This window comes from Marinobacterium ramblicola (assembly GCF_019084545.1).
GTDB classification, from domain to species: domain Bacteria; phylum Pseudomonadota; class Gammaproteobacteria; order Pseudomonadales; family Balneatricaceae; genus Marinobacterium_D; species Marinobacterium_D ramblicola.
The window spans coordinates 1-56,554 of sequence record NZ_JAHREP010000025.1 but is presented as its reverse complement, the minus strand read 5'-3'; the positions used below and the strand labels follow the sequence as shown (position 1 = coordinate 56,554).

Genomic DNA, 56,554 nt, shown 5'->3' with positions numbered 1-56,554 from the left:
TCGGTTGATCATCGGGGCCGGCCCGATCAACCCATGTACATTCCACCGTTGACCTGAATGGTCTCACCGGTGATATACGCACCACCCTCACTGCACAGGAAGCCGACCACGGAAGCGATCTCTTCCGGCCTGCCCAGGCGATTCATCGGAATCTGCGCCTGCAGGTTTGCCTTATGCTCTTCCGGCAGCCCGGAGGTCATATCGGTATCGATAAACCCGGGAGCGACACAGTTGACGGTCACATTTCGCGACCCCAACTCACGCGCCAGCGCACGGGCAAACCCTTCCATGCCGGACTTGGCTGCAGCATAGTTTGCCTGACCCGCGTTGCCCATAGAAGCCACAACGGAGCTTACGCTCACGATACGCCCCCAGCGCGCCTTAGTCATGCCGCGCAAGCAACCTTTCGCCAAACGATAGATCGAGGTCAGGTTTGTATCGATTACGGAATCCCACTCGTCATCCTTCATGCGCATCATCAGGTTGTCTCGGGTGATGCCGGCGTTATTGACCAGAATCTCGATCGCGCCGAACTCGGCCTGAATCGCTTTAACAACGCTTTCGATCGACTCCGGGTCCGCCACATTCAACACCAGCCCTTTGCCACTGTTTCCCGCAGCGGCCAGATAGTCGCTGATAGCAGCTGCCCCACCTTCACTGGTTGCCGTCCCGATCACAACCGCACCCTGAGCCGCCAGGTTTTCCGCGATCGCCTTACCTATACCTCGGGTAGCGCCAGTAACCAGCGCTATCTTACCTTCAATACTCATTCACCCATTCCTTATTTATGCCCAACCCCAAAAAACGGCCGGACACATCGATCAAAGTGCCAATGCTTTTGCCAGGCCCGCCGCATCGTTGATGGCAACGACTTCGAGCGCACGATCGATCTTCTTGTTCAAACCTGCGAGAACCTTGCCCGGCCCACACTCGATAGTGGTTTTAACACCGCAGGTTACCATGTTCTGTACGCTAGCCGTCCATAGAACCGGGCTATACAGCTGCGACAGCAGGTTAGCCTTGAGCTCCTCGATATCGCTCGGCGCCTCAGCCGTCACATTCTGAATCACCTTGATGATCGGCATACGCAGATCGATGCCGGCAAGCACTTCGCCCATGCGCTCCGCCGCAGGCTTCATCAGCGCGCAGTGAGACGGCACACTGACAGGGAGAGGGATTGCGCGCTTGGCACCCGCTGTCTTGCACGCCTCTATAGCACGCTCGACCGCCGCTTTCTCACCGGCGATCACCACCTGTCCGGGACAGTTGAAGTTCACCGCCGACACAACAGCGCCTTGGGCCGCACTGGCGCAGGCATCGGCCACAGCCGCGTCATCAAGCCCCAGGATCGCGGCCATACCGCCCGTTCCTGCAGGTACCGCCTTCTGCATATACTCGCCGCGAGCGCGCACAAGGCGAACACCATCGGCGAAATCGATCGCACCGGCACAAACCAGGGCGGTATATTCACCCAGACTGTGTCCCGCCATTACCGATGGTGCCACACCATCCAACTGATCCCAAAGGCGCCACAGAGCAACCCCTGAAGTGAGCAATACCGGCTGGGTATTTTCAGTGCTATTGAGCGCCTCCTCAGGCCCGGACTGCGCAAGGGCCCAAAGATCCTGCCCCAGAGCCTCGGAGGCTTCCCGGAAGGTCTGTTCAATAATCGGATGCTGCTCGGCTAGTTCTGAGAGCATCCCAAGATGCTGCGAACCCTGGCCGGGAAATACAAAAGCAAGCGACTGCGACATGACATCCTCATTTAACCGTGTTTCTGCCAGCCTGCGGCGCGCAAACCGCGGCCGACAGGTATAGGGTGGCGTAGTTTACAGTATTCATTAATTTTTAGAACGATCCGCGGCGCCCATCTGCCTCCCGCTTTGACAGCGCGCCATCTCGCGCGCGACCTGATCGCCGATTTTGGCCGGCACGTTGAGCCTCGCCTCCTCGAATGCCTGATCGATAGCATGACCGAAGTAGGTTCTGTTCGCGCCACCATGGCTTTTTACCACAACGCCCTTGAGACCGAGCAGCGTGGCTCCGTTGCGCCGACCGGGATCCAACTGCTGCTTGAGCTCCCTCAGTATCGGGGTCGCAAGCAAGGCAACGAACCGGCGATAGAGATTGCGCCGAAAACTGCCCTGCACCTTGCGCACCAGCAGTTTTGACAAACCTTCGCAGCTTTTCAACGCCACATTACCGACAAAGCCATCGCAGACAACCAGATCGGCCCGCCCGGAGAACAGGTCATCCCCCTCAAGATAGCCGATAAAATTCAAGCCGCCATGGGCCTGAATCAAGCGACTGGCTTCACGTACGCACTCAGTACCCTTGTTATCCTCGGAACCCACGTTGAGCAAGCCCAGCAGAGGCCGTTCCCGACGATCGATCGCCTCCACCATAACCGAACCCATGATGGCGAACTGCAGTAACTGCTCGGCACTTGAGTCGATATTGGCCCCAAGGTCAAGCATGTAGCTATAACCCTTCAGGGTTGGGATGGCGGCAACGATGGCGGGACGCTCGATTCCGGGCAGCATACCTAACACCAGCCGACTCATGGCCATGAGCGCTCCAGTGTTGCCGGCACTGATACAGGCTTGTGCACGCCCCTGCGAGACCAGCTCAAGCGCCCTCCACAGAGACGATTCGCGACGACTGCGCAGCGCAAACGAAGGCTTTTCATCCATCGCGACGACATCGTCGGCGTGGACTATTTCGAGCCGCTGAAGGTGTTTGCCAGGGTGGCGGTGAAGCTGAGAAGTGATTGCGTCGGATTGACCGACCAGGAGGATCTGCAACTGCGGATGACGCTTGAGCGCATCACTGGCCGCAGCAACAGTAACACGGGGACCGAAGTCCCCGCCCATTGCATCAACACTGATGCAATACGATCCGGTCAAGCTTATTCGTCGCCCTTGCCTGCAACGACCTGACGACCGCGATAGAAACCGTCAGCGCTGACGTGATGACGACGGTGGGTTTCACCGGTAGTCGCGTCGACAGACAGAGTCGGGCCGCTCAGCGCATCATGTGAACGACGCATATCGCGACGGGAACGAGATTTTTTGTTCTGCTGTACTGCCATGGTTATGTAGCTCCTGGTTCAACTCTTATCGGCCTTTTTAAGTTCGGCCAATACACTGAATGGGTTGGGTTTATCTTTCTGCGTCCGGGCCGCCTCATCAGCGTCACCAAAAGAGGTCTGAACGGAACAGTCATCATGGTACGCAACCAGCGGAAGACTGAGTATCAATTCATCCTCTATCAGCGACAGCAGCTCGACATCTTCAGCCTCGACGATCAGCGGATCGTAATACCGGGGCAGATTTTTAGCCTGTTCTTCGTTGAGCACCATAGCCAGATTGACTTCAGCCTCAACATCTACCGACACCGGTTCAAGGCAGCGCTGGCAGGTCAGCATGACACTACCGCTCGCCGATCCGGAGACGGTTCTTAAACGCTGCTCATCCACCGCAAACGACAGCTCGACCTGGACTTCACCAGAGTCGTTCGCAAGAAGCGAGACCAATCGCGGCATTGCGGATACATCTGCAACACCCTCAATTTTCGCTTCCCGCTCAGCCAGTTTGCGCGGGTCAACTCTTTTCGGTAAAGGACCGTACGACATAAGCGCGCAATTCTAGGTGCCAAATAGATGCCTGTCAAAGGAAAGCAGGCGTTTTAATCTATAAAAATAGCGCTAATATGCCGGTTTCCTGAAAAGCGGTGTGCAAGAAGGAGATTCGATATGTCACGCCCTCTCGTTTTGGCTTCAGGCTCAGCCTATCGCCGCAGCCTTTTGGACAAGCTAGGGATCGATTATAGCTGCGATTCACCCGACATAGATGAAACTCGACTGCCGGACGAGAGTGCCGAAACGCTTGTCGCCAGACTCGCGCTCGAAAAAGCGCAGGCAGTAGCCTCCCGCCATCCCGATGCGCTGATTATCGGATCGGACCAGGTTGCCACCCTCGATGCCCATATCCTGGGTAAGCCGCTGACCCATGAGCGCGCCGCTGAGCAACTTGGTCTGGCCTCAGGCAGAACGGTGCGTTTCCTGACCGGGCTATGCCTTTTCGACGCCGCAAGCGAGCAGTTTCAACTGGAAGTAGTCCCCTTTGACGTAGAGTTTCGCCAGCTGCGGCGGTCCCAGATCGAAAACTATCTGCGTCGCGAGCAGCCATATGACTGTGCGGGCAGTTTCAAATCCGAGGGGCTGGGTATCGCGCTGTTTCAACGGCTGATCGGTGAGGACCCGAATGCACTGGTCGGGCTGCCGCTGATCTGCCTGATCAAGATGCTGGAGCGTATGGGGGTAGATGTATTAAGGGGCGAATAATCGCCCCTTGTCAGTTCGGTGTGGTTTAGCGCAGCTGCACGCCGCCGCCCAGCCCCACCATATTGGCCAGATGACTGGCCATGCTGACGCCGAGACGGTCGATCAACTGCTCCAGCGGACTGCCCTTGGCGCTGTAGTCGACCAGCGATTCGACACCAACTACCTCCCGCGCGACATAACTGGCACTTCCCAGGCCATCGATCAGGCCGAGTTCCACCGCCTGCTCGCCGGTCCAGACCAGCCCCGAAAACAGTTCATCGCTATCCTTCAGACGTTCGCCACGTCCAGCTTTGACCTGATCGATAAACTGCTGGTGTGTGGTGTCGAGGATCTTTTGCCAGAACTCCTTCTCCACATTCGGCAACGGCTGGAACGGATCGAGCAGCCCCTTGTGCTCACCGGCGGTCAGCATACGGCGCTCTACGCCAACCTTCTCCATCAGATCGACAAATCCGAAACTGGCCGATACCACGCCGATGGAGCCGACCAGACTGGCTTTGTCGGCATAGATCTCATCGGCCGCCGCGGCAATATAGTAGGCACCGGATGCCCCGATATCGCTGATCACGGCATAGACTTTCTTTTCGGGATAGTTGCCACGCAGGCGCTTGATCTCATCGTATACATAGCCCGCCTGCACCGGACTGCCACCCGGGCTGTTGATGCGCAGAAGAACGGCTGTGCTGTGCTTGTTCTCGAACGCCCGGCGTAGCGATCCGACCAGCGAGTCGGCATTGGCTTTTTCCCCGTCGGCAATCGGCCCCTCCACACGTACGACGGCCACATGGGCATCCGATGCCGGCGATGGAATGCTTGGCGTATCTTTGAACAGGTAGAGACCGAGCAGCGTAAACAGGTAGGCGAAGGTCAACAGCTTGAAGAAGATCCCCCATCGCCGCGTACGTCTGTGCTCTACATGAAGCCCGTTTACCAACTTTTCTATCAGACGCCACTCCCGGCTGTCACTCCGGGTTTCCACGCTGACCTTCTGGTCGTTGGTTTGAGTGCCGTTTGCCTCTTCTCCCCAAGGGTTCTGTGTCACGATACGGTCCTCTGCTGCTGTTCATCCCTGAGTGTTTCGAGCCAGATCTCCAGTTCCGGAAACTGATGAATCTCCGTACGCGGCTGATGTTGCCGCAGGCGATCCAGATGATGAGCACCGTAGCTGACCGCCACTGTCGGCATACCGATTCTATAACCCATCTCCAGATCATATTCAGTATCGCCGATCATCAGCGCATCGCCAGCGACCAGTCCGGTTTCATCTAATATTTCGATCAGCATGCAGGGGTCAGGCTTGGATTTTGTCTCATCGGCACAACGGCTCAGCTCAAACAGATCACCAAGCCCGGTGTCCCGAAGCGCGCGATCGAGCCCTCGCCGACTCTTCCCGGTTGCCACCGCCAGGCGATACCCCTTGTCACGCAACCGGTTCAGCGTCTCTCTTACACCGGGGTAGAGCTCGGTGGGTGTCTGGTTCTGCACAAGAAAATGATGGGCGTAGCGCTCACGCATCTGCTCGAGCGCATCGGGCTCTATCTCGGGGATCAGGGCCTGAATCGCCTCCGGCAACCCCAATCCGATGATATTACGTACCGCTTCTGGACAGAGCAGCGGATGACCGAGCTCGTCGGCGGCTGCCTGCATGCTGGCGATAATACGCGCCTGGGAGTCGATCAGGGTTCCGTCCCAATCAAAGATCAGCAGTTTAAACAAAAGGAACTCCTTGCTGTTGAGTACTTCTGGAGTCCCTGTATATAGGAATCGCTTGTTAAAACACAACCCCACGACGCTAATCAGGCCAGATGACGAGCCAGCAACTCAGCCAGATGAATGCCGTCGGGCCCGCCGAGACGCGCCACCTGCTCGCGACAGGAGAAACCGTTAGCGAGCAGTTCCGACTCCGGACTCTCAGCCAGCCTCGGCATCAGTGCCAGTTCTGCCATGGCACGGGAGTCCGCAGCATTCTCCGCCTCAAAGCTGAAGCTACCGCCACCACCACAACAGGAAGCCTCGATAAATTCGAACTCCAGCTCAGGTATCAGCTTTAGCACTTTGCGCACCGACTTCATCGCGCCGACCGCTTTCTGATGACAGTGGCCATGTACCAGAATCGGTTTGGCATCCTGCCTCGCCTGCAGCGCCAGCTTCAGCCGCCCAGCCGAAATTTCGCGAGCAATAAACTCTTCGAACAGCAGTGCCGACGCAGCAACGTCAAGCGCGCGTTCACCGAGCCCAAGCGTCAGCACCTCATCCCTCAGCATGAGCAGGGTTGAAGGCTCCAGACCGATCACCGTCCTGCCGGCCTTGAGATGGGGTTCCAGCTCATTGATAAGTGCTTGAGCCTGCTTTTTCGCGTCACGAAGCAAGCCCTGGGAATAGGCACTGCGACCACCGCAATGCTCTTTTAACAGATGAACCCTGAACCCGGCCGCCTCCAACACTTTAAGCGCCGCATCTGCCGCGGCCGGCGAGAAATGGTAGGTAAAGCTATCCAGCCACAGCAACACCTCGGGCGCCTCCGGGCGATTATCCAGCGGTCGTAAACGCGGCAACCGCTGGGGCATGGGCAAGGGATGTTCCGTATTCAGACCCAGCTGTCGGGCGAGTTGGGGGAAGGCGTTGAACAGCGCAACCCCCGCCTTCATCACCAGGGGATAGTGCAGCAACTGAGGCAGACGGGCGAAAAGCCGCTGCCTCAAACGCGGCGCTTGAGTCTTTAGCCGCTGGGCAAAATATTCGGTGCGGATAGTTGCAAGATCGAGATTGGTATCGCATTCACGCTTGCACCCTTTGCAGGATACGCAGGCCTCCATGGCGCGATCCAACTCTGCCTGCTCCTCTGCGGTGATCTCGCCGTTCAGCATCCGTTTGAGAAGACGGCTACGTCCACCAGGAGAATAGGCAGCGTCCCGATGAACACGGAAGCTCGGGCACATAACGCCCTTTTCGATGGGGCGCAAACACACCATGCTGTTGATACAGACCGCCACCGCCTTGGCAAAGTCACCGCCGCTTTTCGGTATATCGGCATACGCATCCCCAAGACCTGCGTTTTCATAGCCCGACCAATCCAGCTCCGGCTCTATGGCCTTGTCGGAAACGCAACATTGTCCTGCTCTCATTCGCACAAGGTTAGTCATGGTGGTCCTGTCTGACTTACTACAATCGGATTCGAGCCGCCGATGCTCAACCGCATCAGCGGCTGCAGGCCAGACCACGGCTGCCGGAACAGGAAAGGGAGCTATCCTGAACAGCCCTGGTGCGCCTGTCAGACAGGTAGTTGCAAGATCCAAACCATGATCGCCAACCGGAAGGCTGGCGTGCTATCAGTGCAGCTTGAGGCGGGGACGGATAACCTTGTTTATTCTCGACACCAGCGTCACCAGCGCGGTTTTGAAATAGCCATAGAGCGCCACCTGATGCATTCGATAGAGTGACACATAGACCACCCGTGCAAGGTGGCCTTCGACCATGACACTGCCCCGGGTCAGGTTGCCCATCAGATTGCCGACGGTGGAATACTTGCTCAACGACACCAGGGAACCGTAGTCACGATACTCGTAGGCGGGTATATCTTCGCCGCTCAGGATGCGCGTAAAGTGGGTATAGAGATGGCTGGCCATCTGGTGAGCGGCCTGGGCCCGGGGCGGAACCAAGCCACCCTCTTCGTCCCGGCGCTCACATGCGGCACAATCGCCTATAGCGAATATGCGCTCATCGCGGGTGGTGCGCAGATCGGAACCGACGATCAGCTGGTTACGGTTATTGCATTCCAGTCCATCCAGGGTCTGCAGCAACTCCGGTGCCTTTACCCCCGCCGCCCACACCATAAGATCGGCCGGTATCGTCTCACCCTTGTCGGTCATCAGCTCACCGGCGCGCACCTCGGTGACCTGGGTTTTTTCCCGCACATCCACGCCGAGCTTGCGCAGCTCCGTTCTTACCGCCGCGGAGATACGGCTGGGCAGCGCCCCCAGTATCTGCGGGCTGGCTTCGATCAGGGTGATTTTCAAGCTGCTCGGATCGATATTGGAGACGCCGTAGGACACCAGTTCCTGAGCAGAGTTGTAGAGCTCCGCAGAGAGTTCGACCCCGGTAGCACCGCCGCCGACGATCGCGATGCGCAATTTGTTGTGATCGCCATGGGCACTGAGTCTCAGGCAGGTATCAAGCAGCTCGTTATGGAAATTATCGGCCTGGTTACGATCATCCAGAAAACAGCAGTGCTGTTTGACGCCGGGAACACCGAAATCGTTGGTTTTACTGCCGATGGCCAATACCAGATAGTCATAATAGAGCGTTCTGGCGGGCACCAGCTCCTCCCCCGTACTGCTCAACAGCGGCGCCAGGCGAACGCACCGCTGTCCACGGTCGAGCCCTTCCAGACTTCCGATCTGGAACTGGAAATGTGCCTGCCGTGCCTGAGCCCGGTAACTGAGTTCATCGATGCTGGAGTCAAGACGCCCGGTCGCCACTTCGTGCAGCAGCGGCTTCCAGACATGCGTCGTTTCGCGGTCGACCAGCGTTACTTTCAGCCCCTTGCGTCCATATTTTCGGCCCAACCGAGTCGCGAGTTCCAAACCTCCCGCACCGCCACCGACGATGACGACATGCTGGTAGAGGTTATTGGTACCTGTCATATTTTGTCCTTACAGCGACCCTGGGGTTCGCTGGATCTGTTGGAATCGTCTATAACCTCTGCCTGTCCCTAATATCGACAGCTGCCCATCTTCGCGAGCTCTTTTCCCAGAGTATCAATCTACTGTATTAAATTACGCGCTACTGCTGAATAGACTCAACACATTCATTGCTCGAGCAGATGATGCATAAGCGCTCTCAGCTTCCCCGGTTTGAGCGGTTTGTTCAATACGGTCAAACCCGCTTCACGGAACAGGCGCCGAGTTTCGCCGCTACGGTCGGCCGTGAGAATTGCTGCCGGGAGCGACCGACCATAATGTTCGCGCACGAACCGAACCGCATCGAGCCCGGTTTCATCATTATCCAGGTGGTAATCGGCCAAGATAATGTTCGGCGGCCCTGCTTGCTCAACGGCCTCGTCCAGATTTTGCGCCGTGTCGACCTTGCAACCCCAGCCCTCCAGCAACGCGCGCATACTCACCAGTATTTCAGGTTCATTATCGACCACCAGCACATGCGCGCCGCGCAGCGAATCCTGTTGACCGGGAGTGGCTGCATACTTGAGCGTACTGTCGCTGCTCTCGGCCAGTGGCACCATCAACCCGAAGCGCGACCCTTTACCCTCGATAGAGTCGAGCTGAATGCGGCACTCCAGCACACGAGCTATACGGTCGACGATCGCCAAGCCCAGTCCGACACCGCCACGCTTGGCGCCGCTGTTTTTAAGCTGGCGAAACTCAAGAAATATCTCTTCACGCTGCTCGGCCGGGATTCCGGGTCCGGTGTCCCAGACCTGGATCAACACCTGGTCGCCGCGTCGCCGCATCGATAACAGTACTTTGCCGCTGTCGGTGTAACGAATCGCGTTGCCGATGAGATTACGCAGGATGCGCGAAAGCAGCCTTAGATCCGAGCGCACAGAAAGATTGGGCGCATGGATACGGAACTCCAGGCCCGCCTCTTCAGCCAAGGACTGAAACTCCGCCTCCATGTTGCGCAGCAGGTGAGAAAGCGGAAATGTTTGAACATCGGGCTGAACGGCGTTCTGGTCCAGTTTGGAGATATCAAGCAGGTCGGACAGCAGGTGTTCAGCACCGGACAGCGCGCGATGAACCCGCTCCACCAGATCGCCCTCGTAAGCTGCCAGTTCCCGCTCACGCAGGGTGGACACCAGCAGCCTCGCGGCATTCAGCGGCTGCAGCAGATCATGACTGGCGGCCGCCAGATACTTGTCCTTGCTGCGATTGGCATTCTCTGCCGCTTCCTTGGCCAACGCCATCTCGTGCTCTGCAAGCTGACGTTCAGCCACCTCCTCCCGCAAGCGCTCGTTCAACCCCAGCAGCTCTTGAGTACGCTCACTGACCCGCTGCTCCAGCGCTTCGTTGATCGCCTGCATCTGGTTCTGCATCCGCACACGTTCAGTGATATCGGAGACAAAGCCTTCGATGATGGTGCGGTCCTCCTCCTGCCTGAGCAGGAGATTCATCGAAACGTGAATCAGCCCACCACCCGTTTGCTTCAACCGGGTCTGGTAGAGCAGCAACTGACCGAGCGCCATCAGTTGCTGGCGTATCTCGGCAAACTCCGCGGCACCACCCTCGAGCAGGTTAGCCAGCTCGCCGTCCTGCTCCAGTGATACGCCGGTCTCGACGCCGCAGATGCGTGCCAGCGCGGGATTGGCCTTTTCTATACTCCCGTGCAAATTGGCTTGGAAAATGCCGTGCAACGCATTTTCGAACAACCATTTATATCGGTTTCGCTCAGTTTCAAGCTCTTCTATCTTGAGCTGCAACGCCGGGTAGTAACTTTTGCGGGCGGACTGCCCACCCAAACCTATCAGGTCATCGACTGAAACAGATGGCTCAGAGGGCTTCTTCATACACGATCTCGACGTCGCGCAGGTTCGAGCGACGCGGGTTGGTCAAAATGCAGGGGTCCTTGATCGCATTGGCGCTGAGATAGGGAATATCGGACACGTTAACACCGTATTTGCCCAGCGTGTTTTTCAATCCCACATCCCGTTTCAGAGCCTCTACATGGTTGTGCAGACGTTTCTGAATCTGTTTGCTGGTCAACCCCCGAGTATCGATCCCCATGGTTTGGGCGATGACCGCGAAGCGATCCTGGGCCGCAGAGAAGTTGTAGTCGATCACATGCTCCACCAACATGGCGTTGCACAGACCGTGTGGCAGGTCCAGATAGCCTCCAAGGCTGTGGGACATGGCATGCACCGCACCCAAAATCGCGTTGGAGAACGCCAGTCCCGCTTTCATGGAACCGAGCATGATCTGTTCGCGCAGATACTTGTCTTCCGGTTGCTCCACCAACAGGGCCAGGTGGTTATTGATCAGGCGAATCGCGTCCAGCGCATGCATGTCGGTCAGCGGACCGCTGCCGGTGGAAACGAAGGCTTCAATTGCATGAACCAGCGCATCCACACCGGTACAGGCGGTGAGAAAGGGTGACATGGTGCTGGTGGTATCCGGGTCGATCAGCGATACGTCGGGAACCACCGATTTACTGACGATAGAGAACTTCACCCGCTGTTCCAGATCGGTGATGATCGCGAACTGCGACACATCCGCCGAGGTGCCGGCTGTCGTCGGAATAAAGATCAACGGCGGGATCGGGTAACGGGTCTGGTCTATCCCTTCGAAGGCACGAATTGCCTCACCGTGAGTGCTGACGATCCCTATGCCCTTGGCGCAGTCCATCGGGCTGCCGCCGCCGATGGCGACGATGACGTCACACCCTTTTTCCCGGTAGATCTCCGCACCGCGCATCACCTCTTCACTGCGCGGATTGGGTGACACTTCGGTAAAACGCACCACATCCAGGCCCTGCTCATGCAGCAGCTGCTCGATCTCCAGCACCCAGCCTGCGTTGACGACGCCCGGGTCTGAAACCAGCATGACACGATGTGCACCGAAGGTTTTTGCGTAGTTGCCGACCATCTTGCGTGCGCCGCTGCCGAAGATGATTTCGGGCGCAACGAACTTCCGAAGACTGGAGACTTCGTGGGACATGGTTCCTGCCTCTAGCTAAGCGGCACTTTGCGCGCCGCATTTTTCATTATTGTTGTCGCTAAGACTCTAGAGTATGCGATAAAAATCCGCCAACGGCACTGGCTCTTTCGTACCATACTGCGAAAAACGGTCAACGCCCCGGCGGCCAGGCCTTATGCTACGGTATGAGCCTTGCGGCTGGTTTGGCTGTGGATGCAAAAGGTTAAGGCTGAGATGTCACGCCGAGCCGCACCCCTTCTGTTCTGTACTGATGCAACTTAGATAGAACGCCAGCTCCTGCTCCAGCACCCTGGCCTGGTTTTCCGCTTTTCTAAAGCCATGAGACTCATCTTCAAAAATGTGGCTCTCAACCAGGACACCATTGGCTTCTAGTCGTTCAACCATTCGCTGTGTCTGTTCCGGTAGCACGACCCTGTCGTTCGCGCCCTGAAAAAAGATAACCGGCGCGCGGATCCGGTCTGCATTAAGCAGCGGAGAGCGTTGCCGGTAACGCTCCGGGTATTGTTCCGGATCGCCGATCAGCCAGTGCAGATAGCGGGATTCAAACTTATGTGTGAGTTCGTTCAGACGAGCAGGGTCTGACACACCGTAAAGGCTCGCCCCGGCGGTAAACAATCGGCTTTGTGCCAGAGCACATAGCGTAGTAAAGCCCCCCGCGCTGTTGCCGCGAATGAAGATAGCGCCGGGATCGGCCAACTGCCGCTCGATGAGATCCTGCGCCACCGTTACGACATCCTGAACATCAGCGATACCCCACTGTCCCTGCAGTTGCATACGGTAGTCGCGACCATAGCCGGTGCTGCCGCGATAGTTGATGTCGGCGATCATAAACCCGCGCTGGGTCCAGAACTGGATGCCGGGCTTGAGCGTGGGTGCAGTGACCGCCGTGGGCCCGCCGTGGGTATAGATTACCAAGGGTAACCGGGCAACACCGGAATCCGCTGGCCGGTAAAGAAAGTAAGGTACGGTCCCCCCCTGCTCTATGGGTATGGCACAGGGTTCCGGATTGGTAACCGGATAGTCCGGCACCGCGCCGCCATATACAGTGTCACAGAACAGGGTTTTCGAAACCCCATCTCCGTGCAAGCACAGAATTGCCGCATGGCGGTTGCTGTATTCGGCAATGCAGTAGATCTGGCCGTCCGCCAGTGTTAACGAGTGCAGGCGAGTCGCCGGGGAGTCCAGGCGCAAACGCTGCCACCGCTCGCCATCGTGACGGAAAAGCCCTGAGTACCCCTGATGTTGTCCAATGGCATAGAGTTGTCCGTCATCGCTCCAGCCGTAGGTCGAGAGACCGAACTGCCAAGGCGCTGTCGTAAACTCCGTAGCCGGCGGCGGTTCACCCGACAGCGGCTCGAAGCATCGCCCATTGAAGCGCTCGATCCGCCACCAGCTGTCGCGATCTATTACTGCATGAAGGTCACCGTCGGCGGAAAACCTGGGCTGCGCCCAGGCCCCTTCACAATCCGAAACCTCGCGGCTCACGACTATCTGGCCGCCTTCGCCAAGCCCGGCTAGACAGAGACGGGTGCGGATCCAGGGTTGATCGGGGTGATTCCACTCGATCCAGGCCAGCTGCGAACCGTCGGGGCTTAAAACGGGGGAGGAGTAGAAATCAGCCCCTTCGGCAAGGGTATGCACCTGGCCATCACCGGTGATGCTGACCAGGCAGTTCACCGGCTCTTCGGCATCGGGCTGGTGCGTTTCGGATATCGCGATCAGCCGCTCTCGGTCGGGGTCGAACAGCAGGTCGGCAAAGCGACAGTTCGGCAGATCGGTAAGCCTGCGCACAACGCGACTCTCCAGAGACAAGCTCCAGATCTGCTGATCGCTATCGTTTATGAAAAAGGCAGAGGAGTGCGAAAAACACCAGCCGCCACCGCCGTACTCATGTACACGACTGCGCACGCTAAACTCCGGCGCCAGCAGCGAGATCGCTTCGCCATGCACGAATTCGCAGAGCCGGTTCTGCCCGCTGCAATTATCGAAGCTGACCCCGTAGATCCTGGCGTCCCGAGTACGCAGCGCGGCATACTCCTGGATCGCTTTGACCGCTTCCATTGCCGTGATCGGTTGCTCAACCAGAGCGGGCGAACACACGTGAGCTTTCCGCGAAAACTTTGGAGTTTCGCTCGTTGCGATAGGTGATCGGCTGTCCGTTGGTGTCTAGCTCTGCAGCCTCACGTGCCGCCAGTATCTTGCCGTGATCCGGTGATTTGCCGCACACCGGATCCGCTGCATGCATATCGCCGGTCATCATGTAGGCCTGGCAGCGGCAACCGCCGTGATCCTGCTCCTTCTCGTCACAGGACCTGCACGGCTCCTGCATCCACTCATCGCCGCGAAAGTAGTTGAAGCCGTTGGATTCATTCCAGATGGCGTCGATCGACTGATCCTTCACGTTCGGAAACTCGATCGGCAGCATCCGAGCACTGTGGCAGGGCAGCGCCGTTCCGTCCGGCGTCACTGTGAGGAAGATCTCGCCCCAGCCGTTCATGCACTTCTTCGGACGCTCCTCGTAGTAGTCAGGGGTGACAAAGATCAGCCGGATCGGGTTACCTTCCGCCTTCAGCTTCTCGCGATACTCATTGGTAATCCGCTCGGCACGCTCCAGCTGCGCCTTGGTCGGCAGCAGCTGTTCCCGGTTCTCGTAGGCCCAGCCGTAGTACTGACAGGTGGCCAGCTCCACGTAGTCCGCCTCCAGCTCGACGCACAGCTCGATGATGCGGTCGATCTGATCGATATTGTGCTTGTGGGTGACGAAGTTGAGCACCATCGGATAGCCCTGCGCCTTCACTTCGCGGGCGATCTTCAGCTTCTGCTGGAACGCCTTTTTCGAGCCGGCCAGCATGTTGTTGACCTCTTCGTCGGAGGCCTGGAAGCTGACCTGGATATGGTCCAGTCCCGCCTCGCGAAACGCGGCGATACGCTCGCCGCTAAGGCCGATGCCAGAGGTGATCAGGTTGGTGTAGTAGCCAAGCTTGCGCGCCTCGGCGATCAGCCGCTCCAGGTCTTGGCGCACCAGCGGCTCGCCGCCGGAAAAGCCTAGCTGCGCCGCGCCCATCTCCCGCGCCTGGCGAAATACGCTGATCCACTCCTCAGTACTCAGTTCTTCACCGGCACCGGCAAAATCGAGCGGATTGCTGCAATAGGGACACTGCAGCGGGCACTTGTAGGTCAGTTCGGCGAGCAGCCAAAGCGGCTGCCCGTGGGTCTTGGTGCGCGCAAGCGCGTTAGCGGTAGTCGATCCAGCGTTGCTCACGGGCCACCTCCAGAAACTCCAGGATATCGCCGCTCAGGTCCCCCGCTTCGGGAAACTTCTCCATCAGCGCCGCGCTGATCGCGGTGACGTTGCGCTGGCCATCCACCAGCGCCAGGATCTCCCCGGCGCTCTGATTGAGCTTGACCATTCCCTCCGGGTACAGCAGCACGTAGGCCTGCTGGGCCGGCTCCCACTGAAAGCGAAACAGGGTACCCAGTACGGGCACGCGGAAATCGGTTTTGACGGCAGCGTTCATCGGAACAGTCCTCTATGGTAGACCTTGTCCCTGGTAACGGTGTGATACGGCGGACGCTCCAGCTCGTAGGCCATGCTCATGGCATCGAGCATGCTCCAGAGCACGTCCAGCTTGAACTGCAGGATCTCCAACATCCGCTCCTGCTTCTCGCGGGTGTCGTAGAAATCCAGCGTGATCTCCAGCCCGTGTTTGACGTCGCGGCGAGCTTCGGTCAGTCGGTTGCGAAAATACTGGTAACCCTCGGCCTTGATCCAGGGGTAGTGGCTGGGCCAGGTATCCAGACGCGACTGGTGGATGGTGGGCGCAAACAGCTCGGTGAGCGATGAGCTGGCGGCCTCCTCCCAACCGGCACGGCGGGCAAAATTGACATAAGCATCGACAGCGAAACGGACGCCCGGCAGCACATGCTCCTGGGACAGGATCTCCTCGCGGGTCAGCCCTACCGCCTCGCCCAGGCGCAGCCAGGCTTCGATACCACCCTCGGCATCGCCGTAGCCGTCGTGGTCAAGAATGCGCTGCACCCACTTGCGGCGTACATCTCGGTCCGGGCAGTTGGCCAGGATCGCGGCGTCCTTGAGCGGGATATTGATCTGGTAGTAGAAACGGTTCGCCACCCAACCACGGATCTGCTCCGGCGTGGAGCGCCCCTCGTACATATCGACGTGGTACGGGTGGAAGATGTGGTACAGCTCGCCCTTGGCGCGCAGCGCCTGTTCGAACTCGTCGCGGCTCATCGGTGCTTGTGTGCTCATGCAAAACTCCTACAGTTCTATGCTCATACCGTCATACGAGACCTCGATGCCGTGGGCGGTCAGTTCCGCGCGCTCGGGCGAGTCCTCGATCAGGATCGGGTTGGTGTTGTTGATGTGAATCAGCACCTTGCGAGGCTTATCTATGGTATCAAGGAAGGCGATCATGCCGCCCTCGCCCGACTGAGCCAGATGCCCCATATGAACGCCGAGCTTGTCGCCGACGCCGTTGTGAGCCATCTCGTCATCACGCCACAGGGTACCGTCCACCAGCAAGCAATCGGCCTCAGCCATCATCGCCGGCAGGTGGGGTTCGATCCGGCCAAGGCCGGGAGCATAGAACAGGGATTTGCCGCTCTGGGTATCGCGGATCAGTACGCCGATATTGTCGCCGGGATGCGGGTCGTTGCGGTGCGGCGAGTATGGCGGTGCGCTGGAGATCAGCGGCACAGCGATAAACTCCAGCCCCGGCGCACAATCGATGGTGAAACGGTTCACCACCTCATCGACCGGGATCCGCTTGCGATTCAGGCCACCATTCCAGTGCTCCAGCATGTTGAACACCGGGAAGCCGCTGGTCAGGTCCTGATGGACCATATCGGTACACCAGACATCGAGCGGGCAACCTTCACGCAGCAGCAGTAAGCCGGTGGTGTGATCGATCTGGCTGTCCATCAGCACGATGGCGCCAATCCCGGTATCGCGCTTGGCACGGGCCGGTTGCATCGGCGCAAAATCGGCCAGCTGGGCACGTATATCCGGGGATGCGTTAAACAGCACCCAGTCGATACCGTTACTGGAGACCGCGATGGAGGATTGCGTACGGGGTTTGGCGTTGAGGGTACCGCTCCTGACGCCTGTGCAGTTGTCACAGTTGCAGTTCCACTGCGGAAAACCGCCGCCGGCGGCTGAACCCAGAATCTGTATTTTCATTGTTATTCTTCTTTGCCCAGAGTGGATTGAGGGGAGGCAGCCAGTCGGCTGCTTATCCGGGCCGGGAGGAAGGCTACCGACGAAACGCCGGCAGCTTCACTCGGAGCGCGTAACTTCTATAAGTTAATACAAGTTAACGGTTCGCGAAGTACATGGTGACTTCGAAGCCGATACGCAGATCAGTGAATGCGGGCTTGGTCCACATAGCTATTTCCTCGATTGTTATTGTTGAACACACCCTGATCTTAGGAGTCGCCCGGCTTGCGCCATATGGTACTTTGGAACTAAATCGGTCGCGAAATAGTACCCCCTCCGAGAGCAGCCTTGCTCTTGAGCACTTGACCCCGGTCATGTGCCCAAAACAGTTGTTGGCGCATGATGCGGGTAAATCCGATCGAAGAGGTGCAGATCATGAGTCTGATGCAATTTCTCGAAAACCGCATGGAGATGATGAGCGGCATGTTGGCGGCGTCGGGCGCCGACCTGTCGAGGCTCCCCCACAGCTCGTTTGAACGACAGTTTCGCAGTGCCACCTATCGCTGCTTAAACTGCAAAAGCTGCGAGGAGTGCCAACGCTGGCTCAACGAGGGACACCAGCAGGAAAAGGTACCTGGGTTCTGCCCCAACGCGGAACTGATGAACAGCGTACGGGATTGAGCCAGCTCCCCACATTCGACCACAGCACGACGCTTGTGCCGCTCCTGCGCATCCCTGCACCCGCGGCATACCGTACATCCTGTACATAAAAAATCGGCCCCCGAAGGAGCCGAATAGTGCGCTTAGTGACGGCGGCCTCGTGGGGGACGAGGCCTTAGAAACCGGGAGCCTCTGCTCAGCTCCCGGCCACTTCCCTGTGCAAGCACAACGGACAGAGAAGGGTTTAGAAGAAGCCCAGCGGATCGGTGCTGTAGCTGACCAGCAGGTTCTTGGTCTGCTGATAGTGATCCAGCATCATCTTGTGGGTTTCGCGGCCCACACCAGACTTCTTGTAGCCACCGAAGGCTGCGTGAGCCGGATAAGCGTGGTAGCAGTTGGTCCAGACACGACCGGCTTCGATACCGCGACCCATGCGGTAAGCACGGTTCATATCGCGAGACCATACGCCGGCACCCAGACCGAACTCGGTATCGTTGGCGATCGCCAGCGCTTCAGCTTCATCTTTGAAGGTGGTCACGGCGACGACCGGCCCGAAGATCTCCTCCTGGAACACACGCATGGTGTTGTTGCCCTTGAGCAGAGTCGGCTGGATGTAGAAGCCGTTGTCGAAGCCGGAGAGACGCTCGGCCGCACCACCGATCAGGCACTCGGCACCTTCGTTGCGACCGATCTCCAGGTAACCCAGGATCTTGTCATACTGCTCCTGAGACGCCTGGGCACCCACCATGGTCTCGGTATCCAGCGGGTTACCACGCTTGATCTGGCGGGTACGCTCGATCACCATGCTGATGAACTTGTCGTAGATGGTTTCCTGAACCAGCAGACGGGACGGACAGGTGCACACTTCACCCTGGTTGAAGAACGCCAGCACGGTACCCTCAACACACTTGCTCAAGTAGCTGTCTTCATGATCCATCACGTCTTCGAAATAGATGTTCGGAGACTTGCCGCCCAGTTCGACAGTCGACGGAATGATGTTTTCGGCAGCGCACTTGAGGATGTGCGAACCAACCGGAGTAGAACCGGTGAATGCGATCTTGGCGATACGCTTGCTGGTGGCCAAAGCCTGACCTGCCTCAGCACCGAAACCGTTAACCACGTTCAGCACGCCCGGCGGCAGCAGGTCGCCGATCACTTCCATCAGCACCAGGATAGAAGCCGGGGTCTGCTCGGCAGGCTTGAGCACGATGCAGTTACCTGCAGCCAGTGCCGGCGCCAGTTTCCATGCGGCCATCAACAGCGGGAAGTTCCACGGAATGATCTGACCAACAACGCCCAGCGGCTCGTGGAAGTGGTAGGCAACGGTATTTTCGTCGATCTCGCCGATAGAACCTTCCTGCGCACGCACGCAGCCGGCGAAGTAACGGAAATGGTCGGAAGAGAGCGGCACGTCTGCAGCCAGGGTTTCACGAACGGCCTTACCGTTATCCCAGGTTTCTGCAACGGCCAGCTTTTCCAGGTTGGCGTCGATGCGATCGGCGATTTTCAGCAGGATATTGGAGCGCTCGGTAACCGAGGTTTTACCCCATGCAGCTTTTGCTTTGTGCGCGGCATCCAGCGCCAGCTCGATATCTTCCGCAGTAGAGCGTGGAATTTCACAGATAGCTTCGCCAGTACACGGAGAGATGTTGGTGAAGTACTGCCCCTTGACCGGCGCTACCCATTGACCACCGATGTAGTTACCGTAGCGCTGCTGGAAAGTTACTACTGAACCTTCTGTACCTGGCTGTGCGTAGATCATTGTCGTAAGCCTCTTTGTTTTTATGTCCAGAGACTACGCCCCGCGGGCGAAGCCATTTGTTATTCGACAATTGCATCTTAGTAAGCCAACCACCCTGCCCGGTATCGTCCCTTGGCAGCGATAAACCGATACTTTGGTATTGCGCAACTCGCACGCCGAGGACGTTATGACCAAGCAAAACGCTCGGATAGGCGATATACTCAGGTTTTGAATTATTCATCCAAATCTGAAAGGAAGATCTATGCCACTCCTGGACAGTTTTAGAGTCGACCACACCCGTATGCATGCCCCCGCCGTGCGCATCGCCAAAACGATGAACACGCCTAAGGGCGACCCGATTACCGTGTTCGATCTGCGCTTCTGTCTCCCCAACCAGGAGATTCTGTCCGAGAAAGGGATCCACACCCTCGAGCACCTGTTTGCCGGATTCATGCGCGACCACCTCAACGGCGAGAGCGTCGAAATCATCGACATTTCACCCATGGGATGCCGCACCGGCTTCTACATGAGCCTGATCGGAACGCCGAGCGAGCAGGATGTGGTCAACGCCTGGCAGGCGTCGATGGAGGACGTGTTGAATGTAGCGAGCGAAGGCGATATCCCGGAGCTGAACCAGTACCAGTGCGGCACCTACAGCATGCACTCACTGAATGAAGCCAAGCAGATCGCCCAGAACATTCTCGATCGCGGCATCGACGTCAACAGTAATACCGAGCTGTACTTGAGCGAAGAGTATCTGCGCGAGCACAGCTAAGCCGCGCGCACCCAACTGCAGAAACGCCCGCAACCGCGGGCGTTTCCGTGTTTGTTAACCATCAAGTAGCATGGTGGCCCTAAATCCGATCGATCTTGGCCGCCAGAATAAAGTCGTTTTCATGCAGGCCATCAATTTTGTGGGTCCAGATCTCGATCCGGGCATATCCCCAACCGAATGTGATCTCGGGATGATGCCCCTGCTCTTCGGCCAGCTCCCCTACCCGGTTAACGAAGCTCAGCGCATCGCGAAAGTTATCGAAACTGAAAGCGCGGCTGATCCGTTTGCCATCCTCTGAGAGCGTCCATTTAGGCACCTGGGACATGTACTCTTGCGCCTGCTCTCCGGTCAGTGGCGGCGTACCGCCCCGGCAGGGCTCACAGCTCATTTGGTCTAACGCCATATCACACCTCCGGCCTAAGCGTTGCCTGCTTTACCCTTGACTCACTATTCCCATGACTCAAGTGTAGCCCGCAAACGAAACCGCAACCGAAACGGTTAAGGTGCAAAACTAGCGCTAAGCATCCTCCAGCTCTTGAGTTTCTGAACGGAACCGCTTGCGCTCCTCGGCGGACAAGCCAAGGATCTTGGCAAACCAGGGCGGAGGTGCTGCAAACACACGCTGAAACTCCTTCAGTTTTTCGCTCGCCTCGATCACCTCGGGCACCTTGATCGGGTAGATATCGGCGCGAATCACCTTGGCGGCAGCGGGTCCACCCATGGTCTGCACGAACAGCACCTGACAATCACGAATCAGGTCGACACGGAACTGGTTTTTGTCCGGTGCGCTGTCGGCATCCATGGCGGAGCGGATATCGACGAGACGCATCTCCGTAGCCGAGAGCTGGTAGACCAGGAACCGCAGGCAGGAGCCGAAGTGACCGTTGAGTAGACCGGCCACATTTGAAGCCACCGCCACACGCACCGAGCCCGGCATCTCGCCATCCCGGTAAGACTCGATCGCCGGCAGCCCCTCATCCGACTCCTCGCCCCAGAGGTAGCGAACGGCGAGCTTGATGTTTTCAAGACCTATGCCTATGTCCTCTCCGTCCTCCTCTCCATCCAGGCTGCCGATACCAGTTTTCAGGTTGGTGACCGTTACCGTTTTCAGCTTTTCGTCATCCAGGGGGGCGCCTACACGATCATGCAGAATTTCTAGGAGTTCGCCGATTTCGACGCCCGGCAATACCCGGGCAGCCAAGGCAATACGCAACGCCAATTCACGATCCAGTGTTTCCATCGAGATGCTCCAAATCAGGCGCAACAGCGCGCAGAAGTTGATAACGGGTCAGGCGTACAGCCAGCTTCAGTCGTGACATATCGTCATGGGTTAGGTTATTGGGGTCTGCAACTGCTAGCGCAGCAAAACGTCTGCCAAGGCCACGAAAAGAAAGAAACGCAGATTACATCCAGCTATTTTTCAACAAGTTATAAACTCTATTTAATGTCATCGGGGCCTCCATCAGCTATGAGCATTACCGCCAGGATTGTGGCACCTGCAACAAATTTGAGCCGAATAGCCGACAGCACTAAAAACACCCGATCATATCCGTTATGATCCGGCCGAACCTCTGATAAGGACCCTCAATGTTCGAGCTGAAAGATCTGTTCTGGCTGGCACTGACAGGCGCGATCTGCCTGCTCTGGTGGCGCGGACAGAAAGTACGGGAGATCGCGCTGAAGCATGCGCGCAAGAGCTGTAACGAAATGGATCTGCAGCTGCTCGATGAAAGTGTCGCGCTGCGCGCAATCTGGATAAAGCGGGATGAGGATGGTCAACTGCATATCTGGCGGCGCTACACCTTCGAGTTCACCTCGACAGGTGACGAGCGCTATTCTGGACAGGTGGTGACTCTCGGCTATCGCGCGACCGGTATCGATCTGCCACCTCACCGCATTGGGTAGCACGTTACGCAAATAATTGACCGAAGCGGTTCTCCATCCTGCAACAGCCGTAGTATCCTCGCCGCTATGCAACCGAAAACCGGATACCTAACACTGACAGCGATAGTGTTGACCCTGCTGGCTGGGGGGCCCGCGCTTGTCAGCGCCGGTGAGATACGTCGCATTGTCCACCCGGACGGGCGCGTGGAGTTTACCAATGTTGCCCCGGCCCATTCAGACAGGCGACTCTCCGGCAGCGGTTCGGTGGAAACCGTATACAAATTCCGCCGCCCCGATGGCACCCTCAGCTTTACCGACCAGCGACCGCTGCATATCCGCGATGTCGAGGTGCTCAGGTTCGATTGCTACGCCTGCAGGGTCGGCTCCACCGTCGACTGGTATAAAACTCCGCTGAATAACGACGCCTACAAAAGCGATATCGCCTCTGCTGCCAAGCAGTATGGCGTCAACCCAGCCCTGGTCCGAGCCGTTATCCATGCCGAGTCCGCGTTCAACCCTCAGGCACGTTCAAGCAAGGGGGCAATGGGGCTTATGCAGTTGATGCCGGCAACCGCAGAGGATCTGGAGGTCCAAAACGCCTTGGATCCGAGGCAGAATATCTACGGCGGCGTACGCTACCTGTCCGCACTGCTGGAACGCTACAAGGGCGATGTGAAGCTCGCCACCGCCGCCTACAATGCCGGTCCAGGTGCCGTGGCAAAATATGCTGGAATTCCACCCTATTCGGAAACCCAGGCCTATGTGGAGCGGGTCGGCATATTGCTTAACCGATACGCAGCGCTCCAACCCTGATTCGTCCCGTATCCAAGGTCTGGAAGAGCAACGCATGCAGTTACTGAACACACAGCGACTCTGGAACAGAGCCGCGCATAACGCCTTTACCGATATGGTCCGCTTTAACGGACGGCTCTATGTCGTCTTTCGTGAAGGCGAGCAGCATATTTCGGATGCCGGTATCATCAGGGTGTTGTGCCTGATAGATGGGCAGCAGGCGTGGCGAGACATGGCACGAATAGCCCTTGAGGGCGCCGACCTGCGCGACGCAAAACTCAGTATCACACCCGATAACCGCTTGATGCTGCTGAGTGCAGCGGCTAAAGCCACCGGCCCTGTGTCCCATCAGACCAAGGCCTGGTTCAGCCAAGACGGCGAACGGTGGAGTGATCCGATCGATATATCCGAGCCCAACCACTGGCTCTGGCGGCTCAACTGGTATCAGAATGTCGCCTACGGCTTTGCATACGGGACAGGAGGCGTCGGCGGCCTGTACTGGTATCGCGTCACCCCTGACGGCAAATGGCAGCAGCACCGCTTGACCGAGTTTGACGAGCAATATGTCAATGAACACGACCTCTGCTTCGATCGGGATGGCAGCGCCTGGTGCCTGCTCAGGCGGGACAACGCCGATGCCGGGAACAGCAATGCCCTGCTGGGGCATGCCGCGCCGCCCTATGAGCAGTGGCAATGGCAGGATATAGGTTTCCGTATCGGTGGGCCCTGCCTGATCCAGGATGAAAAGCAGACAGGCTTTATCGCCGCCTACCGTCGCTACAAACATCCAGCGCAGTGGCTACCGCAGTGGACGGAGGTCAGTCGACTGAGCAAACAGTCGGAGATCGATGAAACGGTTGTATTGCCCTCTGGGGGCGACTGCAGCTATCCGGGGCTGGTGTTGGACGGTGATCGGTTACGTGTCGTCTACTACTCCAGCCATGAACAGCAGCTGGGTACCGCGATCTATCTGGCAGAGCTGAACCTGAGCGCTGAACCCTCAGCCCTCGCTGCTCGACGACAACTTACCCACAGGCAATAGCCAATAGGCCAACAAAAAAGGGCCCGAAGGCCCTTTTTTGCATTACACAGCTTTACTTGCTGGCCATCTCTGCGCTGGCCGGAAGCTTGAACGTCCACACGGAGCCACCCTGGTTCAGGTGCTTGACGCGCTTGGCGACCTCACCACCCCAAAGCGGTACCGCACCACCCCAGCCGGAGACGACGGAGACGTACTGTTCGCCATCCATCTCCCAAGTGATCGGCGAGCCGACGATACCGGAACCGGTGTTGAACTTGTACACCATCTCGCCGGACTTGGCGTCGAACGCCATCAGGTAGCCTTCCGGGTTACCGGTGAAGACCAGGTTACCGGCGGTTGCCAGAACGCCACCCCAAAGCGGAGCGTAGTTCTCGTAGCGCCATACCTCTTTACCGGACTTCGGATCGATCGCGCGCAGTACGCCGATGTACTCGTCGTTGGTCGGGTGAATGGTGAAGCCCGCACCCAGGTAGGCCGCGCCCTTCTTGTAGTTGACCGGCTCGTTCCAGATATCCATCGCCCACTCGTTGGAGGGCACGTAGAAGTATCCGGTATCCTGGCTGTACGCCATCGGCATCCAGTTCTTGCCGCCGAGGAACGACGGCTGAGCGACCACGGTGCTGCCCTTCTCGGCCGCTGCCGGGTTACCCGGACGGTTCTCTTCGATGTAGATCGGGCGACCGTTCTTATCCAGCCCCTTGGCCCAGCTCACCTTGTCGACGAACGGGAAACCGCGGATGAAGTCGCCGTTTTCACGGTTCAGGACGTAGAAGAAACCGTTACGGTCGGCGGTCGCCGCGGCCTTGACGGTCTTGCCGCCCTCCTTGTAGTCGAAGGAGATCAGCTCGTTGACACCGTCGAAGTCCCAGCCGTCGTGCGGGGTGGTCTGGAAGTGCCACTTGATCTTGCCGTCATCCGGGTCGATCGCCAGGCGTGAAGAGGAGAACAGGTTGTCGCCCGGACGCATGTGAGAGTTCCACGGTGCCGGGTTACCGGTACCGATGAAGATGCTGTCGGTATCCGGATCGTAGTAGCCGCCCAGCCAGGTGGCGGCGCCGCCGGTCTTCCACAGGTCACCCGGCCAGGTCTGGCCCGGCTTGCCACCGGAGATGCCGTTCTCGACCTTCTTGCCATCCTTGTAGACGTAGCCCATGTGACCCTCTACGGTCGGACGGGTCCAGACCAGATCGCCGGTTTTGGCATCGTAGGCTTCCACCTTGCCGACCACACCGAACTCGCCGCCGGATACGCCGGTGATCACCTTGCCCTTGACGATTAAGGGCGCGGCGGTCAGAGAGTAACCTTCCTGATAGTCGGAGACGGTCTTTTTCCAGACGGTCTTGCCGGTGTCCTTGTTCAGGGCAACCAGCTTGGCATCGAGGGTACCGAAGATCACCAGGTCGTCGTACAGCGCGACACCACGGTTGATCACGTCGCAGCAGGGCATGATGCCATCAGGCAGACGGGCGTTGTATTCCCAGATCTCCTCGCCGGTCTTCACGTCGATCGCGAACACACGGGAGTAGGAGCCGGTGACGTACATGACGCCATCCTTCACCAGCGGCTGAGACTCCTGGCCACGCTGCTTCTCACCACCGAAGGAGAAGGACCAGACCGGACGCAGCTCCTGTACGTTCTTGGTGTTGAGCTTGGCCAGTGGGCTGAAACGCTGCCCCTGTACACCAAGGCCGTTGGAGACGACATCGTCGGTCGTCATGTGGTCGTTCAAGATATCTTCATCGGTTACACCGGCCTGTGCAACGTTGGCCGTGGACATCGCTGCAACGAGGGCAGTAACTGCAAAGCCTGTACTGAGCCCGAGTCGTTTCATTGTCGTCTCCTTTGCGGAATCATTCTTATTGGTTTCGGGAATACCCCTGGTAATCGGGAGATAATCCCGATACTGAGGCTAATTCTTGTAGCCACCCCGTTTTTCAACAATTAACCGGCGGAAGCAGTTTTCTCCTCACTTGGTAGTAATACCCGCTCGTTTTTCGGTTCCAACGACAACCAGGAGTCGGCCAGTTCCTGCGCATCGACCGGGTCATGAGACACCAACACCATGCTCAGCCAGGGGCGCTCTGCCAGTAACGCTTTCAGCAGCTGTCGCAACTGGCCTGCCGTTGGCGGATCCAGCGAGACCAGCGGCTCGTCCAGCAACAGGAGATCGGGCTTGATCGCCAGCGCCCTGGCGAGCGCTACGCGGCGCGCCATACCGAGGGACAGCTGTCGAGGATAGAGATGGGCGACATCGTGCAGACCGACCTCCGCCAATGCGGCATCGACCGACGCTTCACCGGTACCGGCCAGCACCAGATTCTGCGCCACGGTGCGCCAGGGCAGCAGACGCGGCTCCTGAAACATGTACGCGATCAGCAGATCCTCGCGCTGCACCCTTCGGGTGCCGGTGTAGTCGCTGTCCAGGCCGGCGATGATATTGAGCAGCGTGGTCTTGCCGCAGCCGGACGGGCCCACCAATGCCAGTCGTTGACCGGGCTCGATACGAAATTCGAGCGGCCCCAGCACGCGACGGTCGTAGGCCTTCGATTCAAGCTTCAGTTCAAGCATGACGGGGCTCCTCCTCGGTCTGCCAACGTCGCGCGCTCCGCTCAAGCGGCTGCAACAGCAGCCATTCGATCAGTTGCACCACCAGAATGAAGCTGAAGCTGTAGGCGAGGATCGCCGCAACATCGAAGATCTGGAACGCCTGGTGAAGCTGAAAGCCGATGCCGTCCGAGCGGCCCAGCAGTTCCACCACCAGCACGATCTTCCAGATCAGTGCCAGCCCGCTGCGCATCGCGCCCATCAGGTAGGGAAACAGCTGCGGCAGCCAAAGATCCAGCACCCGCCGACGCAAGTTGAAGCGGTATGCCTGCGCCATCTGCTCCAGTTGAGGATCGAGGCTGCGTGCGCCTTCACGGATCGTAACCGCTACATTGGGCACCTTATTGAGTATCACCGCCAGCACCGCTGCCGACTCCACCAGCCCCATCCAGACGTAAAGCAGGATAATCAACACCAGTGCCGGCAGGTTGAGAAACAGCACCAGCAGTGGATCGCCCCAGCGGTTGGCCTGCCGGTATCGTCCCATATACCAGCCGAGCAGAGTGCCAAGGAGCATAGCGAACAGAAACGCGATCGCCACCCGACGTAGGGTGACCAGCAGATGGTGCAGCAGCGCGCCCCGTTCAAGTTCGGATCCGAGCACCGCAAGCACCTGGCCGGGTGCCGGCAGCAGCGGATCGTTGAGCCAGGCGGCGATCAACTGCCACGCCACCCCCAAAATGGCGATCACCAGCAGGTAATCGCGCAGCCGGCTAATCATCTGATCTCCACACCGCCGAAGATCGTGACCGGCAGCTCCCCCTCCTCGCCGAGAAGAGGCCAGGCGCGGCGGGCGGAATCGATCAGCCCCGGAGCCAGTTCGGAAGGCGGCTCGCCATCACGGTAACCGCGCTTGAGCGCCTCGAACACCTCGTCGGAGTCGGCCCGCATCAGCGGCCGCAATGCCGACCAGGGCTCGTCGCCACGGAGATCCTGCTTTGCAGCGTAGACAGAGCGTTTAAAAGCCTTTGCAAGCTGTTGATTTTCAACAACCCATTCTTCATGTGCCAGGTAGCCCAACGTCGGCAGGCGCGGATCGAGGCCTAGCGTTTCGGCGATGCTCTGTGCGCTGAACGCCAGCTTGAACCCGCCACCGGCTTCAAGCCTTGCCGCGAAGTGCCAGAAGGTCAGCAGCGCATCGAGACGCCCCGCCTCCAGCTCACGATTCAACAGCGGCGGCGCGCCGAAGCTGACTTGAGCGTCGCGCTGCAGATCCACCCCCTGCTGTTTGGCTGCCGCATCGAGCAGTTGCCAGCTCTTGCCCTGGGGACCACCGGCAACACCTATACGCTTTCCGACCAGCGCCGCAATCGAGTCGATATTGCTATCTGCAGGCACCATGACCTGCCCTATCTGGCTGGAGAACGGAAGAAAGCGCAGCGGATCGCCATCCCGGGTGCGCTTTGCCGCCCAGACCCAGTCGGCGATGATCCAGTCGACACTGCCGCTGGTCAGCGCCAGCAGCCCCGCCGCCGAGTTGGCCAGCGGTGTCAGCACCAACTCGTAGCCTTCGGCCCGGTCGATACCCGCCTGCTGGATATGTGCCAGCTCCCAGTGAGCGGTGCCGAACTGCAGCATGCCGACCCGAACCTGCGGCAGCGGCTGCTCCTGGGTCTGGGTCTGGGCCTGCACCAGCGCCGGAACATAGAGCGCGATCAAAAACAGGATTCTAAGCAGAGTGGCGTACATGGTGTTTCTTCTTATATCGGTTGAATTCAGGGTCTGACTATCAACCTAGTCGGCCCCAAGGCGGGGCCACATACTACTTTCGCCCCCTTTCGGGACGCTTTTGGTCGTAACCCTACGGACGCAGCCCGGAGAAACTCCGGGCTGCCGAGATGTTGAAGCGGATTCTGGATTAGTGAGTAGCGAGGTAGAGACTGGGCTTCTCATAGGTCAGACCGTAGCGCGCGAAAAGCGCCGCCATCGAGCCATCACGGATCATGCGGTCGAACACGGTTTCCACCGCATAGCCCACATCGCGATCGCCCTCGCCCACGGCGATGCCGATATCCCAGGCCTGCTTGCCCATGTCGGGAAAACCGTTCTCGGCGCGACGGTAGCGCTCGCCGCCCTCTTCGTTCAGCAGCCAGTCGATCTCGCTGCGCATCGCCATCACCGCGCTCACCTTGCCCTGCTTCATCGCATCGAAGGCCAGGCGAGGGTTGTTGTAGTGATGGGTGTTGTCGCGCATCCGCCCCTGCAGCGCCGAGGTCAGATAGAACGCGGGCAGGCTGTCGATCTCGACGCCGATCGGGTGGTACTGAAACTTGGCCAGGGTGCGCACCGACTCCAGCTTCTCGCTGTCGAACGCGAGTTGCCAGCGCTCCTGATGGTAGGGCGACATCATCACCACTCGCTCGTTGATCAGCAGCCCCAGCGAGTCACGCTTGTAGGCGTAATCACGATCGTAAGGCACGCGCAGCATCACGTCGGCGACATTCCTGAGCGCCAGCGGATTCTCTTCGTCCTTATCCAGATAGTGGCCCTTCCACACGCTGTTGCGCAGATCGTCCTCAAGGGTCTCGTCGGGGGTGATCCAGTGCAGCTGCAGATCGACGCCCAACTCGTCGGCGATCGCCTGACCGAGCTCGACATCGACGCCGGCAGGCTTGCCATCCTTCAGGTAGGAGTATGGCGGGAAGTCGCGGTAGACGCCGACCCGAACATACCCGGAGGCGACCACGTCGTCATACAGACGCGCCTGCGCCTGCCCGCCGACCAGAAGCAGGCAGAACGCAAGCAGGGCCGGGAGATCACTCCATCTCATCATGCCGCACGTCCAGATAGGTCTTGATCGCCCAGAGCGCTTCCTGGCTCAGGTAATCCGCCATCTTCGGCATATAGACCTTGCCGTCGCGCACCGCGCCGTTGATGACGCGGTACTTGTACCACTCGTCACCGTCGAAGTCCGGCGTCAACAGACGCAGGTCGGGCGCGATACCGCCGGAGATACCCTCCAGACCGTGGCAACGTGCGCAGTTCTGGTTGTACGCGGAAGAGCCGACCTCGACAGCGCGCTCAAAATCATCGCTAGGGTTGCGGTAGGGGTTGGTATCGGCCCACTCCTCGCCCAGCGGAGTCAGGCCTTCGGTGTTGACGCCCTGCGGAGTCACATCACCGTGGGCCAGCGCCTGAGTACTGATACCGGTTGCCATCAGAGCAGAGAGCGCCAGTGCGGGAATTGTGAATTGCTTTGCCATAATAGATCACCCGTTTTTGTTATAAGCCGGTTGTGCTTCGGGCATTGCACACGAAAGCACAGAACTGACTTCATAATGACTCAGCGTCCTGCTGCGTTGGATTACACCTTGGCAGGCAAAATATGGTCCGTTGGTAGTAGTCGATAACGACTGTTCCACGGCCTTACTTCACCTTGAATTCGCCGACCATACCTTTGTTTTCAAGCCCTTCCGCATAAAACTCAAAAGTACCGGGCTTGATCGGTACGAAGTAGATCTCGGCTTCGGATTCCTCCTCGAACTCGAGCTCGGTCAGCGTCATCGCCTTGATCTCCATATCCCCGGCTTCCACCTTGCGCAGGTAGATCGAGGTGAAGAACTCCGGCGCCTGGATCGCGTACTCCTTCAGTCCGCTGGAGATGATCTTCAGGCTGTACGCCTTGCCGGTCTCCATCTCATAGGTTTTCTGCGACATGGCGTAGTCGCTCTGCTCGTTGCCCAGCACCAGGTCAGGCAGCGCCTGCGGGCGGGTGGTGAGATCTCCCTCGGCAAGCACGGGACCTGCGATGGCGGCGATAAGCAGCGACATCGCCGCCTTGTTTTTCAGGGACATTGGGTTATCTCCATCAGATTTTTTGTTATCGGGATCCCTTTCCATGCTAGTGACCTGGCGCGGACGCAAAATGCTACTTGAGTACTATTTGATTGCGACCTTCCGCATATTTTCTGCGACCACCGCCCTGACTAAGCTGAATCAACCGATAACAAAAACAACCGACAACTATGCTGAAACAGACAACCATCGGGCTTGTGCTCGCAACCCTGCTGCCCTCCGCCCTCGCCGATGCCAACGAGCCGCTCGATATCCGGGTTGCCTATGTCGGCCAGATCATCGACCGCGGCCCCGTCCTGTCAAACCTGATACCCGAACCGGAGGATGCCGGCCTGCAGGGTGCCCGCCTTGCCATCGCCGACAGCAACAGCACGGGGCGTTTTCTTAAACACCAGTACCGGCTGGATGAGATAGAGGGCGAGGATACCGCCACGCTGGTCGCCGAAAGCCAGGCGCTCTATGACGATGGGGCCAGGCTGTTCGTACTGAACACCGCCGCCGATACCCTGGCCGCGTTAAGCCAGGCCCTGCCGCCGGATGCGCTGCTGATCAACAGCGGCAGCCGCGACGACAGCCTGCGCAGCGAGCAGTGCCTGCCCGGCATGCTGCACACCCTTCCTTCACGCGCCATGCTGGCCGATGCCCTGGCGCAGTGGCTGATCATGCGGCGCTGGAACCGCTGGATGCTGATCAGCGGCTCTACCGATGACGACCTGGCGTTTGCCGAATCGATCAAGCGCGCGGCCAAACGGTTCGGCGGCAAGGTCGTGGCCGAGAAGGCGTGGAGCTTCGATACCGACCTGCGCCGCACCGCACAAAAGGAGTTGCCCCCGTTCACCTCCGGCACCGAGTACGATGTGCTCGTGGTTGCCGACGAGCGCGGCGATTTCGGCGAATACCTGCCCTACAACACCGGCCTGCCGCGCCCGGTGGTCGGCACCCAGGGGCTGATGCCGGTGGGCTGGCACAAGATGATCGAAGCCTGGGGCGCGGCCCAACTGCACAGCCGGTTCGAGAAGCAGAGCGGGCGCTGGATGAACGAGAAGGATTACGCAAGCTGGGCTGCCGTGCGCACCTTCGCCGAGGCGGTTACCCGCACCGGCAGTACCGATGTTGCCACCCTGCGCGCCTTTGTGCTGTCGGACCGGTTCGAACTGGCGGCATTCAAGGGGCGCAAGCTGAACTTCAGGCACTGGAGCGGCCAACTGCGCCAGCCTGTCGCCCTGGTTCATCCGCGCGCGCTGGTCTCCAGCTCGCCCCAGGAAGGGTTCCTCCACCCCGTCACCGATCTCGACACCCTTGGCTTCGACGCGCCCGAAAGCCGCTGCCGCGTCGTCGAGCAATAGACGCCAAGCAACAGAAGGACAACACCATGAAATACCCCAAACTGATCCCCACCCTCCTCGTCTCCGCCCTGGTTGCCGCCGGCAACGCCCAGGCCGCCACTGCCTATATCTCCAACGAGAAGGATGACACCCTGTCGGTGCTGGATCTGGACTCCTGGACGGTTACCGACACCATCGATGTCGGCGAGCGACCCCGCGGTATCGCACTGTCGAAGGATGGCAGCAAGCTGTACATCTGTGCCAGCGACTCCGACACCGTACAGGTGATGGACCTGGCCACGCGCAAGATCGTTGCCAACCTGCCCTCCGGCGCCGATCCGGAGCAGTTCTCGCTGCACCCGGACAACCGCAAGCTCTACATCTCCAACGAGGACGATGCCCTGGTCACCGTGGTCGACACCCAGACCCACGAGGTGGTGGCCCAGATCGAGGTGGGCGTGGAACCGGAGGGGATGGCGGTCAGCCCCGACGGGCGCTGGGCGGTCAACACCAGCGAAACCACCAATATGCTGCACTGGATCGACACCCAGACCCACGAACTGGTGGACAACACCCTGGTCGACCAGCGCCCGCGCCATGTCGAGTTCCGCAAGGACGGCAAGCTGCTCTGGGCCTCCGCCGAGATCGGTGGCACCGTCTCCGTGGTCGATGTGGAATCCCGGCAGATCATCAAGAAGCTGAACTTCGAGATCAAGGGTATCCACCCCGACAAGATCCAGCCGGTGGGGATCAAGTTGACCGACGACGGCAAGTACGCCTTTGTCGCATTGGGCCCGGCCAACCATGTGGCCGTGGTCGACGCGAAAACCTACGAAGTGCTCGATTACCTGCTGGTGGGCCGTCGCGTCTGGCATATGGAGTTCACCCCCGACAGAAAGCACCTGCTCACCACCAACGGCATCAGTGGCGATGTCTCGGTGATCGATGTCGACGATCTGAAAGTGATCCGTTCGATCAAGGTCGGCCGCTACCCCTGGGGCGTCGTCACCACGCCCTGAAGCGGCTAATCTGAAAAGCATTGAGCCTGAAGATCATTAGGCCTGAAACGCATCGAGGGTTCGCCCCCCTCCCCGGCAACTAAGGAGCGGATGTGGCAGCAAGCAGCCTGGAAATACAATCCGTTACTCACCGCTACGGTACACGGGTGGCGCTCAATGACGTCAGCCTCAGGCTTCAGCCGGGCCGGTTCAACGCCCTGCTGGGTCCAAACGGGGCGGGTAAGTCCACGCTCTTTGCCCTGCTCACCCGCCTCTACCGGGTGCAGCAGGGGCACATCCTGTTCAACGGCGTATCGATCGACCGCCACCCTCGGCGGTGGCTGGCACAGCTCGGCGTAGTGTTTCAGCAGAGCACGCTGGACCTGGACCTGACCGTACTGCAAAACCTGGAGTACCACGGTGCCCTGCACGGGCTCTCTACCCGCACCATTCGTGAACGCTCCGCGCGGGAGCTGGAGTGGCTGGGCCTGGCCGACCGTCTGCGCGACCGGGTGCGCTCGCTGAACGGCGGTCACCGGCGCCGGGTCGAGATCGCCCGCGCCCTGCTCCACGCCCCCTCGATCCTGCTGTTGGACGAGGCCAGCGCCGGGCTGGATGTCGCCTCGCGCCGCGCCATCAACAACGCGGTCAGAACACTGTGCCACGAGCGTGGCCTGACGGTGCTATGGGCGACTCATCTACTGGAGGAGGTGCAGCCGGAGGATCCGGTGATCATCCTGCACCGGGGGCAGGTATTGGCGCAGGGCAGCGGCCATGCGCTGTGCGAGGCGGAACAAGATCCATCTCTGGGGGCTCTGTTCGAACGTCTGACCGCCACCGGGGAGGCAAGCGCATGAGCCCGATCCACTACCTGCACGCCTTCACCGGCGTCGTCAAACGCGAGTTCTGGCGCTTTATCCAGCAGCGCAGCCGCTTTCTCAGCGCCCTGGTGCGTCCGCTACTCTGGCTGGTGGTGTTCGCCGCCGGCTTTCGTGCCGCCCTCGGTGTGGCGATCATCCCGCCCTACGAGACCTATATCACCTATGAGACCTATATCGCACCGGGCCTGTGCTGCATGATCCTGCTTTTCAACGGCATGCAGAGTTCGCTGTCGATGGTCTACGACCGTGAGATGGGCAGCATGAAGGTGCTGCTGATGAGCCCGATGCCGCGCAGCTGGCTGCTGATCAGCAAGCTGATGGCGATCGCGCTGATCTCCTTGCTGCAGGTCTACGCCTTTCTCGCCATCGCCTGGATCGCCGGTGTCGAGCCGCCGCTGCTGGGGTTGATCACGGTGCTGCCCGCTCTGGTGTTGGTCGCCCTGCTGCTCGGTGCCATCGGCCTGTTTCTGTCCGCGCGCATCCGTCAGTTGGAGAACTTCGCCGGGGTGATGAACTTCGTCATCTTCCCGATGTTCTTCCTCTCCTCCGCGCTCTACCCGCTGTGGAAGATGCGCGAATCCAGCGAATGGCTGTACTGGATCTGTCAGTACAACCCCTTTACCCACGCCGTGGAGCTGGTCCGGTTTGCGCTGTATCAGCAGCTCAATCTGGAAGCATTGGCGATCACTCTGGGCTGTACCACGCTGTTCGCCCTGCTGGCGATCCTGAGTTTCAATCCCGAACGCAGCGCGCGCACGATGCCGGCACGCGGCTGATCAGCGCACCATCTTGCCCCTGCTCCAGGAGGTAAAAGCGGCGATAAACGCATAGCCGGCACAGATGACAAACGCGTACTGCAACGCTTGCATCAACGCAGGATACTGCTCCGGTGCGATCTGTGCGTTACCGATCAGCAGATTGAACAGGAACACGACCACCGTCATCCCCAGCATATTACCCAGGCTACGTGAGATATTGAGTATCGACGAGGCGATACCCAAACGCTCGGAAGGAACCGACGACAGCGCCGCATTGTTGTTCGGCGATGAAAACAGCCCAAATCCAAGCCCCATCATCACCAACGAGGAGCCGACCCACAGCAGCGAACTGTCGGCACTCAGCAGCGACAGGCTGAGAAAGCCCGCGCCAAACAGTACGCAGCCGATGGTGGCCGGAATGCGTGGATCGGAACGATCGGATATACGCCCCGACAACGGCGCGACCACCACCATCACCAGCGCCTGCAACAGCATCAGTTGCCCCGCCTCTGCCGGAGACAGGGCCTGGATGTACTGCAAATACAGGCTGAGCATGAACTGCAACGGGTAGTTGGCGCTGTACATCAAAAAGCTGGACTGGATCGAACGGAAAAACACCCGATTCGCCACCATGCGGCGCAAACGGATCAGCGGCCAGGGCGAGCGTTCCTGCTGATAGATAAACACAATCAACATGACCACGCCGAGCGCCGCCAGCGCCAAGCCCGTCACGCTGGGCAGTTCGGAGATGCCGATAAACAGCGAGCTCGCAGCCAGCGCAAAGATGATACTGCCGAACCAATCCAGCCGTTCATGGGCGTTGCGCTCCGACTCCCGCACGAAGAGCCCCACCATCACCAGCGTGACCACCGTCAGTGGTAAGGGCGCGATGAAAACCGAACGCCAGCCCCATAGCTCTGTCAGCCAACCGCCGACCAATGGGCCGCAGGTCAAACCAAGGTAAACGGAGCTCGAAGTGATGCCCAGTGCCGCCCCCCTGCCGCTGGACGCAAAGGTTTTACTGACGATCGCCATGGCAGGCCCGAAAATCATCGCACCGGAGATCCCCTGAACCAGCCTGACCGCCAATAGGGGCCGTATATCCTCGATCAGCAGTACCAGCAGTGAACTGATCGCATAGAGCAGCACACCGGTGATGAAGATCCTTTTGTGGCCCAGAATATCGGCGATCCGCCCTGAAGGCAGTTGCAATGCAATGGCGCCGAGCAGATTCATCGTCGGCACCCAACTGACCAGAACCGCGTCCGCTTGCAGATCCGACGCGATCGCCGGCAGCGCCACATTCACCGCCGACAGGCTCATCGGCATCAAGAATGTCGCCACACAGATGCTCAGCAGAGTAAGCCAGCGCAGGGACTCCGGCGATGACGCCGCATCAGCATATTGGTTGGTCATGAGATGAGGGCTCCACTGAACGAGGTCAGTATTCTATCGCTTACGGCCCAGTAGTGTAATAACCATTACTGAATTATAAAAAGCGCTACCGCTCTGGCTTTAGCCACTCCAACCTGAAACAGATAGCACAACGGAACTGCGGGAAAGAGAAATATTCATTCGTGCGGCATCTCGAATGAACGTCTGTTAACGCAGACTATACTCAGATTACGATGATCGATGACTTGATACTTACCGAGGCCGACGCCGGGAGAGCGAAATGAATGCCAAAGCCCCCAACCACACAGGCTCTATGCCGGTTGATAGCGGGATAAAGGCGCCACGATTGACGTTATCGGAACTGCGAGAGCAAAACAGACTCTTCAGCGGCAGCGGAGGCGTCAGCGAAGAAAACCGGGCACTGGGCTTTCGCCCGGCGTTCTACGATTTTGAAACCGGCGATATCCACCTTTCCCGCTTCGCCAATGGCAAAGAGGCACCGATGCACCTGCTGGACGGACTGCCCGAAGCGCTTGTCGCCGCCCGCCAAAAAAATGGACGGGTAACGGAAGTGAAGCCCGGCGTCATCACCGGCTTCGTGCTGCATGGCCAGTTCTACACGCGGGAACAAGCCGCGCGCGCCACGCAGCAGATGCTCCATCGGGCCGATCTACTCAGTCACCCCGAGCAACACAACCTGCTGCTCGATGTATGGGAGCAGTTTGTCGTCTCTCAAAGCTACCCGCCGAACCTGATGAGACCTGTAGTGGAAGACTCCTGGCGCCGCTGCCAGGAGGCAAACGTCGACCCTCTGATCAATCATGCACCATTGAGCGATCGGGATCAGTTCGAACGCAGACAAGTTGAAAATCGAGTGTTGCTGAATGCCGCGCAACCGGTCCTTAAACGCGCCGGAGAACTGTTGTACGACAGCGATAGCCTGATTCTGCTGGCCGACCGGGACGGATTGATTCTGCATACGGAGGCGGATGCAGAAGTACTCAACAGCGCTGCCAAGGTGGGCCTTGTCGAGGGTGGCTTGTGGGGTGAAGGCACGGTGGGCACCAACTCAATCGGCACCGCTCTTGAGGCCCGGGAGCCGGTTCAGCTCTACGGTGCGGAACACTTCTGCTACGGCATCAAACACTGGACCTGCTCAGCGGATGTCATCCGTGATCCACACGACGGCAGCATAATCGGTGCGGTTGATCTATCGGGACTGACCGACACCTATCAGCATGACGCCCTGGAGTTCGCCATCACGGTCGCCCGCATGATCGAAGCGAATCTGGTCAAGGACTACTTCCAGACCCGTCAGGCGGTTATCGACGCTACCCGTTCGATGTTCAATCAGTGGCGCAGCGAGGGTCTACTTGCATTCGATCGGCACGGCCGCCTGGTCAAGGCAAACCGCATGGCGTTCCAGCGCGTACACGAATTCGACCCTCAATTTCAGTTGACGCCTCAGACCCGCATCAACGCGCTGGATATGGACGTTCCGCCCCTGCCTGCCGATTTGCTACCGCACTGGCTGAGCTGCAATATCCACTACCCGATCCAGAGAGGAGGAGAAACCATCGGCACCCTCGTCATACTGGCATCGACGCATTGAGCAGCAGCCCTACCGGCAGGGTCAACCATCCAGCCTTTTCGTCATCAACACCCAGTCACCACCATAGGGGCAGCCGGGATATTCGATGATGGGACGCGATGCGATATCCTGATAACCCAGCTGCTGGTACAGATGACGCGCCCTCTTGTTGGCGGATGCCACAATCAGTGAGGCTTCGGTACACCCCTGCAACCGCCCCCTCTCCTTGGATTCCAGCATCAACATCCGTGCAATACCCTGCCCCCTGGCCGCCTCGTAAGTAGCAATGGCGTTGAAATACCAACTGCCCGGGGCCAGCGCTTCCAGTTCGATCAGCGGCAGAACAATCTCGGGGTATTCACTTGCCGCCCCCACCACATAGGGGTCGGGCAATCGATACGCGACGACCATACCAAGCACACTGCCCTGATCACGACAAACAAGCGCGTTACGATAGCTGAAACCACCCTCCTCCCGGGCAGCCCGCAACGCACCGACCTCCAGAGCGGTCTGGCCAGGCTCAGCCAACTGGCTCCAAAGGTATTGAGGCATCCCCTCGCCTGCGATATCGATCAGATAAGCGAGATCATCCGCATCGCTCTTAAGGGCCTGTTCTACCTCCATATCACCTCCTGTTTCGAAGTTCGGCCACGCACCCTTGTGTCGAGAAAAGCCTTACTCAGTGTGAAAAGTATAGATCGAAGCGTCAGAGGAACAGATCTCGGCGCCGTTTGGGGTTCTTGAAACTTGCCAGCAGCAAGATAAAAGAGACCGTCACCCAGACCAGCGCTATAACCACAAGCGCCTCGGCCATGGTGACGTCAAAAGGAAGTACCGGGGTATAGCCGCAGGGCTCCCAGGGTTCGAATACGCTGGGCAACCATCGGTCCAGCGGCAACCAATCGGGGTATTGTGGATCCATGGTGCAGCTGTCGACCACGGTGCCTCGCTCGACACCGAGTGTTATCCAGCTACTGCGTAACAAGCCGAACGACAGCCCCAAAGACGCGAGGTGTCCCAGTATCGCAAGAGGGCCGCCCAGGAACATCATCAGCAGCGCAACGGCACCAAGCCCCGCTATCCAGGCGCGAATATGCACGCACAGCACGCAAGGCCCGTAGTCGAGGAAATACTGATAGTAGAGGGCGGTGCCCTCCAGCAACAAACACGCGATCAATACGAGAAACCAATAAACACGACTGCGAGCGATGGCGGCAAGTGCATTCAGCATATTTTTTCCCAACTGATTCAATGGGGTGCAGTTCATCGTTAACGCATCCGATTATTGCGCGATATGAATAATCTGCAACCCCAAATATCAAATCAGGGAAAAATAGTGATGCCCCCTCCGGCAGCGGCGGCCTGCCGGAAGCTTAGCCGATCAATTGGCTATCCTGCCGTGTGACTCATGCTCCATCAGGCGCATGAAGGTAGGCTTGTCGATCTCGAGCAGTTCCGAGTGATCCCCACTTTCCATGTAGCAGACCTGCTCGTCAGCGAGCCGATCATCCCAGATCATTTTCATGTTGTAGGCCATGCCGAGTGAGGGTACGGCCCCGGCTTCGCAATCGCGAAACAGGATACGCACATCCCGCTGCGTAGCCGGCTCAAGCAGCCGATTCATGGCATGGTTGACCGCCTCGACATTCACCTGTCGATCGGACGGTACCAGCGCCATAACAAAGCCCTCCTCATCCTTCAGCACCACGCCCTTGGCCACCCGCTGAGCGGGCACTCTGGCTGCAAAGGCCGAGGTCATCGCCGTCTCCGTATAGGGGTGATGCCTGAGGTGATACGGAATATGCTGCCGCTCAAGATAGTTCTGCACAGTTGATGAAATAGACATTTTTTTGTCCTCCATCCCGCGTTAATCGATCCACTCCTTTTATTCCAGCTCTGGACTTTGCACGCTCTGCCATGGCGTGACATCCTTAGTATCGCCAGTGGATCTGCGTGCGCTTCCTGAGCCGCAAACACACCGGCGACACCACTCTAAGGATAGATGGTGAATCCCTAGCTCGCATAAGCAGTATGACTGATCTTTATTTCGCAGGACGCTCACCCGGATGAGACTTTTTCTTCGCCTTGGATGGTTTTTTCGCGCCCATCGTGCGACGTACGCTGCTGCACTGGGGATGCTGACCCTCGTGGCAGCACTGAATATGATTATCCCCTGGCTGGTGGCCCGGGCCGTCGACCGCGTGGTCGCCACCCCCGATCAACCGGAGCGCACCTACGCCCTCCTATGGATACTGGCGGCAAGTGCACTGGTTATCTATCTGATGCGTATAGGCTGGCGGCGCATGCTGTTCGGCACCTCCTATCGACTGGGGCATCAGCTGCGCAAGGCGTTATATGCCCGCCTGTGCGCCCAGGGACAGGCGTTCTATGCCCGTCACAACACGGGCGATCTGATGGCGCGCGCCACCAATGATATCGATGCCATCGAGATCGCCGCCGGCGAAGGGATACTGTCGGGCTTCGACGGTGCTCTGACCTTCATCCTCGTTCTGCTGATGATGTTCGCCGTTATCGACTGGCGGCTGGCACTGGTGGCGTTGATCCCCTTTCCACTGATGGGCTACTGCTTCTACCGGATCTCCACCCGCATACACCATCAGTTTCACGACGCACTGGAAGCTTTTTCCGAGCTTAACGATATGACCCAGGAATCGATGACCGGCATCCGGCTGATTCGCTCGATGGGGCTGGAGGCGGTGCAAACCGGCGAATTTAACCAGTTGTCCGACCGCGCCGCCGGGATCAACTACCAGGTTGCGCGCAGCGAAGCGATGTATGAACCGGTGGTGTTCCTCAGCCTCGGCGGTGCCATGTTGTTGACGCTGAGTTACGGCGCCTGGCTTATCGTCGACGCGCAGCTCAGCGTCGGTGAACTGACCGGCTTCACCCTCTACCTGGTACAGCTGATCTGGCCGATGTTCGCCTTCGGCTGGCTGCTCAATATCGTCGAGCGCGGTAGCGCTGCACTTATCCGGGTCGAGAGCCTGCTCGATACCCCCGATAGCGTGTCCGACGACGGCACCCTGGCGCCGCAGCAGGTGCAGATCCAGGTGCGCAATCTCTGTTTTCATCATCTTGAGGAGCAGACCGATACGCTCAGAGGGATCGACTTTGCGCTCGCTTCGGGACAACGGTTAGGTATAGCCGGGCCCACCGGCGCGGGGAAATCCACGCTGATTCAGCTGCTGATGCGCTACTGGGAACTGGATGATCCGCGCATGATCCTGCTCGCCGGGCAGCCGCTCACCGCCTACCGGCTCAAGCAGCTGCGTAACTGCTTTGCCTATGTGCCGCAGGACCCTTTCCTGTTCAGCCTCAGCGTCGGCGAGAATATCGCCCTGTACCGACCCGACGCGGCAATGAATGAGATCCGTAGGGCTGCCGGGATCGCCGCGATTGCAGAGGAGATAGAGCACTTTCCCGAGGGTTACGACACCCCGGTGGGCGAACGGGGTATCGCGCTGTCCGGCGGGCAGCGCCAGCGCCTGGCGATCGCACGTGCGATCCTGACCGATGCGCCGATACTGATCCTCGACGACGCTCTCTCGGCTGTCGACTCCCGCACCGAGCAGCAGATTCTGCAGCGGCTGCAGCAGGAGATGCGCGACCGTACCAGCATCATCATCAGCCACCGCCTCTCCACGCTACGCCAGTGCGACAATATATTGGTCCTGGCCCACGGCGAGTTGATCGAGTCCGGCCCGCACAATGCGCTGGTCTCCAGAGATGGTTGGTACGCACGGATGTGGACCTATCAGCAGTTGGAGGCGGACCTCGACGATGCAACACACTAAGCACTCGACCAACGACTCCAGCGCCTTCGCCCTGCTGTTCAGTTATATCGGCCGAGACAGAGCCCTGTTGATACGCGCCTCCCTGCTGCTGATACTGGCAACCGGCGCCGATGTTGCGGGCCCACTGCTGGCCAAACTGTTTATCGACGACTATCTGATGCAGTCGCGTTTCGCCCCCATGCCGCTGGCAATGATACTGGCGGCCTACCTGCTGACTCAGATCGGATCTGCCTGGCTGCGCTATCAGCAAACGCTGAGGTTTACCGACATCGCCCTGGCCGCGGTAAAGGAGATCCGCCAGCGCGTGTTCAGCCATGTGCTCAAGCTGCCTGTCGCCTGGTTCGATCGCGCCGCGACGGGACAGCTGGTCAGCCGGATCACCAACGATACCGAGGCGATCAAGGATCTCTATGTGCAGTTCCTGTCCACGGTGTTGACCAACGCCGTACTGCTGCTCGGCATCATCATCGCCATGGCACTGCTCGATCTCAGGTTGATGGCGATATCGCTCATGCTGATCCCCGGTGTAATCGGTCTGATCTATCTGTATCAACGGTTGAGCGGGAGCGCCGTTGCCGCGGCACGGCAGGACCGATCCGAGATCAATAACCTGATCAGCGAATCGATTGCCGGCATGCCGGTGATACAGGCCGGCAGTCAGCAAGGTCGGTTCAGCGAACATTTCGAACAGCTGAACGAGCGCTACTATGCAAGCCGAATGCGTACCATCAGGGTGAGCGCCCTGCTGCTGCGCCCGGCAATCGACCTGCTGAGCATCAGCGTACTGATCGCCGTTATCTGGGGGTTCGGCCAGGTCCAGGTCGAGGGCGCAATCGAGATCGGTGTACTCTACGCGTACCTGAACTATCTGGGCCGCTTCACCGAACCGCTGGCCGAGATCACCCAGCGCTTTAACCTCTACCAACAGGCGATGGTGGCCGGGGCTCGAGTGCAGGCGCTGCTGCAGCAACCGGTGCCCTCTGCCGACGGCACCGAGCCCTGTATACCCCAGGGTGGCATCCGGTTTGATGATGTCGGTTTCAGCTACCGCGAGGGCAAGCCGGTGCTCAGGCATCTCAATCTGTCGATCGCCGCCGGAAGCTTCATCGGCATCGTCGGCCACACCGGCAGCGGCAAGAGTACCCTGCTCAACCTGCTGCTGAACTTCTATCCGGTCAGCTCGGGAACCCTGTCAATCGATGACAGACCGATCGAGCAGTACAGCCAGCAGGCACTGCGTGACGGGATCGCGCTGATCCCACAGGAACCGTTCATCAAGTCGGCGTCGCTCAGGGAGAATATCGACATGGGCCGCAGTCTGCCGCACGCCCAGCTCGAAACTGCGTTACGCGAGGCTGGGCTTTGGGAGTTCGTCGCCCAGCTCCCTCAGGGACTGGAGACACTGCTGGGTGAGCGTGGCACTCGTCTGTCCACCGGGCAGCGCCAGCAACTGGTGATCGCACGTGCCCTGGCCGCGACACCGCGTATCCTGCTGCTGGATGAGGCAACGGCCAATGTCGACAGTGAAACGGAGCAGATCGTGCAGCGGGCGCTGAACAGGTTGCACGGCCACACCACGCTGATCGTGGTCGCCCACCGCCTGTCGACCATACGGCGCGCCGATCAGATCCTGGTGATGCGCCAGGGAGAGATAGTCGAACGGGGCAACCATGCGGAATTGATGCAGTCGGAGCAGGGTATCTATCACGGGCTCTATCGACTGCAGTATCAGGCGCAACAGGTGGAGCTGGCCGAACATCAATAGCTCAGATTGTTCCTTACGTAGGTATCGATCACGCGCTGCGTGGATTCGTCCATATCGATGATCTTCAGTCCCAGTGCCGCCTTGTCGACCGAAAGACGGCGCTTGTACACCACCCGGCATTGACTGGTCAGTTTCTGGTTCTCGATCTCGAAACTGAGCCCGAACTCTATAGCACCGGTTACCGGAGACTTGGGCAGGTCCACCAGTCGACCGCAGCCCTCGATCAGAAAACCGCCGAGGCTCAGGTTCACCATCTCGACCGGGAAAATATCCTCGCCAAACTGAACCTGCGCCCCCAGATTTGTCACCACACGGGGATACAGGCGTCTTTCGTCATGTACCAATGGAGCACCTTCTTTGCCAGATACGAAGCCAGAATCTTTTTCAGATCCCGCCATTATCGCAGATAGGTTGTCGCGAAACAGTAATAAATACCATACTGATATCAACGCCCTGTATAAAAACCAGTACTTTGGTACTATATCGCTGCCACGATGGTTCAATTTCGCCGAAGCGCTCGTAAAGGTGTAATACGGACTATAGCCCCGATAATAAACACCATAAGAGGGATAAAGACGTGTATCGCATACTGATTGCCGATGATCACCCGCTGTTCCGCGAAGCGATCACCAACGTGATCCAGTCAGGCTTTCCCGGCTCGGAAACCATTGAGACCGAGGATCTGGAGACCGCCCTCAAACTGGCCACCGAAGATGAGGATCTCGACCTCGTACTTCTCGATCTGAACATGCCCGGCATGCACGGCCTCAATGGCCTGATATCCCTGCGTAATGAGTCGCCGACCGTTCCGGTGGTCATCGTATCCGCTGAAGACGATAAACAGATCGTACTGCAGGCGATCACCTGCGGTGCCGTCGGTTTCATCTCCAAGTCGGCCCCGCGCAAAGAGATGACCGACGCATTGCAGCAGATCCTCAACGGCAACGTCTACCTGCCCAGCGACATCATTCGCGCCAGTGGCGGCGACAGTCGACGCAGCCGACGCCTTAGCGAACCGCAGATACCGCCGGAACTGCTCAACTCACTCACCCGGCGTCAGTTGTTGGTGCTGGAACGCATGGCGCAGGGCGAATCCAACAAGCAGATCGCCTACAACCTCAATATCGCCGAAACCACGGTAAAGGCGCATGTATCGGCCATTCTGCGTAAGCTCGGCGTACACAACCGCGTGCAGGCGATCCTGTCCGCCAGCGATATCGATTTTGCCCACTACCTGAGACGCTAACCTCCCCTCCCCAGCCTCCCGGCTCGACGCAGGAGGCTCTGCTGGATCAATCCCTCATCAGGTGGCTGAGCATGGTCTTCAGTTTGAGCGGACGAATCGGCTTGTGCATCAGCTCATAGCCAAGCTCACGCATCTGCTGTTTTAGCTCGTTGCTGTAGTTCGCGGTGATCATCAGCACCGGCGGCTCATCCGGGCGCTGCTTCATGATATCCCGCACCACATCGACACCGATCACGTTGTTGTCCAGATGATAGTCGGCGATCAACAGATCCAGCGGCGCCGTTCCGACTGCCACCTGCTCACGAAGCTGTTCAAGGCCTATCGCCGTGGTCACCTTGCAGCCCCAGCCGTTGAGCAGCGTGGCCATGCCGTCGCAGATCGACTGGTCGTTATCGATCATCCAGATATTGCACCCCTTCAGGCGCTCGCCGATATCGGCGATCTGCAGCTGCGGCACGGTATGCTGAGGCGCCAGCTCGCCATAGGGGATCATCACCGAGAATACGGACCCTTTGCCCAGCTCCGAGCGCACCTCGATGCGATGACCCAGCATGCGGACGATCTTCTCGACGATGGCAAGGCCCAACCCCAACCCCTTATCCTGGCTGATGTTGTTGCCACGCTTGAACTCCTGGAAGATCGTTTTCAACTGGTCGGATGGTATACCGCTACCGGTATCGCACACCTGCACCTCGAGCCCCTCCGCGCGGCGGCGGCAGCCGAGCAGAATTCGCCCGCCGGGATTGGTGTAACGTACCGCGTTGGACAACAGATTGCGCAGAATACGCGCCAGCAGCGCCGGATCTGTCTGCACCACGGCGGTACAGGATACCGAATGGAAGTGGATCCCTTCGCTCTTGGCGATATGGGTATATTCGGGCGCGATGTTGTCCAGCAACTCGTTCACCCTGAATGCCGATACGTCGGGCTGAATCACCCCAGCATCCAGTTTGGAGATATCCACCAGGGTACTGAGCAGGCGCTCCACATCCTCCAGCGAGTTGCTGACCGAGCCGATCAGATGGGCGATACGCTCCGGCATCGGCTGCTCCAGCAGCGCACCGGTGAACAGGCGCGCCGCGTTCAGCGGTTGCAGCAGGTCATGGCTGACCGCGGCGAGGAACTTGGTCTTCGACAGATTGGCCTGCTCCGCCTCCTGCTTGGCTTCCAGCAGGCGCGACTCGATCGCCTTGCGCTCGCCGATCTCCTGACGCAGCTGCTGGTTCAGATCGGTCAGCTCCGAAGTGCGCTCGCGTACCCGATGCTCCAGATTCTGATAGGCCTGCTGCAGCGCCATCGCCGTGCGACGACGCTCGGTGATATCGCGGATCATGACGAAGAAGCCGACCGGCTTGCCCTGGGAGCCCATATTGGGCACATAGGCCTTGAGCAGGTAGCGGTTCTCGCCGGCGGCATTGGCCTCCTCGATCTCGAAGGTCACGCTCTCCCCCGCCAAGGCGCGGTCAACATAGGGCTTCAGGCGCTCAAACTGGGCGTCGCCGTGGACGCGGCCGATGGTCTCGCCGAGCAGCGACCCCCGCGGCCAACCGTACCAGTCATCGTACACCTTGTTGGTGAACTGGTAGCGCATATCCTCGCCGACATAAGCGATCAGTGCCGGCACGTGGTCGGTGATCAGGCGTATCCAGCGCTCGCTCTCGCGCAGGGTTTCGGCGTAGCGGGAGTGCTCGGTAATGTCGGTATAGGTGTTGACGTAACCGCCGGTGGGCAGCGCGTGGGTGCGGATCTCCACCACCCGTCCATCGCTCAGCTCCTGGGTCAGTTCGTCCAACGGCTGCCCGCGCTCATCTTTTGAGCTTGGGGTCAGCAGCATTACGCCAGAGCCATCCATCAAGCGTTCGAACCGGGGTGCACCCTCCATCTGCGCGCGATCAAGCCCACACAGGGTCAGGAACAGGTCGTTCCAGATCTCTACCTGCCCCTCGGCGTTGATCAGCACCACCCCTTGCGACAGGTTATCCACGGTACTCTTGAGCAGGCGCGACTTCTGCTCCAGCGCCTGCTCACGCTGAGCCGCCTCGGACGCCTTCAGCTCGGTGATATCGGTATACAGCGCCACCAAGCCGCCATCGCCGGTGGTGCGGCTGTTCATCTGCAGCCAGCGACCATCGCACAAGCGGTAAATATTGGCGTCCTCGTTGCCGACCTGGGTCTCGACGATCAGGTTATGTTCCACCGCGAGTTCAAGACAGCGCGCCAAGGTAGTGCCGCGCTGGATATCGACACCGCACAGCGCCCAGATCTGGCGATACTGATTGTTGCACAGTACCAGTTGCTTATCGGCATCGAACAGGGCGAAGGCGTCGGAGATACTCTCGATCGCATCGATCAGGCGCTGGTGGGCGGTCGCCGCCTCCTCGTTGGCCAGTTTCAACGCCTGGTGAGAGTGTTTCAGATCATGCAGCGCGGCATTCAGCGCCTCGGTACGCTCACGTACCTGCTCGGCCAGAATTACCGAGTGCTCAAACGCTGCATAGGGTGCGGCACGCAACGCACTGCTGGCTTCGACACGCTCGACCAGCGCATTGCGAATCTTGTTCAGACGGGCATTCTCGGCTTCCAGCTCCGCTATGCGGGCACGCAGTAGCTCGGGTGTCGTATCATCCATGGCGGCTGTTTCGGCCAATGACAACTCCTGTGAAGGTCTGGTTGATGTGCATACCGTCATACTGTTCACCATAGGTATTAAAGCCAACGACGCGGTGTTGCTGCAGGAAGCGGGACATCTCCTCGGCCTGGTCGCAGTACTCCAGCTCCAGACGACGCAGGAAACAGTCGCAACCGATGGTGATCAGCGGCTCTCCCATTTCGCTTTCGATATGATCCAGGCGTGCGCCCAAGTTTTCGATCATCGACCCCGGCTCCATCGCCGTGAGCACGATGCCGTTCTCGACCGCACAATAAAACGTCAAACTGCCATCCGGGTTGACCCGTTGAATCGAGCGCACGTAATGCTCATTGCCGATACGCACCGCAAGGGGCTTGAACGCAAACACCCGGTTGTCCAGCTGTTCCACCGGCAGACCGACGATACGGGCGTACTCTTCGGCGGCAGGCACCGCATTGAGCTCATACACCGTGCGGCTGCCAGGATCGGCGGCGGTCACCACCAGTTTTTCATCGCGTGCGTGCATGTGGTGGGTGGTAAACACCTCGAAATCCAGCGGCGTGCTGATCATGATCACCACCGCCGCCTGGGTGTAGAAGCGCCCGTTGCAATAGACATGGGTATTGGTCAGATGGATGTCATCCCCTGCCGAACCGCCGAACTGAGGGATACTGCCGAGCGCTGCATTCAGCGTCATCAGCACCATCTCCTCCTGGCTGGAGAGGCCATCGAGCAGCGTCAGCGCGAAACTGTGGCCCTTGATCGGTGCAACCCGGTCCTCACGACAGGCATTCACCAGCCCATCCACCAGTTTCTGTGCGTCGGCCAGTGCGAACCCCTCAAGTGACTCGATCAGCGCCACTTCGGCTGCGAACAGGTTTCGATCGAACCCTATCGCGGTGATACTGCCGCGCTCGTACCCCTCGGGTGTCACCTCACCCGCGGTGGTACAGCCGGTGATCTGGATACCGTCGAAGGCTTTGTCCAGCTCGGCACTGAGCTGCTCCAGCGGATATTCGGCCGAACAGAAAAAGAGCACGAAGCCAAGCTCCGGGTGCCGCAGGCTGTCGGCCAGCTCCCGCGCGGCAAGCGTTGGATCCTGCTGACGCGACACAGCGGTCACGACCGGCTCTTTTATCAGGGGCGCATTCATCCCGGGTACTCCCGTGCTCACTTCACTGCTGAAAAAGTTTCTTTTGATTGTAGGCACAGCCCCCAATAGGGGTTAATGCTACTTGAGTACTGAATATACGCTGCGCAGGGTGTAGAAGGGAAAAGTCGAGGGAAATTTTGAGCAGAGAAAATAAAAGCCGCAGACCGGATGAAGGGGGGAAGGTCCGGTCTGCGGCCAGCTAATACGCTGAAAGGATGACGATTATTACCAGGTCAGTACTGCACCGAGTGCGATGGTATCCATATCAGTACCGCCTTCCGGTTCATAGACACTGTATTCGGCAACAAGTTTCAAATTGTCGTTAACAGAGTAGAACAACGCACCACCCGTCAGTTCACTGGTCGCACCGCCTGCGTCAACATTGCCGTAGGAGAGTACGCCTCTGACCGCTTGATAAGTGTAGGAGGTCTGAACCAGATATCCATCCGAATCTGTTTCGGCAGACAAAACGTCGCTGGTAAAGGTGGTCGGAATGCCCTGCTGGTCGAAACCTGAGGCGGTCAGCTTGAAGCCGCCGACACCGACCTGGGCACCGTAGGCCACGCCCTGCGCATCAACACTGGTGGAACCGGTAGTCGCTTCACCGGACGCACCGCTCAACCAGGCATTGAAGGTCACGCCGTCGATGTCGGTACCGTAGGTCAGTTCCGCTTCGAGGCGCGGCTCTTCACTGTAGGTGCTCAGGTTCGAGGTGTAGCTGGGATCGAGCATACCGACGGCCAGCTGGAAACCGTTGGTTTTCGGCGTACGATAAGTGATCTGCGCATTCGGGTTGGCGTAGGGGTAACCGGTGGTGATGTTACCGAAGGTGGTACGAGAAGTGGACTGAGGCGCAAAGCCGACACCCAACAGCAGTTCGTCGTTGAAGATGTTGCTGCGCGCGTAGAGGCCGAAATCCTTACCGAACAACACCTGACCGAAGTCGCCGTCGACGGTGGCGTAGAACTGACGTACGTCGATCGCGGAGTCGGTCTCGCTGTCGCCGTTGCTGTCATCATTGTTGACGTCGTTGATGGTCACCCAGAAAGATGAACGCCCACCCAGCTTCAGGTCGCCCTGCTGCTTGGTCACATTAAAGCCGATATAGTTCGGCAGGAAACCCATACGAACGCGGGATACATTGGTATCGCCCTGGTCCTGGTAGGTATAGAAAGCGTTGAGCAGGCCGTCAGCCGAGAAGGTGGTACCTTCGTTGTCATACAGCATGATCTCCGCGTGTGCGGTCGCCGCAGAGGCTGCAACGGCAAATGCCAGCAGAGAACGGGTCAGGTTGTTCTTTTTCATATCATCCCCTTGTTTTTAGTCATGACAGTCAGGCGGTTGGAGTCCCCTTTCCACCTGATGGGGAGTGATTATTCGGACAGGCACGCCCTCCCGATATCGGGCGTTAGCAGCGTTTTCACCCTGCTTTGCGCTCGCGCCCTAAGGCGTTGAATCGGGCTGATACAAAAGTGACAGGCGTATGACAACCGAAGCAGCTGACCGAAAGAGCGATAGTTTTTTAGGAGTTCATCAACGACAGACGCAATACGGGAGTAAGCGTTATGGTCAGTACCGAAAGTACTGTATCCAGAGTCGCAGTAGGGGGCGTTCAGGCGGGAGAGATGGAGAGCAATAGAGCGCCAGCAGCGGCGCTCTTTCATTTACTCGGCGATGGGTATCACGCGAGTTCAAGCTTCTGCGGCGACACCAGAATGCCGTTATTGTCGGCGTAAAGGTATTCGCCCGGACGGAAGGTCACGCCGCCGAAGGTCACCTCGACGTTGAGATCCCCCAGACCGCGCTTGTCGGTTTTCATCGGGTGAGTGCCCAGCGCCTGAACGCCGATATCGGTCTCCCCTATCGCGTTCACATCGCGAATGCAGCCGTAGATCACGATCCCTTCCCAGCCGTTTGCGCTGGCCTTTTCCGCCAGCATGTCGCCGAGCATGGCGCGGCGCATGGAACCGCCACCGTCGACCACCAGCACCTTGCCGGCGCCGGGCTGGGCGACCTGTTCCCGTACCAGGGAGTTGTCCTCAAACGCCTTGATGGTGACGATTTCACCACCGAAATTTTCCCGGCCACCGTAGTTGATGAACATCGGCTCGACTACGGTCACACGTTCGGGGAACTGATCGCAGAGTTCAGGGAGAAGGTCTTCCACAGCAGGCTCCTTATTGACTGAATGGAAATGCATTCGAAGGGTAAACGCCAATACTGGCCCAAGCGTTGTGCAATTGCACTACCACTTATGGCCAGTTTTCACGATCCGAATACGGAAGCTCGCTGTGCAGCGCACAAAGGCTCGACTAGCTGGGTGCGACTACACCCAGCAACACCTGCACCGGATGCGGCAATGCCTGGCTGTCCATCCGTTTGACCTGGGAGCGGCAGGAGTAACCGGTCGCCATCAGCTGCCCCCTGTTTGCCGGTGTATTGACGATATTACGCCAGCTCAGATCGTATATATCCTTGGAGCGCTGGTAGTTCACCGTTTCATGGCCGAAGGTGCCGGACATGCCGCAACAACCGGAGGCAACAATATCCAGCTTCTGGCCCAGCGCTTCGAAGATCGACTGCCACTGTTTCAGCGACGGCGCTGCCGAAGTCTTCTCGGTGCAGTGCGCGAGCAGTTTGTAATCGGCGCTCGGCAGATCCCGCTCCAGCTTGATACGGCCGAGTTCGCCGCTGAGCCACTCCTGGATCAGCGCTACCTTGGGCAGGGCACCGTCTACCGCGTCGGCGTACTCCTGGCGGTAGGTCAGCGTCATCGACGGATCGATGCCGATCAGCGGTACGCCGGTATCCTCCAGCGCGGAGAGCATGTCGGTATTCCGCCGTGCCGCCTTCTCAAACGCCTTCATGAAGCCATGCACGTGCAACGGCTTGCCATTGGGCATGAACGGCGCCACCATCACGTAGTAGCCGAGATGGCCCAACAGATCGACCAGATCCAGCACCAGCCGGGTTTCGAAGTAACTGGTAAACGCATCCTGCACGATCACCACGGCGCGCTCACGCTGGCCACCGCTCAACGAGCCGATCAACTCCGGCGTCGCCCACTCGATACCGCGCTGCTCCAGCCCCTGACGCAGGCTGTTGGTGCAGATCACCGGGCTGTCCACCATACCGCCGAAGCGGCGCATCAGCGCGCGCACCAGCGAATTGCTCATCGCCCAGTTGTAGGGTGCCGGGAAGCGGGACAGGGTCGGGATCATGAACTCCAGGCTGCCGACCAGGTAATCCTTCACCGGGCGCAGGTAACGGCTGTAGTACAGCTCGAGGAAGCGGGCACGAAAATCCGGCACATTGACCTTGATCGGGCACTGACCGACGCAGGATTTGCAGGCCAGGCAACCCATCATCGCCTCGTGCACCTCGTTGGAGAAATCGTACTCGCCGCGGTCGCGCCGCCAGGTATTGCGTAACTTCATCGGCAGCGACAGTAACCCATTTGAGCGCCGAACCGCCCTCGCCTCACCGACAGGGTCCACCCCCTGGCGCGCCATCAGACGCAACCATTCGCGGATCAGCGATGCGCGCCCCTTCGGCGAGTGGATACGCTCGCGCGTGCCCTTCCACGACGGGCACATGGCATCGTTGGGATCGAAGTTATAGCAGGCACCGTTGCCGTTGCAGTTCATCGCCGAATCGTACTGCTCGCGCACGATCTCCGGCACCTCGCGGTCGTACTGGCCGCGAGTCGCCACCGCATCGATCTTCAGCAGTTCGGCGCCTTCGAGCGCCGGAGTCGCGATCTTGCCCGGGTTCATCTGGTTACGCGGATCGAACACACCCTTGATCCGCTGCAGCTGCGGATAGAGCGGGCCAAAGAACTCCGGCGCGTACTCCGACCGCACCCCCTTGCCGTGCTCGCCCCAGAGCAGCCCCTTGTACTTCTTGGTCAGCGCCGCCACCCCATCGGTGATGGTGCGGATCAGGCTCTCCTGCGCCGGATCTTTCATGTCGATCGCCGGACGTACATGCAGTACGCCGCAGTCCACGTGACCGAACATGCCGTAGGCCAGGCCATGATCGTCAAGCAGCTTGCGGAACTCCATGATGTAGTCAGCCAGGTTTTCCGGCGGTACCGCCGTATCTTCCACGAACGGAATCGGCCGTTTCTGCCCCTTGGCGTTACCCAGCAGCCCCACCGACTTTTTGCGCATGCCCCAGATCTTGTTGATCTCTCCAGCGCCGTAAGCAACGGTGTAACCGAAGCCGGCACCCGGCTTGCCGCAAACGCCGTCAAGATGGTGACAGAGCGCCTCCACCTCTTCACGCAGCTTCGTCTCATCATCCCCGGTGTACTCCACCAGGTTGATACCGCGAATATCCGGCTCCCCTTCCAATTGTGGGAAGTAGCTGGCCACGCTATCCCAGACGATATCCTCCATCGCCAGGTTCAGTACCTTGGAGTCCACCGTCTCGATCGAGGTCGGCCCCCACTCCATCAACGCCTGCGCATCGCGCAGCGAGGCCTCGAAGCTGTCGTACTTGATGTTGACCAGCGCCGAGTGCTTGGGGATCGCCAGCACGTTGAGCTTGGCTTCGGCGATAAACGCCAGCGAGCCCTCGCCGCCACAGAGGATCGAGTTCAGGTTGAACCGCCCCTGCTCGTCACGGATATGCGCCAGGTCATAGCCGGTCAGGCAGCGGTTCAGTTTGGGGAAGGTGGTGTCGATCAGTTCGCGGTTCTCGCCAAACACTTGATCGATCACCCGGTGGGCCTCGCCGATGCGGTCCTTGCGTGACTTGATCTCGTCCAGCTCCGACTCATCGACCGCCTTCGAGGTCCAAAGCTCGCCGCCTAGCCAAACACTGGTCAGCTCCAGCACGTGGTCGCGGGTCTTGCCGTACATCACCGATCCCTGACCGCTGGCATCGGTGTTGATCATGCCGCCGACGGTGGCGCGGTTACTGGTCGACAGCTCCGGCGCGAAGAAAAGGCCGTAGGGCTTCAGCGCGGCGTTGAGCTGATCCTTGACCACACCCGCCTGCACCCTGACCCAGCGCTCGTCCGGGTTTATCTCGAGGATGCGGTTCATATGTTTGGAAACATCGACCACCAGACCGTCGGTCAACGACTGGCCGTTGGTACCGGTACCGCCGCCCCGGGCGCTGAGCACCACATCGGCAAACCGCGGTAACTCGGCCAGCTCCGCAATGCGCACCAGATCCTGCGTATTGCGTGGATAGAGCACCGCCTGCGGCAGAATCTGATAGATACTGTTATCCGTGGCCAGCACGACCCGGTTGGCATAATCGGGGTTCAGATCCCCCTCGAATCCGGCGTGTTTGAGCGCCTCGATAAACTCAAGATAGAGAGCCTTGATGGTATCGGTCTCGGCGATGCGTGGGATCATGCGGCTACCCGTTCAAACGTAAGATGGAAACTGGTCACAATGAGCGCAATGATGCAGAATCGTCATTTATCAATCAAACGATAAAATTCGATAGATTAATCGATGAATCCGAACAATATCTCGATTCGCCAGTTGCAAGCCTTCGTCGAGGTTGCCAACTGCGGCAGTTTCACCCGCGCCGCCGAGGGCCTGCACCTGACCCAATCGACCCTGACCGCCCAGATACAGCAACTGGAAACCCAGGCCGGGCTCAAACTGTTCGACCGCACCACCCGCCGCGTGCTGCTGACCGACGAAGGAGAGCGTTTCCTGCCGGTAGCGGAGCGCCTGCTGTCCGATTTCGCCACCGCCATGACTGACCTTCAATCCCGCGCCGAGCTGAAGCAGGGCCACGTTAACCTGGCCGGCTCCCCCTCCATCGTCACCCGTTTTCTGCCCGGTGCGCTGGTGCGTTTTCGCGCTCAACATCCCAGCATCAGTGTGCACATACGTGACGACAGCGCCGGCAGCCTGGAACAGCGGGTGTTGAATAACGAAGTCGATTTCGCCATCGCCGGCAACCACTCCGACCAGCCGGACCTGGAGTACCGGCCCCTGCTGCGCGACCGCTACGGGCTGGTTGTGCCTCACCAGCATCCGCTGGCGCAAGCGCACCTCCTGGATTGGCATGCCATCCCGGTTGAACAGCTTATTTTGCTGAGCCGAGACACCGGCATCCGAGCCCAGCTGGAACGGTTCACCGAAAGCGGGCAACTGCCGATAACGCTCGATGCGCCATTGATAGAGGCCACCAACCCGGCTGGGCTTGCAGCGCTGATCACACAAAATCTTGGCGTATCGGTTCTGCCGGCCTTGGCCGCCGACACCCACGCCTTCGCCCAACTGCGCTTCATCCCGTTGGAGCATCCCAAGCTCGAACGCGAGATCTGCATCATCACCCGCCGCGGCCGCGCCCTCAGTCCGGCCGCAGCGGCGCTGCTGGATTGTGTGAGAGAACATCTGGCGAATATGCCGCTACCCGAAGGGGTTCAGGCGATCTGATTGATCAGCGCACCCGAGCAAGTCCCGATCGCGGCCTCCGCATGGGTCAACATGTCCGTGTCGGTGCCGCTGATCGTAAACAGGATTACTTCCTTGCGACGATGAAGAGAGAGCCCTTGCCTGGCTGCCACTCCCTGTCGATTGAGAAGCCTGACTGTTCGAGCATCGCCACCAGCTCCCCACGTCTAAAACGGTTAACAAAAGGCGCCAATCCAACAGCCTGCATGAGCGGAATAACGGCCCGCCAGAGGATGTTCAACTCACCCACCAGCGCAGTACTGGAGATAAACACACCGCCAGGTTTCAGCAGCCCGTACACCGTTGAAATGGCGCCTTCGACCTCTTCCAGAAGATGCAGAATATTCAGTCCCAAAACAGCATCAAAAGACTCGGGCTCAAACTCCAGGCTATCGAGCGTGCCTTGCCGGAAAATAACATTGTCGATAGAAGCCGCTTCCGCCTTCTGCCTGGCGATTTCCAGCATCCTGTCCGATATATCCGTTGCTACGATATGACCAACGAACGGAGCATGGAGAATTGCCGTACTTCCTGTACCGCATCCGAACTCCAAAACGCTCCAGTCCGGACGGAAGTACTCCCGGGTGATGGCCAACTTCTTCTCGTAGCCGGCCTGATCGCGTATCGAGCTTTTCGCGTAACGAGCCGCGCTTCTGTCCCAGAACTGTTTGGCATCCCTCAACGGTTTCTCCTTAATCCCTTCACCTGATCCACACCCTGTAGCGACTATGGCCTGTCATGGCATAGTGAATAGCACAACAAACGGGAGCGCGTCGTGCATCCTCTGCAGCACCCTGATGAGGTATGCTCACTCGCTACGTTTAGGCTCCGGCCTGCTAAGTAAATAAACAGCCACTGCAATAAACAAAATAGTAATGCCCGTAAGCAGCCAAAAATGATTAACCCGATGATACATAAAAGCCCCACTGCCAAGCAGCATCAGTACAGCTAATGCTTTGCTTCGTCTTGATACTGCTCGCTCTTGCTCCCAATCTATAAGCAGCTTACCCAAGTGCGGATGGGCATATAACCAACGGTGAAGCCTATCGGACCCTCTTGCCGCAAACCACGCGGTCAATAGAAGAAATGGGACCGTTGGCAACCCTGGGAGAAACACGCCTATAAGGGCAAGTGCTAAACACAGGTATGCGAGAACTAGCGCCACCACACGCGTCATACGCGCTCACCTCTTGTAATTCTCATGATTTATCACCGGTTGGTGTGGCCCCTTCGTCAACCGATGCATTAGCGGTCAAGTGCTTACGTTGTTAGCTGCTCCTGTAAATAGCTGAACGATGTCCAACTTTTATGACATTTATAACCAACACTTCATCCCGTATTTCGTAGATAATGCGATATAAGCCCTGCCTAACCCGGTAGTTTTCTTGGCCGGAAATTTTAATGCAACCTTCTGCTCTAGGATTATCAGCCAAAGAGTCTATGCGCTTTAAAATCCGCTGAACATCTTGCTTGGGAATGTTCCGGAAGTCTTTAGCAACAGATTTTTTAAAAGTAATTTTATATTTTGCCATGCTGCTTCAGATCATTGAGCAAGTCTTCATAGCTGATCTCAGGTTCCTGGGACCTTTCTGAAATTGCCTGTAGATCTTCTTGGTCTTCGCGCATAAGCAGGCGAACAGCTTCGTCAACAAGTTCAGATACAGATACGTGGGATGATGCTGCTCGTATTTTTAAGGCTTGATGGATAGCTGGCTCAAAATAGACAGTTGAGCGTTTGGATAGAGTGCTCACAGCATGCTCCTCCTCTTAGATATGTTGTTTCAAGACTATAGCATCACAACGCTATGATGTCATAGCGTTGTACGCATTAGGCTGGATAACAACCTTGAAAAACACCGAGTGCCCTGTCGGCGACCATGATCCTGTTGCCGCGGCGGGGCTGAAGCGGTGGCCTCGTCTTTCCAGCTCCCAGTCCAGCTCGTCCAACACGATGTTGGCCAGTTCCGGCCAGTGGGCATGCAGGTAGAGCGACAGTTGTTCTGTCGTCATACTGTCAGTGCCGGTTGCTAAAGTCCCCAAAATCGCAACTTGAGATGTCCCCTCCACCGAGGCATCAATAAACCGACTT

At 58.7% G+C, this 56,554-nt stretch carries 57 protein-coding genes; 15 read left to right on the top strand and 42 right to left on the bottom strand.

Annotated features, from left to right (window positions below; translation table 11 throughout):
* Positions 1-26: 26 nt before the first annotated feature.
* From fabG to KQ940_RS17700, 5 genes are all read right to left on the bottom strand, one after another.
* Positions 27-770: a 3-oxoacyl-ACP reductase FabG gene (fabG, locus tag KQ940_RS17720; protein WP_217415144.1), complete on the bottom strand. Its 744-nt coding sequence runs from the start codon at positions 768-770 to the stop codon at positions 27-29.
* A 51-nt stretch (positions 771-821) separates the two neighbouring features.
* Complete coding sequence (gene fabD / locus KQ940_RS17715; RefSeq protein ID WP_217415143.1) at positions 822-1,754, bottom strand: ACP S-malonyltransferase; 933 nt, start codon at positions 1,752-1,754, stop codon at positions 822-824.
* A gap of 87 nt (positions 1,755-1,841) precedes the next feature.
* Entirely contained in the window at positions 1,842-2,906 is a 1,065-nt protein-coding gene (plsX, locus tag KQ940_RS17710; protein WP_217415141.1) for a phosphate acyltransferase PlsX, read from the bottom strand.
* A gap of 2 nt (positions 2,907-2,908) precedes the next feature.
* Positions 2,909-3,091: a 50S ribosomal protein L32 gene (rpmF, locus tag KQ940_RS17705; protein ID WP_188747582.1), complete on the bottom strand. Its 183-nt coding sequence runs from the start codon at positions 3,089-3,091 to the stop codon at positions 2,909-2,911.
* Positions 3,092-3,109: 18 nt separating this feature from the next.
* The gene (locus KQ940_RS17700; protein ID WP_217415140.1) at positions 3,110-3,634 is read right to left on the bottom strand and encodes a YceD family protein; all 525 of its coding nucleotides are present in this window, start codon (positions 3,632-3,634) and stop codon (positions 3,110-3,112) included.
* A gap of 120 nt (positions 3,635-3,754) precedes the next feature.
* On the opposite strand from KQ940_RS17700, the gene KQ940_RS17695 reads away from it, so the two are divergent.
* Positions 3,755-4,345 carry a Maf family protein gene (locus tag KQ940_RS17695; RefSeq protein WP_217415139.1) on the top strand — a complete coding sequence of 197 codons (591 nt, stop codon included), beginning with the start codon at positions 3,755-3,757 and terminating at the stop codon, positions 4,343-4,345.
* A gap of 25 nt (positions 4,346-4,370) precedes the next feature.
* Here the strand turns inward: KQ940_RS17695 and sppA are convergent, their stop codons facing one another.
* From sppA to pqqA, 12 genes are all read right to left on the bottom strand, one after another.
* Positions 4,371-5,387: a signal peptide peptidase SppA gene (sppA, locus tag KQ940_RS17690; RefSeq protein ID WP_217415138.1), complete on the bottom strand. Its 1,017-nt coding sequence runs from the start codon at positions 5,385-5,387 to the stop codon at positions 4,371-4,373.
* Positions 5,384-6,061 (bottom strand): HAD-IA family hydrolase, encoded by a 678-nt coding sequence (locus tag KQ940_RS17685; protein ID WP_217415137.1) that lies wholly within the window; start codon positions 6,059-6,061, stop codon positions 5,384-5,386. The genes sppA and KQ940_RS17685 overlap by 4 nt, the downstream gene beginning before the upstream one ends.
* Before the next feature lie 80 nt (positions 6,062-6,141).
* On the bottom strand, positions 6,142-7,470 hold the full coding sequence (locus KQ940_RS17680) for a (Fe-S)-binding protein (protein ID WP_217415136.1): 1,329 nt from the start codon (positions 7,468-7,470) through the stop codon (positions 6,142-6,144).
* 204 nt (positions 7,471-7,674) lie between these two features.
* Positions 7,675-8,988 (bottom strand): NAD(P)/FAD-dependent oxidoreductase, encoded by a 1,314-nt coding sequence (locus KQ940_RS17675; RefSeq protein ID WP_217415135.1) that lies wholly within the window; start codon positions 8,986-8,988, stop codon positions 7,675-7,677.
* A 164-nt stretch (positions 8,989-9,152) separates the two neighbouring features.
* Complete coding sequence (locus tag KQ940_RS17670) at positions 9,153-10,865, bottom strand: PAS domain-containing hybrid sensor histidine kinase/response regulator (protein WP_217415133.1); 1,713 nt, start codon at positions 10,863-10,865, stop codon at positions 9,153-9,155.
* Complete coding sequence (gene ercA, locus KQ940_RS17665; protein WP_217415132.1) at positions 10,849-12,012, bottom strand: alcohol dehydrogenase-like regulatory protein ErcA; 1,164 nt, start codon at positions 12,010-12,012, stop codon at positions 10,849-10,851. Before ercA ends, KQ940_RS17670 begins: the two co-directional genes overlap by 17 nt.
* A 216-nt stretch (positions 12,013-12,228) precedes the next feature.
* Positions 12,229-14,073 (bottom strand): S9 family peptidase, encoded by a 1,845-nt coding sequence (locus tag KQ940_RS17660; RefSeq protein WP_217415131.1) that lies wholly within the window; start codon positions 14,071-14,073, stop codon positions 12,229-12,231.
* Between the two features lie 16 nt (positions 14,074-14,089).
* On the bottom strand, positions 14,090-15,274 hold the full coding sequence (pqqE, locus tag KQ940_RS17655) for a pyrroloquinoline quinone biosynthesis protein PqqE (RefSeq protein ID WP_217415130.1): 1,185 nt from the start codon (positions 15,272-15,274) through the stop codon (positions 14,090-14,092).
* Positions 15,246-15,530: a pyrroloquinoline quinone biosynthesis peptide chaperone PqqD gene (gene pqqD, locus KQ940_RS17650; RefSeq protein ID WP_188747605.1), complete on the bottom strand. Its 285-nt coding sequence runs from the start codon at positions 15,528-15,530 to the stop codon at positions 15,246-15,248. Before pqqD ends, pqqE begins: the two co-directional genes overlap by 29 nt.
* Positions 15,527-16,282, bottom strand: coding sequence for a pyrroloquinoline-quinone synthase PqqC (gene pqqC / locus KQ940_RS17645; RefSeq protein ID WP_217415129.1), 756 nt, complete (start codon positions 16,280-16,282; stop codon positions 15,527-15,529). The genes pqqD and pqqC overlap by 4 nt, the downstream gene beginning before the upstream one ends.
* 9 nt (positions 16,283-16,291) lie before the next feature.
* Positions 16,292-17,212, bottom strand: a complete 921-nt coding sequence (gene pqqB, locus KQ940_RS17640) for a pyrroloquinoline quinone biosynthesis protein PqqB (RefSeq protein ID WP_217415128.1) — start codon at positions 17,210-17,212, stop codon at positions 16,292-16,294.
* 133 nt (positions 17,213-17,345) lie between these two features.
* Positions 17,346-17,417 carry a pyrroloquinoline quinone precursor peptide PqqA gene (gene pqqA, locus KQ940_RS17635; protein ID WP_003253598.1) on the bottom strand — a complete coding sequence of 24 codons (72 nt, stop codon included), beginning with the start codon at positions 17,415-17,417 and terminating at the stop codon, positions 17,346-17,348.
* 170 nt (positions 17,418-17,587) lie between these two features.
* On the opposite strand from pqqA, the gene KQ940_RS17630 reads away from it, so the two are divergent.
* Positions 17,588-17,869 carry a DUF6455 family protein gene (locus tag KQ940_RS17630; RefSeq protein ID WP_217415127.1) on the top strand — a complete coding sequence of 94 codons (282 nt, stop codon included), beginning with the start codon at positions 17,588-17,590 and terminating at the stop codon, positions 17,867-17,869.
* A gap of 223 nt (positions 17,870-18,092) precedes the next feature.
* Here the strand turns inward: KQ940_RS17630 and exaC are convergent, their stop codons facing one another.
* Positions 18,093-19,610 (bottom strand): acetaldehyde dehydrogenase ExaC, encoded by a 1,518-nt coding sequence (gene exaC / locus KQ940_RS17625; RefSeq protein WP_217415126.1) that lies wholly within the window; start codon positions 19,608-19,610, stop codon positions 18,093-18,095.
* A gap of 241 nt (positions 19,611-19,851) precedes the next feature.
* Here exaC and luxS point away from each other — a divergent pair, with 241 nt between their 5' ends.
* The gene (gene luxS / locus KQ940_RS17620) at positions 19,852-20,364 is read left to right on the top strand and encodes an S-ribosylhomocysteine lyase (protein WP_217415125.1); all 513 of its coding nucleotides are present in this window, start codon (positions 19,852-19,854) and stop codon (positions 20,362-20,364) included.
* Positions 20,365-20,443: 79 nt separating this feature from the next.
* On the opposite strand, the gene KQ940_RS17615 is transcribed toward luxS, so the two are convergent.
* Entirely contained in the window at positions 20,444-20,767 is a 324-nt protein-coding gene (locus KQ940_RS17615; RefSeq protein WP_217415124.1) for a 4a-hydroxytetrahydrobiopterin dehydratase, read from the bottom strand.
* Positions 20,768-20,881: 114 nt separating this feature from the next.
* Positions 20,882-21,604 (bottom strand): dinitrogenase iron-molybdenum cofactor biosynthesis protein, encoded by a 723-nt coding sequence (locus KQ940_RS17610; RefSeq protein ID WP_217415123.1) that lies wholly within the window; start codon positions 21,602-21,604, stop codon positions 20,882-20,884.
* Between the two features lie 347 nt (positions 21,605-21,951).
* Here KQ940_RS17610 and KQ940_RS17605 point away from each other — a divergent pair, with 347 nt between their 5' ends.
* From KQ940_RS17605 to KQ940_RS17595, 3 genes are all read left to right on the top strand, one after another.
* On the top strand, positions 21,952-22,269 hold the full coding sequence (locus tag KQ940_RS17605) for a DUF3301 domain-containing protein (protein ID WP_217415122.1): 318 nt from the start codon (positions 21,952-21,954) through the stop codon (positions 22,267-22,269).
* Between the two features lie 105 nt (positions 22,270-22,374).
* Positions 22,375-23,061: a lytic transglycosylase domain-containing protein gene (locus tag KQ940_RS22995; protein WP_343222677.1), complete on the top strand. Its 687-nt coding sequence runs from the start codon at positions 22,375-22,377 to the stop codon at positions 23,059-23,061.
* Between the two features lie 34 nt (positions 23,062-23,095).
* Entirely contained in the window at positions 23,096-24,082 is a 987-nt protein-coding gene (locus tag KQ940_RS17595) for a hypothetical protein (protein ID WP_217415119.1), read from the top strand.
* Positions 24,083-24,134: 52 nt separating this feature from the next.
* Here the strand turns inward: KQ940_RS17595 and KQ940_RS17590 are convergent, their stop codons facing one another.
* The 7 genes from KQ940_RS17590 to KQ940_RS17560 form a co-directional block, all read right to left on the bottom strand.
* Positions 24,135-25,913, bottom strand: coding sequence for a PQQ-dependent methanol/ethanol family dehydrogenase (locus KQ940_RS17590; RefSeq protein ID WP_217415118.1), 1,779 nt, complete (start codon positions 25,911-25,913; stop codon positions 24,135-24,137).
* Positions 25,914-26,023: 110 nt separating this feature from the next.
* Positions 26,024-26,650: an ATP-binding cassette domain-containing protein gene (locus tag KQ940_RS17585; RefSeq protein WP_217415117.1), complete on the bottom strand. Its 627-nt coding sequence runs from the start codon at positions 26,648-26,650 to the stop codon at positions 26,024-26,026.
* Positions 26,643-27,407 carry an ABC transporter permease gene (locus KQ940_RS17580; RefSeq protein WP_217415116.1) on the bottom strand — a complete coding sequence of 255 codons (765 nt, stop codon included), beginning with the start codon at positions 27,405-27,407 and terminating at the stop codon, positions 26,643-26,645. The genes KQ940_RS17585 and KQ940_RS17580 overlap by 8 nt, the downstream gene beginning before the upstream one ends.
* Complete coding sequence (locus KQ940_RS17575) at positions 27,404-28,375, bottom strand: ABC transporter substrate-binding protein (RefSeq protein ID WP_217415115.1); 972 nt, start codon at positions 28,373-28,375, stop codon at positions 27,404-27,406. Before KQ940_RS17575 ends, KQ940_RS17580 begins: the two co-directional genes overlap by 4 nt.
* A 169-nt stretch (positions 28,376-28,544) precedes the next feature.
* Positions 28,545-29,459, bottom strand: a complete 915-nt coding sequence (locus tag KQ940_RS17570) for a substrate-binding periplasmic protein (RefSeq protein ID WP_217415114.1) — start codon at positions 29,457-29,459, stop codon at positions 28,545-28,547.
* The gene (gene pedF, locus KQ940_RS17565; RefSeq protein WP_425515645.1) at positions 29,443-29,889 is read right to left on the bottom strand and encodes a cytochrome c-550 PedF; all 447 of its coding nucleotides are present in this window, start codon (positions 29,887-29,889) and stop codon (positions 29,443-29,445) included. The genes KQ940_RS17570 and pedF overlap by 17 nt, the downstream gene beginning before the upstream one ends.
* A 163-nt stretch (positions 29,890-30,052) precedes the next feature.
* A complete protein-coding gene (locus tag KQ940_RS17560; RefSeq protein WP_217415113.1) occupies positions 30,053-30,481 on the bottom strand; it encodes a cupredoxin domain-containing protein in 429 nt (142 codons plus the stop codon).
* A 170-nt stretch (positions 30,482-30,651) separates the two neighbouring features.
* On the opposite strand from KQ940_RS17560, the gene KQ940_RS17555 reads away from it, so the two are divergent.
* The 4 genes from KQ940_RS17555 to KQ940_RS17540 all read left to right on the top strand — a co-directional run bounded on the left by KQ940_RS17555 (position 30,652) and on the right by KQ940_RS17540 (position 34,461).
* A complete protein-coding gene (locus KQ940_RS17555) occupies positions 30,652-31,827 on the top strand; it encodes an ABC transporter substrate-binding protein (protein ID WP_217415112.1) in 1,176 nt (391 codons plus the stop codon).
* A 26-nt stretch (positions 31,828-31,853) separates the two neighbouring features.
* Positions 31,854-32,825: a YVTN family beta-propeller repeat protein gene (locus KQ940_RS17550; RefSeq protein WP_217415110.1), complete on the top strand. Its 972-nt coding sequence runs from the start codon at positions 31,854-31,856 to the stop codon at positions 32,823-32,825.
* A gap of 92 nt (positions 32,826-32,917) precedes the next feature.
* Entirely contained in the window at positions 32,918-33,661 is a 744-nt protein-coding gene (locus tag KQ940_RS17545) for an ABC transporter ATP-binding protein (protein WP_217415109.1), read from the top strand.
* A complete protein-coding gene (locus KQ940_RS17540) occupies positions 33,658-34,461 on the top strand; it encodes an ABC transporter permease (RefSeq protein WP_217415108.1) in 804 nt (267 codons plus the stop codon). Before KQ940_RS17545 ends, KQ940_RS17540 begins: the two co-directional genes overlap by 4 nt.
* On the opposite strand, the gene KQ940_RS17535 is transcribed toward KQ940_RS17540, so the two are convergent.
* Positions 34,462-35,859: an MFS transporter gene (locus tag KQ940_RS17535; protein WP_217415107.1), complete on the bottom strand. Its 1,398-nt coding sequence runs from the start codon at positions 35,857-35,859 to the stop codon at positions 34,462-34,464.
* A 259-nt stretch (positions 35,860-36,118) separates the two neighbouring features.
* On the opposite strand from KQ940_RS17535, the gene KQ940_RS17530 reads away from it, so the two are divergent.
* Positions 36,119-37,450: a sigma-54-dependent Fis family transcriptional regulator gene (locus KQ940_RS17530; RefSeq protein WP_217415106.1), complete on the top strand. Its 1,332-nt coding sequence runs from the start codon at positions 36,119-36,121 to the stop codon at positions 37,448-37,450.
* 21 nt (positions 37,451-37,471) lie between these two features.
* Here the strand turns inward: KQ940_RS17530 and KQ940_RS17525 are convergent, their stop codons facing one another.
* The 3 genes from KQ940_RS17525 to KQ940_RS17515 form a co-directional block, all read right to left on the bottom strand.
* Positions 37,472-38,053 carry a GNAT family N-acetyltransferase gene (locus KQ940_RS17525; protein ID WP_217415105.1) on the bottom strand — a complete coding sequence of 194 codons (582 nt, stop codon included), beginning with the start codon at positions 38,051-38,053 and terminating at the stop codon, positions 37,472-37,474.
* A gap of 82 nt (positions 38,054-38,135) precedes the next feature.
* Positions 38,136-38,660: a disulfide bond formation protein B gene (locus KQ940_RS17520; protein WP_217415103.1), complete on the bottom strand. Its 525-nt coding sequence runs from the start codon at positions 38,658-38,660 to the stop codon at positions 38,136-38,138.
* Positions 38,661-38,810: 150 nt separating this feature from the next.
* Positions 38,811-39,275: an aminoacyl-tRNA deacylase gene (locus KQ940_RS17515; RefSeq protein WP_217415102.1), complete on the bottom strand. Its 465-nt coding sequence runs from the start codon at positions 39,273-39,275 to the stop codon at positions 38,811-38,813.
* Positions 39,276-39,495: 220 nt separating this feature from the next.
* Between KQ940_RS17515 and KQ940_RS17510 the strand changes: the two genes are divergently transcribed.
* Complete coding sequence (locus KQ940_RS17510; RefSeq protein ID WP_217415101.1) at positions 39,496-41,244, top strand: ABC transporter ATP-binding protein; 1,749 nt, start codon at positions 39,496-39,498, stop codon at positions 41,242-41,244.
* Entirely contained in the window at positions 41,231-43,009 is a 1,779-nt protein-coding gene (locus KQ940_RS17505; RefSeq protein ID WP_217415100.1) for an ABC transporter ATP-binding protein, read from the top strand. Before KQ940_RS17510 ends, KQ940_RS17505 begins: the two co-directional genes overlap by 14 nt.
* On the opposite strand, the gene KQ940_RS17500 is transcribed toward KQ940_RS17505, so the two are convergent.
* Complete coding sequence (locus KQ940_RS17500) at positions 43,003-43,407, bottom strand: PilZ domain-containing protein (protein ID WP_281419283.1); 405 nt, start codon at positions 43,405-43,407, stop codon at positions 43,003-43,005. The two genes, KQ940_RS17505 and KQ940_RS17500, sit on opposite strands and share 7 nt — an antisense overlap.
* Positions 43,408-43,586: 179 nt before the next feature.
* Here KQ940_RS17500 and KQ940_RS17495 point away from each other — a divergent pair, with 179 nt between their 5' ends.
* Positions 43,587-44,255 carry a response regulator gene (locus KQ940_RS17495; RefSeq protein WP_217415098.1) on the top strand — a complete coding sequence of 223 codons (669 nt, stop codon included), beginning with the start codon at positions 43,587-43,589 and terminating at the stop codon, positions 44,253-44,255.
* A gap of 46 nt (positions 44,256-44,301) precedes the next feature.
* Here the strand turns inward: KQ940_RS17495 and KQ940_RS17490 are convergent, their stop codons facing one another.
* From KQ940_RS17490 to ydiJ, 5 genes are all read right to left on the bottom strand, one after another.
* Positions 44,302-46,884 carry a hybrid sensor histidine kinase/response regulator gene (locus KQ940_RS17490; RefSeq protein ID WP_217415097.1) on the bottom strand — a complete coding sequence of 861 codons (2,583 nt, stop codon included), beginning with the start codon at positions 46,882-46,884 and terminating at the stop codon, positions 44,302-44,304.
* Positions 46,877-48,037, bottom strand: coding sequence for a nitric oxide-sensing protein NosP (gene nosP, locus KQ940_RS17485; protein WP_217415096.1), 1,161 nt, complete (start codon positions 48,035-48,037; stop codon positions 46,877-46,879). Before nosP ends, KQ940_RS17490 begins: the two co-directional genes overlap by 8 nt.
* Positions 48,038-48,262: 225 nt before the next feature.
* Positions 48,263-49,342, bottom strand: coding sequence for a porin (locus KQ940_RS17480; RefSeq protein ID WP_217415094.1), 1,080 nt, complete (start codon positions 49,340-49,342; stop codon positions 48,263-48,265).
* A 376-nt stretch (positions 49,343-49,718) separates the two neighbouring features.
* Positions 49,719-50,204: a ribonuclease E activity regulator RraA gene (gene rraA, locus KQ940_RS17475; protein WP_217415092.1), complete on the bottom strand. Its 486-nt coding sequence runs from the start codon at positions 50,202-50,204 to the stop codon at positions 49,719-49,721.
* Between the two features lie 145 nt (positions 50,205-50,349).
* Positions 50,350-53,406, bottom strand: coding sequence for a D-2-hydroxyglutarate dehydrogenase YdiJ (gene ydiJ / locus KQ940_RS17470; protein ID WP_217415091.1), 3,057 nt, complete (start codon positions 53,404-53,406; stop codon positions 50,350-50,352).
* A 102-nt stretch (positions 53,407-53,508) separates the two neighbouring features.
* On the opposite strand from ydiJ, the gene KQ940_RS17465 reads away from it, so the two are divergent.
* Positions 53,509-54,447, top strand: coding sequence for a LysR family transcriptional regulator (locus tag KQ940_RS17465; protein WP_217415090.1), 939 nt, complete (start codon positions 53,509-53,511; stop codon positions 54,445-54,447).
* A gap of 85 nt (positions 54,448-54,532) precedes the next feature.
* On the opposite strand, the gene KQ940_RS17460 is transcribed toward KQ940_RS17465, so the two are convergent.
* The 5 genes from KQ940_RS17460 to KQ940_RS17440 form a co-directional block, all read right to left on the bottom strand.
* Complete coding sequence (locus tag KQ940_RS17460; protein WP_217415089.1) at positions 54,533-55,147, bottom strand: class I SAM-dependent methyltransferase; 615 nt, start codon at positions 55,145-55,147, stop codon at positions 54,533-54,535.
* Positions 55,148-55,273: 126 nt separating this feature from the next.
* The gene (locus tag KQ940_RS23245) at positions 55,274-55,642 is read right to left on the bottom strand and encodes a YbaN family protein (protein WP_217415088.1); all 369 of its coding nucleotides are present in this window, start codon (positions 55,640-55,642) and stop codon (positions 55,274-55,276) included.
* A gap of 91 nt (positions 55,643-55,733) precedes the next feature.
* Positions 55,734-55,997: a type II toxin-antitoxin system RelE family toxin gene (locus KQ940_RS17450; RefSeq protein ID WP_217415087.1), complete on the bottom strand. Its 264-nt coding sequence runs from the start codon at positions 55,995-55,997 to the stop codon at positions 55,734-55,736.
* Positions 55,984-56,217, bottom strand: coding sequence for a hypothetical protein (locus tag KQ940_RS17445; protein WP_217415086.1), 234 nt, complete (start codon positions 56,215-56,217; stop codon positions 55,984-55,986). Before KQ940_RS17445 ends, KQ940_RS17450 begins: the two co-directional genes overlap by 14 nt.
* Positions 56,218-56,268: 51 nt before the next feature.
* On the bottom strand, positions 56,269-56,554 hold a 286-nt coding region (locus tag KQ940_RS17440; protein ID WP_217415084.1), incomplete at its 5' end, for a hypothetical protein.

Excerpts from the sequence above, each read along its gene's own strand:
- luxS (WP_217415125.1), top strand. The coding sequence starts at position 19,852 with ATGCCACTCCTGGACAGTTTTAGAGTCGACCACACCCGTATGCATGCC.
- KQ940_RS17530 (WP_217415106.1), top strand. The coding sequence starts at position 36,119 with ATGAATGCCAAAGCCCCCAACCACACAGGCTCTATGCCGGTTGATAGC.
- pqqB (WP_217415128.1), bottom strand. The coding sequence starts at position 17,212 with ATGAAAATACAGATTCTGGGTTCAGCCGCCGGCGGCGGTTTTCCGCAG.
- KQ940_RS17550 (WP_217415110.1), top strand. The coding sequence starts at position 31,854 with ATGAAATACCCCAAACTGATCCCCACCCTCCTCGTCTCCGCCCTGGTT.
- KQ940_RS17585 (WP_217415117.1), bottom strand. The coding sequence starts at position 26,650 with ATGCTTGAACTGAAGCTTGAATCGAAGGCCTACGACCGTCGCGTGCTG.
- exaC (WP_217415126.1), bottom strand. The coding sequence starts at position 19,610 with ATGATCTACGCACAGCCAGGTACAGAAGGTTCAGTAGTAACTTTCCAG.
- KQ940_RS23245 (WP_217415088.1), bottom strand. The coding sequence starts at position 55,642 with ATGACGCGTGTGGTGGCGCTAGTTCTCGCATACCTGTGTTTAGCACTT.
- KQ940_RS17580 (WP_217415116.1), bottom strand. The coding sequence starts at position 27,407 with ATGATTAGCCGGCTGCGCGATTACCTGCTGGTGATCGCCATTTTGGGG.
- KQ940_RS17570 (WP_217415114.1), bottom strand. The coding sequence starts at position 29,459 with ATGATGAGATGGAGTGATCTCCCGGCCCTGCTTGCGTTCTGCCTGCTT.
- rpmF (WP_188747582.1), bottom strand. The coding sequence starts at position 3,091 with ATGGCAGTACAGCAGAACAAAAAATCTCGTTCCCGTCGCGATATGCGT.
- KQ940_RS17605 (WP_217415122.1), top strand. The coding sequence starts at position 21,952 with ATGTTCGAGCTGAAAGATCTGTTCTGGCTGGCACTGACAGGCGCGATC.
- nosP (WP_217415096.1), bottom strand. The coding sequence starts at position 48,037 with ATGAATGCGCCCCTGATAAAAGAGCCGGTCGTGACCGCTGTGTCGCGT.
- KQ940_RS17700 (WP_217415140.1), bottom strand. The coding sequence starts at position 3,634 with ATGTCGTACGGTCCTTTACCGAAAAGAGTTGACCCGCGCAAACTGGCT.
- fabD (WP_217415143.1), bottom strand. The coding sequence starts at position 1,754 with ATGTCGCAGTCGCTTGCTTTTGTATTTCCCGGCCAGGGTTCGCAGCAT.
- pedF (WP_425515645.1), bottom strand. The coding sequence starts at position 29,889 with ATGGCAAAGCAATTCACAATTCCCGCACTGGCGCTCTCTGCTCTGATG.
- KQ940_RS17590 (WP_217415118.1), bottom strand. The coding sequence starts at position 25,913 with ATGAAACGACTCGGGCTCAGTACAGGCTTTGCAGTTACTGCCCTCGTT.
- KQ940_RS17480 (WP_217415094.1), bottom strand. The coding sequence starts at position 49,342 with ATGAAAAAGAACAACCTGACCCGTTCTCTGCTGGCATTTGCCGTTGCA.
- pqqD (WP_188747605.1), bottom strand. The coding sequence starts at position 15,530 with ATGAACGCTGCCGTCAAAACCGATTTCCGCGTGCCCGTACTGGGTACC.
- KQ940_RS17610 (WP_217415123.1), bottom strand. The coding sequence starts at position 21,604 with ATGGAAACACTGGATCGTGAATTGGCGTTGCGTATTGCCTTGGCTGCC.
- KQ940_RS17525 (WP_217415105.1), bottom strand. The coding sequence starts at position 38,053 with ATGGAGGTAGAACAGGCCCTTAAGAGCGATGCGGATGATCTCGCTTAT.
- ydiJ (WP_217415091.1), bottom strand. The coding sequence starts at position 53,406 with ATGATCCCACGCATCGCCGAGACCGATACCATCAAGGCTCTCTATCTT.
- ercA (WP_217415132.1), bottom strand. The coding sequence starts at position 12,012 with ATGTCCCACGAAGTCTCCAGTCTTCGGAAGTTCGTTGCGCCCGAAATC.
- KQ940_RS17505 (WP_217415100.1), top strand. The coding sequence starts at position 41,231 with ATGCAACACACTAAGCACTCGACCAACGACTCCAGCGCCTTCGCCCTG.
- KQ940_RS17675 (WP_217415135.1), bottom strand. The coding sequence starts at position 8,988 with ATGACAGGTACCAATAACCTCTACCAGCATGTCGTCATCGTCGGTGGC.
- KQ940_RS17540 (WP_217415108.1), top strand. The coding sequence starts at position 33,658 with ATGAGCCCGATCCACTACCTGCACGCCTTCACCGGCGTCGTCAAACGC.
- fabG (WP_217415144.1), bottom strand. The coding sequence starts at position 770 with ATGAGTATTGAAGGTAAGATAGCGCTGGTTACTGGCGCTACCCGAGGT.
- KQ940_RS17515 (WP_217415102.1), bottom strand. The coding sequence starts at position 39,275 with ATGTCTATTTCATCAACTGTGCAGAACTATCTTGAGCGGCAGCATATT.
- KQ940_RS17535 (WP_217415107.1), bottom strand. The coding sequence starts at position 35,859 with ATGACCAACCAATATGCTGATGCGGCGTCATCGCCGGAGTCCCTGCGC.
- KQ940_RS17575 (WP_217415115.1), bottom strand. The coding sequence starts at position 28,375 with ATGTACGCCACTCTGCTTAGAATCCTGTTTTTGATCGCGCTCTATGTT.
- KQ940_RS17490 (WP_217415097.1), bottom strand. The coding sequence starts at position 46,884 with ATGGATGATACGACACCCGAGCTACTGCGTGCCCGCATAGCGGAGCTG.
- KQ940_RS17670 (WP_217415133.1), bottom strand. The coding sequence starts at position 10,865 with ATGAAGAAGCCCTCTGAGCCATCTGTTTCAGTCGATGACCTGATAGGT.
- KQ940_RS17615 (WP_217415124.1), bottom strand. The coding sequence starts at position 20,767 with ATGGCGTTAGACCAAATGAGCTGTGAGCCCTGCCGGGGCGGTACGCCG.
- KQ940_RS17510 (WP_217415101.1), top strand. The coding sequence starts at position 39,496 with ATGAGACTTTTTCTTCGCCTTGGATGGTTTTTTCGCGCCCATCGTGCG.
- KQ940_RS17520 (WP_217415103.1), bottom strand. The coding sequence starts at position 38,660 with ATGCTGAATGCACTTGCCGCCATCGCTCGCAGTCGTGTTTATTGGTTT.
- KQ940_RS17500 (WP_281419283.1), bottom strand. The coding sequence starts at position 43,407 with ATGGCGGGATCTGAAAAAGATTCTGGCTTCGTATCTGGCAAAGAAGGT.
- KQ940_RS17595 (WP_217415119.1), top strand. The coding sequence starts at position 23,096 with ATGCAGTTACTGAACACACAGCGACTCTGGAACAGAGCCGCGCATAAC.
- KQ940_RS17630 (WP_217415127.1), top strand. The coding sequence starts at position 17,588 with ATGATGCGGGTAAATCCGATCGAAGAGGTGCAGATCATGAGTCTGATG.
- KQ940_RS17660 (WP_217415131.1), bottom strand. The coding sequence starts at position 14,073 with ATGGAAGCGGTCAAAGCGATCCAGGAGTATGCCGCGCTGCGTACTCGG.
- KQ940_RS17560 (WP_217415113.1), bottom strand. The coding sequence starts at position 30,481 with ATGTCCCTGAAAAACAAGGCGGCGATGTCGCTGCTTATCGCCGCCATC.
- KQ940_RS17450 (WP_217415087.1), bottom strand. The coding sequence starts at position 55,997 with ATGGCAAAATATAAAATTACTTTTAAAAAATCTGTTGCTAAAGACTTC.
- KQ940_RS17465 (WP_217415090.1), top strand. The coding sequence starts at position 53,509 with ATGAATCCGAACAATATCTCGATTCGCCAGTTGCAAGCCTTCGTCGAG.
- KQ940_RS17680 (WP_217415136.1), bottom strand. The coding sequence starts at position 7,470 with ATGAGAGCAGGACAATGTTGCGTTTCCGACAAGGCCATAGAGCCGGAG.
- KQ940_RS17555 (WP_217415112.1), top strand. The coding sequence starts at position 30,652 with ATGCTGAAACAGACAACCATCGGGCTTGTGCTCGCAACCCTGCTGCCC.
- KQ940_RS17695 (WP_217415139.1), top strand. The coding sequence starts at position 3,755 with ATGTCACGCCCTCTCGTTTTGGCTTCAGGCTCAGCCTATCGCCGCAGC.
- pqqC (WP_217415129.1), bottom strand. The coding sequence starts at position 16,282 with ATGAGCACACAAGCACCGATGAGCCGCGACGAGTTCGAACAGGCGCTG.